The organism is Opitutus sp. (genome assembly GCA_024998815.1).
Taxonomy (GTDB): Bacteria; Verrucomicrobiota; Verrucomicrobiia; order Opitutales; family Opitutaceae; genus Rariglobus.
Window position 1 is genome coordinate 517,909 of record JACEUQ010000001.1, and the last position, 55,987, is coordinate 573,895.

54 protein-coding genes, 1 tRNA gene and 1 pseudogene (2 of these 56 running past the window's edge) are annotated in these 55,987 nt (G+C 60.7%); 27 read left to right on the top strand and 29 right to left on the bottom strand.

Annotated elements, in window-relative coordinates; translation table 11 throughout:
- Both H2170_02170 and H2170_02175 read left to right on the top strand, forming a co-directional pair.
- Positions 1–331: the 3' end of an IS21 family transposase gene (locus tag H2170_02170; GenBank protein MCS6298898.1), read on the top strand. Its footprint begins 1,136 nt before the window's first position; only the last 331 of its 1,467 coding nucleotides appear in the window; its start codon lies beyond the left edge, outside the window; the stop codon is at positions 329–331.
- The gene (locus H2170_02175) at positions 328–1,095 is read left to right on the top strand and encodes an ATP-binding protein (GenBank protein ID MCS6298899.1); all 768 of its coding nucleotides are present in this window, start codon (positions 328–330) and stop codon (positions 1,093–1,095) included. The genes H2170_02170 and H2170_02175 overlap by 4 nt, the downstream gene beginning before the upstream one ends.
- A 396-nt stretch (positions 1,096–1,491) precedes the next feature.
- Here H2170_02175 and H2170_02180 read toward each other — a convergent pair whose 3' ends face one another.
- From H2170_02180 to H2170_02200, 5 genes are all read right to left on the bottom strand, one after another.
- A complete protein-coding gene (locus tag H2170_02180; protein ID MCS6298900.1) occupies positions 1,492–1,929 on the bottom strand; it encodes a response regulator in 438 nt (145 codons plus the stop codon).
- Positions 1,926–3,116, bottom strand: a complete 1,191-nt coding sequence (locus tag H2170_02185) for a PAS domain S-box protein (protein MCS6298901.1) — start codon at positions 3,114–3,116, stop codon at positions 1,926–1,928. Before H2170_02185 ends, H2170_02180 begins: the two co-directional genes overlap by 4 nt.
- 623 nt (positions 3,117–3,739) lie before the next feature.
- Complete coding sequence (locus H2170_02190; protein MCS6298902.1) at positions 3,740–4,384, bottom strand: response regulator transcription factor; 645 nt, start codon at positions 4,382–4,384, stop codon at positions 3,740–3,742.
- The gene (locus tag H2170_02195; protein MCS6298903.1) at positions 4,366–5,472 is read right to left on the bottom strand and encodes a response regulator; all 1,107 of its coding nucleotides are present in this window, start codon (positions 5,470–5,472) and stop codon (positions 4,366–4,368) included. Before H2170_02195 ends, H2170_02190 begins: the two co-directional genes overlap by 19 nt.
- A 126-nt stretch (positions 5,473–5,598) precedes the next feature.
- A complete protein-coding gene (locus tag H2170_02200; protein ID MCS6298904.1) occupies positions 5,599–7,098 on the bottom strand; it encodes a WecB/TagA/CpsF family glycosyltransferase in 1,500 nt (499 codons plus the stop codon).
- 233 nt (positions 7,099–7,331) lie between these two features.
- Here H2170_02200 and H2170_02205 point away from each other — a divergent pair, with 233 nt between their 5' ends.
- The 3 genes from H2170_02205 to H2170_02215 are packed head-to-tail and all read left to right on the top strand — an operon-like array spanning position 7,332 to position 12,390.
- Positions 7,332–10,058 carry an amino acid adenylation domain-containing protein gene (locus tag H2170_02205; protein MCS6298905.1) on the top strand — a complete coding sequence of 909 codons (2,727 nt, stop codon included), beginning with the start codon at positions 7,332–7,334 and terminating at the stop codon, positions 10,056–10,058.
- A complete protein-coding gene (locus tag H2170_02210; GenBank protein MCS6298906.1) occupies positions 10,055–11,758 on the top strand; it encodes a cyclic peptide export ABC transporter in 1,704 nt (567 codons plus the stop codon). Before H2170_02205 ends, H2170_02210 begins: the two co-directional genes overlap by 4 nt.
- Positions 11,755–12,390, top strand: a complete 636-nt coding sequence (locus H2170_02215; protein ID MCS6298907.1) for a GNAT family N-acetyltransferase — start codon at positions 11,755–11,757, stop codon at positions 12,388–12,390. The genes H2170_02210 and H2170_02215 overlap by 4 nt, the downstream gene beginning before the upstream one ends.
- Positions 12,391–12,608: 218 nt before the next feature.
- On the opposite strand, the gene H2170_02220 is transcribed toward H2170_02215, so the two are convergent.
- The gene (locus H2170_02220; protein ID MCS6298908.1) at positions 12,609–13,379 is read right to left on the bottom strand and encodes an AMP nucleosidase; all 771 of its coding nucleotides are present in this window, start codon (positions 13,377–13,379) and stop codon (positions 12,609–12,611) included.
- A 379-nt stretch (positions 13,380–13,758) separates the two neighbouring features.
- Here H2170_02220 and H2170_02225 point away from each other — a divergent pair, with 379 nt between their 5' ends.
- The gene (locus H2170_02225) at positions 13,759–14,625 is read left to right on the top strand and encodes a ParB N-terminal domain-containing protein (protein MCS6298909.1); all 867 of its coding nucleotides are present in this window, start codon (positions 13,759–13,761) and stop codon (positions 14,623–14,625) included.
- A 177-nt stretch (positions 14,626–14,802) separates the two neighbouring features.
- On the opposite strand, the gene H2170_02230 is transcribed toward H2170_02225, so the two are convergent.
- Positions 14,803–15,573, bottom strand: a complete 771-nt coding sequence (locus tag H2170_02230) for an alpha/beta fold hydrolase (protein ID MCS6298910.1) — start codon at positions 15,571–15,573, stop codon at positions 14,803–14,805.
- A 545-nt stretch (positions 15,574–16,118) separates the two neighbouring features.
- Here H2170_02230 and H2170_02235 point away from each other — a divergent pair.
- The 12 genes from H2170_02235 (at position 16,119) to H2170_02290 (ending at position 23,675) form a co-directional block, all read left to right on the top strand.
- Positions 16,119–17,162, top strand: coding sequence for a tyrosine-type recombinase/integrase (locus H2170_02235; protein MCS6298911.1), 1,044 nt, complete (start codon positions 16,119–16,121; stop codon positions 17,160–17,162).
- Between the two features lie 448 nt (positions 17,163–17,610).
- The gene (locus H2170_02240; GenBank protein ID MCS6298912.1) at positions 17,611–17,883 is read left to right on the top strand and encodes a hypothetical protein; all 273 of its coding nucleotides are present in this window, start codon (positions 17,611–17,613) and stop codon (positions 17,881–17,883) included.
- Positions 17,884–17,954: 71 nt separating this feature from the next.
- Positions 17,955–18,113: a hypothetical protein gene (locus H2170_02245; protein MCS6298913.1), complete on the top strand. Its 159-nt coding sequence runs from the start codon at positions 17,955–17,957 to the stop codon at positions 18,111–18,113.
- Positions 18,110–18,298, top strand: coding sequence for a hypothetical protein (locus tag H2170_02250; protein MCS6298914.1), 189 nt, complete (start codon positions 18,110–18,112; stop codon positions 18,296–18,298). The genes H2170_02245 and H2170_02250 overlap by 4 nt, the downstream gene beginning before the upstream one ends.
- On the top strand, positions 18,295–20,424 hold the full coding sequence (locus tag H2170_02255) for a hypothetical protein (GenBank protein MCS6298915.1): 2,130 nt from the start codon (positions 18,295–18,297) through the stop codon (positions 20,422–20,424). The genes H2170_02250 and H2170_02255 overlap by 4 nt, the downstream gene beginning before the upstream one ends.
- 34 nt (positions 20,425–20,458) lie before the next feature.
- Entirely contained in the window at positions 20,459–20,995 is a 537-nt protein-coding gene (locus H2170_02260; GenBank protein MCS6298916.1) for a hypothetical protein, read from the top strand.
- 149 nt (positions 20,996–21,144) lie between these two features.
- Positions 21,145–21,387 carry a hypothetical protein gene (locus H2170_02265; protein MCS6298917.1) on the top strand — a complete coding sequence of 81 codons (243 nt, stop codon included), beginning with the start codon at positions 21,145–21,147 and terminating at the stop codon, positions 21,385–21,387.
- Positions 21,384–21,626, top strand: coding sequence for a helix-turn-helix domain-containing protein (locus H2170_02270; protein MCS6298918.1), 243 nt, complete (start codon positions 21,384–21,386; stop codon positions 21,624–21,626). The genes H2170_02265 and H2170_02270 overlap by 4 nt, the downstream gene beginning before the upstream one ends.
- Positions 21,627–21,636: 10 nt before the next feature.
- Positions 21,637–21,933: a hypothetical protein gene (locus tag H2170_02275; GenBank protein ID MCS6298919.1), complete on the top strand. Its 297-nt coding sequence runs from the start codon at positions 21,637–21,639 to the stop codon at positions 21,931–21,933.
- Positions 21,934–21,953: 20 nt separating this feature from the next.
- Positions 21,954–22,247 carry a hypothetical protein gene (locus H2170_02280; protein ID MCS6298920.1) on the top strand — a complete coding sequence of 98 codons (294 nt, stop codon included), beginning with the start codon at positions 21,954–21,956 and terminating at the stop codon, positions 22,245–22,247.
- A gap of 9 nt (positions 22,248–22,256) precedes the next feature.
- Positions 22,257–23,201 (top strand): hypothetical protein, encoded by a 945-nt coding sequence (locus H2170_02285; protein MCS6298921.1) that lies wholly within the window; start codon positions 22,257–22,259, stop codon positions 23,199–23,201.
- 264 nt (positions 23,202–23,465) lie between these two features.
- On the top strand, positions 23,466–23,675 hold the full coding sequence (locus tag H2170_02290) for a hypothetical protein (GenBank protein ID MCS6298922.1): 210 nt from the start codon (positions 23,466–23,468) through the stop codon (positions 23,673–23,675).
- A 139-nt stretch (positions 23,676–23,814) separates the two neighbouring features.
- Here H2170_02290 and H2170_02295 read toward each other — a convergent pair.
- Positions 23,815–23,891: transfer RNA gene (locus H2170_02295), tRNA-His, on the bottom strand.
- 105 nt (positions 23,892–23,996) lie between these two features.
- Here H2170_02295 and H2170_02300 point away from each other — a divergent pair.
- The gene (locus H2170_02300) at positions 23,997–24,770 is read left to right on the top strand and encodes an endonuclease/exonuclease/phosphatase family protein (protein MCS6298923.1); all 774 of its coding nucleotides are present in this window, start codon (positions 23,997–23,999) and stop codon (positions 24,768–24,770) included.
- A 123-nt stretch (positions 24,771–24,893) separates the two neighbouring features.
- Here H2170_02300 and ndk read toward each other — a convergent pair whose 3' ends face one another.
- The 11 genes and pseudogenes from ndk to H2170_02355 form a co-directional block, all read right to left on the bottom strand.
- Positions 24,894–25,310, bottom strand: a complete 417-nt coding sequence (gene ndk / locus H2170_02305) for a nucleoside-diphosphate kinase (GenBank protein ID MCS6298924.1) — start codon at positions 25,308–25,310, stop codon at positions 24,894–24,896.
- A 162-nt stretch (positions 25,311–25,472) separates the two neighbouring features.
- Positions 25,473–26,423: a ketose-bisphosphate aldolase gene (locus H2170_02310; GenBank protein MCS6298925.1), complete on the bottom strand. Its 951-nt coding sequence runs from the start codon at positions 26,421–26,423 to the stop codon at positions 25,473–25,475.
- 244 nt (positions 26,424–26,667) lie between these two features.
- On the bottom strand, positions 26,668–27,594 hold the full coding sequence (locus H2170_02315) for a hypothetical protein (GenBank protein ID MCS6298926.1): 927 nt from the start codon (positions 27,592–27,594) through the stop codon (positions 26,668–26,670).
- 160 nt (positions 27,595–27,754) lie between these two features.
- Positions 27,755–28,927, bottom strand: a pseudogene (locus tag H2170_02320) (glutathionylspermidine synthase family protein).
- The gene (locus tag H2170_02325) at positions 28,927–29,445 is read right to left on the bottom strand and encodes a hypothetical protein (GenBank protein MCS6298927.1); all 519 of its coding nucleotides are present in this window, start codon (positions 29,443–29,445) and stop codon (positions 28,927–28,929) included. The pseudogene H2170_02320 and the gene H2170_02325 overlap by 1 nt, the downstream one beginning before the upstream one ends.
- A gap of 15 nt (positions 29,446–29,460) precedes the next feature.
- Positions 29,461–29,706 (bottom strand): DUF350 domain-containing protein, encoded by a 246-nt coding sequence (locus H2170_02330; protein ID MCS6298928.1) that lies wholly within the window; start codon positions 29,704–29,706, stop codon positions 29,461–29,463.
- Between the two features lie 227 nt (positions 29,707–29,933).
- Positions 29,934–32,747 (bottom strand): DNA topoisomerase 3, encoded by a 2,814-nt coding sequence (locus tag H2170_02335; protein ID MCS6298929.1) that lies wholly within the window; start codon positions 32,745–32,747, stop codon positions 29,934–29,936.
- 561 nt (positions 32,748–33,308) lie between these two features.
- Positions 33,309–33,668, bottom strand: a complete 360-nt coding sequence (locus H2170_02340) for a hypothetical protein (protein ID MCS6298930.1) — start codon at positions 33,666–33,668, stop codon at positions 33,309–33,311.
- A gap of 1 nt (position 33,669) precedes the next feature.
- The gene (locus H2170_02345; GenBank protein ID MCS6298931.1) at positions 33,670–34,353 is read right to left on the bottom strand and encodes a PRC-barrel domain-containing protein; all 684 of its coding nucleotides are present in this window, start codon (positions 34,351–34,353) and stop codon (positions 33,670–33,672) included.
- A gap of 147 nt (positions 34,354–34,500) precedes the next feature.
- Positions 34,501–34,836: a hypothetical protein gene (locus H2170_02350; protein MCS6298932.1), complete on the bottom strand. Its 336-nt coding sequence runs from the start codon at positions 34,834–34,836 to the stop codon at positions 34,501–34,503.
- A complete protein-coding gene (locus H2170_02355) occupies positions 34,833–35,810 on the bottom strand; it encodes a DnaJ domain-containing protein (protein ID MCS6298933.1) in 978 nt (325 codons plus the stop codon). Before H2170_02355 ends, H2170_02350 begins: the two co-directional genes overlap by 4 nt.
- A 367-nt stretch (positions 35,811–36,177) precedes the next feature.
- Between H2170_02355 and H2170_02360 the strand changes: the two genes are divergently transcribed.
- The 3 genes from H2170_02360 (at position 36,178) to H2170_02370 (ending at position 39,723) form a co-directional block, all read left to right on the top strand.
- On the top strand, positions 36,178–37,611 hold the full coding sequence (locus H2170_02360; GenBank protein ID MCS6298934.1) for an FAD-binding protein: 1,434 nt from the start codon (positions 36,178–36,180) through the stop codon (positions 37,609–37,611).
- Positions 37,612–37,819: 208 nt separating this feature from the next.
- Entirely contained in the window at positions 37,820–38,734 is a 915-nt protein-coding gene (locus tag H2170_02365) for an SCO family protein (protein ID MCS6298935.1), read from the top strand.
- A 65-nt stretch (positions 38,735–38,799) separates the two neighbouring features.
- Positions 38,800–39,723, top strand: coding sequence for a hypothetical protein (locus H2170_02370; GenBank protein ID MCS6298936.1), 924 nt, complete (start codon positions 38,800–38,802; stop codon positions 39,721–39,723).
- A gap of 208 nt (positions 39,724–39,931) precedes the next feature.
- On the opposite strand, the gene lspA is transcribed toward H2170_02370, so the two are convergent.
- The 9 genes from lspA to H2170_02415 all read right to left on the bottom strand — a co-directional run bounded on the left by lspA (position 39,932) and on the right by H2170_02415 (position 50,207).
- Positions 39,932–40,516, bottom strand: a complete 585-nt coding sequence (gene lspA, locus H2170_02375; protein ID MCS6298937.1) for a signal peptidase II — start codon at positions 40,514–40,516, stop codon at positions 39,932–39,934.
- Positions 40,513–41,844, bottom strand: a complete 1,332-nt coding sequence (locus tag H2170_02380) for a TraR/DksA C4-type zinc finger protein (protein MCS6298938.1) — start codon at positions 41,842–41,844, stop codon at positions 40,513–40,515. Before H2170_02380 ends, lspA begins: the two co-directional genes overlap by 4 nt.
- Positions 41,845–41,870: 26 nt before the next feature.
- Complete coding sequence (gene ileS, locus H2170_02385; protein ID MCS6298939.1) at positions 41,871–44,732, bottom strand: isoleucine--tRNA ligase; 2,862 nt, start codon at positions 44,730–44,732, stop codon at positions 41,871–41,873.
- Between the two features lie 200 nt (positions 44,733–44,932).
- On the bottom strand, positions 44,933–45,403 hold the full coding sequence (locus H2170_02390) for a hypothetical protein (GenBank protein MCS6298940.1): 471 nt from the start codon (positions 45,401–45,403) through the stop codon (positions 44,933–44,935).
- The gene (locus H2170_02395) at positions 45,390–45,662 is read right to left on the bottom strand and encodes an ATP-dependent Clp protease adaptor ClpS (GenBank protein MCS6298941.1); all 273 of its coding nucleotides are present in this window, start codon (positions 45,660–45,662) and stop codon (positions 45,390–45,392) included. Before H2170_02395 ends, H2170_02390 begins: the two co-directional genes overlap by 14 nt.
- On the bottom strand, positions 45,659–47,425 hold the full coding sequence (locus H2170_02400) for a proline--tRNA ligase (GenBank protein MCS6298942.1): 1,767 nt from the start codon (positions 47,423–47,425) through the stop codon (positions 45,659–45,661). Before H2170_02400 ends, H2170_02395 begins: the two co-directional genes overlap by 4 nt.
- A 236-nt stretch (positions 47,426–47,661) precedes the next feature.
- Positions 47,662–48,657, bottom strand: coding sequence for an HD domain-containing protein (locus H2170_02405; GenBank protein MCS6298943.1), 996 nt, complete (start codon positions 48,655–48,657; stop codon positions 47,662–47,664).
- Between the two features lie 9 nt (positions 48,658–48,666).
- Positions 48,667–49,224, bottom strand: a complete 558-nt coding sequence (locus H2170_02410) for an isochorismatase family protein (protein ID MCS6298944.1) — start codon at positions 49,222–49,224, stop codon at positions 48,667–48,669.
- A gap of 317 nt (positions 49,225–49,541) precedes the next feature.
- Positions 49,542–50,207 (bottom strand): metallophosphoesterase, encoded by a 666-nt coding sequence (locus H2170_02415; protein MCS6298945.1) that lies wholly within the window; start codon positions 50,205–50,207, stop codon positions 49,542–49,544.
- 59 nt (positions 50,208–50,266) lie between these two features.
- Here H2170_02415 and H2170_02420 point away from each other — a divergent pair, with 59 nt between their 5' ends.
- The 5 genes from H2170_02420 to H2170_02440 all read left to right on the top strand — a co-directional run bounded on the left by H2170_02420 (position 50,267) and on the right by H2170_02440 (position 55,253).
- The gene (locus H2170_02420; GenBank protein ID MCS6298946.1) at positions 50,267–50,809 is read left to right on the top strand and encodes a hypothetical protein; all 543 of its coding nucleotides are present in this window, start codon (positions 50,267–50,269) and stop codon (positions 50,807–50,809) included.
- A 210-nt stretch (positions 50,810–51,019) separates the two neighbouring features.
- Positions 51,020–52,261: an organoarsenical effux MFS transporter ArsJ gene (gene arsJ / locus H2170_02425; protein MCS6298947.1), complete on the top strand. Its 1,242-nt coding sequence runs from the start codon at positions 51,020–51,022 to the stop codon at positions 52,259–52,261.
- A 123-nt stretch (positions 52,262–52,384) separates the two neighbouring features.
- On the top strand, positions 52,385–53,461 hold the full coding sequence (gene arsB, locus H2170_02430) for an ACR3 family arsenite efflux transporter (protein ID MCS6298948.1): 1,077 nt from the start codon (positions 52,385–52,387) through the stop codon (positions 53,459–53,461).
- 51 nt (positions 53,462–53,512) lie between these two features.
- On the top strand, positions 53,513–54,112 hold the full coding sequence (locus H2170_02435) for an HAD family phosphatase (protein MCS6298949.1): 600 nt from the start codon (positions 53,513–53,515) through the stop codon (positions 54,110–54,112).
- A gap of 46 nt (positions 54,113–54,158) precedes the next feature.
- Positions 54,159–55,253, top strand: a complete 1,095-nt coding sequence (locus H2170_02440) for a histidinol-phosphate transaminase (protein MCS6298950.1) — start codon at positions 54,159–54,161, stop codon at positions 55,251–55,253.
- Between the two features lie 88 nt (positions 55,254–55,341).
- Here the strand turns inward: H2170_02440 and H2170_02445 are convergent, their stop codons facing one another.
- Positions 55,342–55,987 carry the final stretch of a hypothetical protein gene (locus tag H2170_02445; protein MCS6298951.1) on the bottom strand. The gene runs 1,022 nt beyond the window's last position, so 646 of the gene's 1,668 nt are visible here — the last part of the coding sequence; its start codon lies off the right edge, out of view — the gene reads right to left on this strand; it ends in the stop codon at positions 55,342–55,344.

Consider the following 55,987-nt stretch of genomic DNA (forward strand, 5'->3'; position numbering starts at 1 on the left):
GGCGCGGCAGCGCCTGCGGCTACGGTTTTTGGAACTGAGCCCGGCGGCACCCGCCTACCAACGGGGGCTGGAGGAGCGCCGGCTCAACGCGGGACACCACCTGGCGACTATCGTGGGTTTGGTGGCCCTGTATGGAACGGAGGCAGTCGGCCGGGCGATCGAAAGCGCCCATGAACTCGGCGCCTACTCCAGCGATTACATCCTCAACTTGCTCGAACAACGCGCGCGGGCCTTGCCGCAAGCCGGGCCGATCCACCTCACCCGCGCCGACGCGTTGGCCGCACTGGAACTCGAACTGCGTCCCCCGGATTTAAGCCCCTATACCCAATGAAAACAGAACCCGAAAAAACCGATTTATTAAAAGATCAACTCAAGTACCTGAAACTCGGTTACCTGCTGCGCCACCACGGCGAACTCACGGCCGAGGCGGCCAAGGCGCGCTGTTCGCACGCCGAATTTTTACGCCGACTGGTGCAGGCCGAGACCCAGGACCGCCAGATCCGGGCGCTGGAGCGGCGCATCCAGGCAGCGCGCTTCCCGGTCAAGAAAACCGTCGACCAGTTCCAGTGGGACTGGCCCAAGGAGTTGAACGAAGCGCAGGTGCGGCACCTCTTCGAACTGGGCTTTGTCAAGGAGCGCACCAACGCGGTGTTTTGCGGTGGTGTGGGGCTTGGGAAGACACATCTCGCGAGCGCGTTGGGCTACGCGGCGTGCCAGGCGGGCTACACGGTGCTGTTTACGACGGCGGTGGACGCGATCAACGCCCTGGTCACCGCCCAGTCCCTGCACCGGTTGCAAGCCGAGTTGAAGCGTTACATGACCCCTGCGGTGCTCGTGCTCGATGAGGTCGGCTACCTGCCGCTCGACAAGTCGGGGGCCGACCTGCTCTTCCAGATCGTCAGCCAACGCTACGAACGCGGCTCGCTGATCGTCACCACCAACAAGGCCTACAAACACTGGGCAGGGATCTTTAACAACGACGCTGGCATCACCGCGGCGATCCTGGACCGCCTACTGCACCGGGCCCAGACCGTCGTCATCGAGGGCAAATCCTACCGCATGAAAGACCGCCTGGCCGACGAACCTGCAAGCTGACCGGGCCTGATGATCGGCCCCTGGCGGGGCCGGTCATCGGCTTTTACGACAGGTGATTTTGTAACCGCCAGAAATAGACGGTGTTCGCGCCGCCGCTCACACCTAAGTGGGTGGATAATCGGGGGGGGCTAAGGGGGCGGCAACGGTAGTGGTCGCAGAACGCTGAGCTGGAGCTCAGGCACACAGAGCGGCACCAAGCCGGACAGCAGAAGCTGCGGCCTGAGTCGCTCATTTGAGTCCAAATTCAGCCTATGCCGCTTAAAGTAGCGCAGACTTCCAGTCTGCTTCGACTGAGAATGCAGACTGGAAGTCTGCGCTACGTCGGGCCACTTGTGGCCTATTTAGCCCGTCGCTTCATTGGCCGTCCTCGGCCAATTTTGCTAATCCCACACCTGCCTACGCTGCGTAGTGGTTGATTTTGATCCACGCAAAGAGCTGTTTCGCGACCAGGGCAAGTGAATCGAGGCTGCAGGGTTTTACCAGGTAGGCATGGGCGCCCAAATCGTAGGCGCGTTCGATGTCTTCAGGCCGACTGGACGCACTGAGGATATAGACGGGCAGGCGTTTGAGCTCGGGTTGGCCCTGCTGCCAGGCAAGTACGTCGAAGCCGTTTTTGCGGAGCCTGTTCAGGTCGAGCAGAAGGACGCAGGGCAGGGGAAACTGGTCACGGTTGCGGTAGGCCCCGTCACCGCGCAGGTAGGCCATGGCCTCCTCTCCGTCGTGCGCAAATTGGAGCGGTTGGGTAAAGCCCGCGCCCCGAAAAACCGAACGCATCAGCATCACGTCGGTTTCGCAGTCGTCGGCAATGAGCACCACCGGTTCGGGGCTGTTCATGGGAGGCTGGCCAAGGGTTGGTTGACGCCGTTTCCGGGTTGGGCCCGGCAGAGTTCTACCCAGAAACGGCTCCCTTGGGTGGGGGTGGAAATCAAGCCGACACGCCCGCCCATGCGTTCAACCCCTTTTTTGACCACGGCCAGCCCGATTCCGGTACCGCTGTACGCGGTGGTGTGAAGCCGTTTGAAGACGTTGAAAATCCGCTCCTGAAACTCCGCAGGGATTCCGATTCCATTGTCTTCCACCCAGATGCGAACAAATCCTCCCGGGCGATCTTCGGCGCGGATGCGCACTATCGGCGGGTGGACCTTTACGAACTTTACCGCGTTGCTGATCAAGTTGGCCAACACCCGCTGCAGGGTGGCGGGGTGGGCGAGCACATCGAAAAACGGGGTGCTGATTTCAATGCGCGCGCGGCTTTGGTTGATCGGGGTTTCGCAGACCGCGAGGGCGTCGCGCACCACTGCTTCCAGGGGCACGGTGGACAGCTCGATTTTCTCCTGGTTGATGCGGCTAAACGCCAGCAGGTCGCAGAGCAGGTGGTCCATGGTTCGCGCCGCCGCTTGGATGAAGCGGGCGTAGTCCTGGCCCTGGTGGTTGAGCTGATCACAGTGCTCCTCGAGTAGGAGCTGGGAAAAGCCCTGCAGGGTGCGCAGCGGGGCGCGTAAATCGTGCGAGATCGAGTGGGCGAAGCTCTCCAGTTGCGCGATGCTCAGGCGCAGCTCCGAAGTGCGGAACTGGACGGTGTTTTCCAGTTCCACGGTGTAGCGGGTGAGTTGCTCCTGCAGGTCGCGCATGGCTGCCTCGGTTTTCTTGCGCGCGGAGATGTCTCGGATGTTGCACTGGATGACCGGGTGGTCGCCCTCCATGTAAAGGTTGCACACGAATTCCACCTCGACGCGTCGCCCGTCCTTGGCGCGCAGCGGCAGGTCCTCATAACGCACATAGCCGATGGCCTGCAGCTCCTGGAATGCCGCCTTGCTGGCGTTGGCATGGGCAGGCAGCCCAAGTTCAAAGAGCTCCTTGCCGACGAATTCCGCGTAACTGTAGCCGAGCAGGGCGAGCAGGTAGGGGTTAACATCGATGATTTTGCGTGTCTCCGGGTCGATGATGACGATGCCGTCATAGGCCGTTTCAAAGAGGCGGCGGTAACGGATTTCCGAGCGGGAGGAGACGGCGGTGGACATGGTGGTTTTTGGAAGGGGGATTTCCCCTTGGTGAGTATACCCGCAAGGGCACCGAACGTGTGTGGGGTGTGCGCCCCAATTGAGCCCAGAATTCGCCGTGGGGTCGCCTCACTGGGCGGATGCCGTTGGGCAAACACCTTGAGCTCACGCTCAAGGCCACAAGGAGTGTGTTCGCGAAGCGTGTGGACTTGAGCGTGAGCTCAAGGATTCGGCTGATCTGCGTTCGGCTAGTCAGGGGCTAAACTTCAGACCTTGAGCTCATGCTCAAGGCCACAGGGAGTGTGTTCGCGAAGCGTGTGGACTTGAGCGTGAGCTCAAGGATTCGGCTGATCTGCGTTCGGCTAGTCAGGGGCTAAACTTCAGACCTTGAGCTCACGCTCAAGGCCACAAGGAGTGTGTTCGCGAAGCGTGTGGACTTGAGCGTGAGCTCAAGGATTCGGCTGATCTGCGTTCGGCTAGTCAGGGGCTAAACTTCAGACCTTGAGCTCACGCTCAAGGCCACAAGGAGTGTGTTCGCGAAGCGTGTGGACTTGAGCGTGTCTGGGCTCCGGCTCGGCTCTGTGATACCGTCTGGACTGCCGCCTCTGGTTACCCACCGCCCCATTGAAACTATCGCCCCCTGTTCACTTAACCAGCTGGTTTTGAATGGCGTAGTGGGTGAGTTCCGCACTGTTTTGCATCCCCGTCTTCTCAAGTATGCGGGTGCGGTAGGTGCTGACCGTCTTGACGCTCAGTGAAAGCTCTTGGGCAATCGCGCTGACGGTTTTGCCCGAGGCGATGAGGCGCAACACCACGAACTCGCGGTCGGAGAGCCGTTCGTGGGGGGCGGTTTGCACGTCGATGGCGAGGTAGGCGGCCATTTTTTCGGCGAGGGCCGGGCTCACGTAACGCCCGCCTGAAATTACTTTTTTTACCGCCCCGACCAGCTCCGCCGGCGCGCTTTCCTTGGTCATGTAGCCGGCGGCGCCGATCTTGAGCATGCGCACCGCAAACTGATCCTCGGGATGCATGCTCAGCATCAACACCGGCAGTCGCGGGCGCGACTTCTTGATCGCCTTGAGTACGTCCAATCCGTTTTGCCCAGGCATGGTGATGTCGAGCACCAGCACGTCCCAGTTTTCCCGCCAAGCCAGCTCCAGGGCCTGTTGCCCGGTGCTCGCCTCGCCGAAAACGGCCTGCTTGAACTCGGCGGCAAGGATTTGTTTAAGCCCCTGCCTGACCACGGCGTGATCGTCGGCGATGAGGATTCTCATGGTGTTTGACCCCATTGACGGTCGGCGGAGGTGAGCGGGATGCTGACGGTGACGATCGTGCCCAGCCCCGGGCCGCCGGAAAAAACCGCCGCCCCGCCCAATAACGCTGCGCGTTCACGAATGCCGACCAGACCAATGGATTTGACGCTCGCGATAGCCGCCTCGGTGATGCCGCTCCCATTGTCGCGCACGATCAGCACGAGCCGCCCGGCATCCACGGCTATGACCACCTCGACCTGGGTTGCGGCGGCGTGGCGGATAATGTTGGTGAGGGTTTCCTGAAAAATGCGGAAAAACGTCGTGGAGAATTCCTGCCCCCACATCGTCTCGTCGACCATGATTGTGGTGGTGCAGCGAACCCCCGTGCGCAGTTGAAAATCGTTGGCTTGCCACTCGATGGCCGCGATCAGGCCGAGGTTGTCGAGCACGCCTGGGCGTAGGTCTGTGCTGATTTGGCGCACGATTTGGATGGTGGCGTCGATGCCATCGGCCAGGGCCTGCACCTTTTTCCCGAGCTCCTCATTGGTGCTGATCACTTCGCTGACCAGCCACGACAGGTCCAGTTTGAGGCCGGTGAGGGCCTGGCCGAGCTCATCGTGGACCTGGCGGGCGATCCGGATGCACTCCTGCTCGCGCACCTGCTGGAGGTGCGCGGTGAGGGCGCGCAGTTGTTCGTTGGATTGGAGGAGTTTGACTTCCGCCTCGTGCCGCTCGCGGCGCTCCAGGGCTTCACTGAGCGCCCGTCGCACCGAGGGGCCGAGGCGCGCCAGGTGGGTTTTGAGCACGTAGTCGGTGGCACCGATTTTAAGCGTCTCAATGGCTACCTCTTCACCCATGGTTCCGGTAACGAAAATAAAGGGGATGTTGAACGCCGCGCCTTGCACGATTCGCAGGGCTTCTAAACCGTCGAAGGTGGGTAGGCGGTAGTCCGAAAGGATGATGTCCGGCGCGGTGTCGTTGAGTTGCCCTTCGAACCCCGCACGGGTTTCGACCCGCGTGATCACAAAAATGATACCGGCGTCGATCAGGGCGCGGCGGGCCAGTTCGGCGTGGGCGGGGTCGTCCTCCAGTAGCAGAATGTGAATGGGGTTGGGCTCTTGCATGTTCGGGGAGGGGTTGGCGGAGGTTTCTTTATGCGGGCAGGTTTTCTTGAGCGGGGAACGGGGGGGGGGATCCACCGGTTTCCTCGACGGACGGTTGTCGGTGGGGGGAATCGGCCCAGGCGCAAGTCAGCGCCGGGCGCCCTCCACTACTTTGCTCAGGCCCGACATCTCCAAGACGTTGCGGACGTCGGGACGCGCGCCGAGGAAACGCAGTTCCTGGCTCTGGCTGCGGGCCCACAGGCGCAGGCGCGCCATGAGCTCGGCACCGGAAGTGTCGATGAACTGGAGCCGTGCGATATTGATCAGATGGGTGTTGCGCGGCGGGGGGCTGACCGCGCTCAGAAGCTCACGGGTTTGCGCCCAAACGGCTTCGGCGTTGGCGGCGGTGATTTCGCCCTGCCAGGCGAGGGTGTGGCCGCCGGGATAGGCGGGGACGACTGTCTCGGTGCCACTTTCGGCTGCGAGGTAGCGCGCACCTTGGGGTGCCTGGTCGGGCAGGTTGAGGTACCCGGTTAACTGCAGCAATTGGAGGGTGCTTTGCACCTCGGCGCTGGGATTAAGGATAACGAGTTTTTTGCCCTGTTCGTGCAACCGGCGGTGCCACTGCACGAGCATGGCCGCGCCCGTGCTGTCGAGAAAACGCACCTGTGAGAGGTCGAGATGGCAATCGCTGGTCGCAGCCATAGCTTCCGCAAAAATCGCCGACTGCTGGTTCAAGCCGCTGGCGTTTAAATCCCCTGTTATTTGCAACTCTCGCCTGGATGGAGACGGGCTTGCGTTGATCAGATCGGGCGGGGTCGCGGGGCCCCGTCGGCTGTGCAGGCTAAGGCATTGGCGGGTGATAGCGGGGACAAAATGAATGAAGTCACCTGCGTAGCGACCGAACAGGCGACGCGGTTCTTGGGCCAGCCGATAAAAGCATTCGGTGCCGGTGCGCTGCATCACGGCCGGTGCGCGTTTGATCCGACCAGCGATAAAATCAAGCGTGGCGCCGACCCCGATCATGACGGGAATGCCCAGCTGCTGGTAATGTTTTGCGATCCATTTTTCCTGCTTGGGGCAGCCGAAGGAAACGAGCACGAGATCGGGGGTGGCCGCCCGCACCCGTCGGGAAATTTCGGCGAAATCCATCGTCAAGAGGGAGCCGAAAGGTGGCGAGTAGTGGCCGGTGATCACCAGTTGCGGGTGTTGTTGGCGAAGGCGCGCGGCAGCCTCCGCGGCGACCCCGTCCCGGGCGCCCAAAAGGAACAGGCGGTGCCCGTTGCGCGCGGCTGCCTCGATGAGCAACGGGGTCACATCCGCGCCGGCCACCCGCTCCGGCAGCGGGTTTCCCAGCCAGCGTGAGGCCCAGACCAAGGGCGCGCCGTCGCACAGGACCAGATCCGCCGCCAGCAGGATGCGGCGCAGCTCCACATCGTGTCGCGCCTGCACGAGGAAATCCACGTTGGCGGTCACCACATAATGGGGGCGACGACTGGCAATCATCGCATCCACTCGTGCCACCGCCTCGGCCTGGGTGATGTTTTCAAAGGGCACTCCGAGCAACCCGACCGGCCAGCGCTGGCTCTGAGTGGGTACCGGCGAAAACGGGGAGGCGGCCGCGGCGCTGGCAGGGGCGAATCTCATTCCTGATTAAACGCCGGTGGTGCCCAAATCGAAATAGGGTGGGTGCCTACGGGTCCGAGCCTACCGGTATCCGCGCCGGAGTTGGCCGCAGCGAGACGCTTTCAGGTTAACACCCACTGCTCACGACGTCGGCCGGATTGTACAGTGGTGATTCAATTATGATCACCCCCACCGCACGCAAGGCCCAGCAATCCCCTGATCGGCGAGCACTACCGGTCTCTTTTGATAAGACTATGTCCGGTAAACTCGTTGCGCCGAACGGGCTGGGTGGAGGCGAAGCGACGGGCGGAGCTGAGACACGGCGACCGGAGTGCCTGCACCAGTGGTTCGAGGCCCAGGTCGAGTTGAAGCCCAAGGAGGTGGCCGTGGTGTTTGATAAGGAGCGTATCACCTATCAGGAGCTCAACCGCAGGGCCAACCACGTGGCACAGCGTTTAATCGCGGCCGGCGTGGGCCATGAAACCCTCGTGGGGGTTTTTATGGACCGGTCCGTGCACATGATCGTGGCGATGCTCGGTGTGCTCAAAGCCGGCGGCGCTTATGTGCCCCTCGATCCGGTGTACCCTCCCGAACGGCTAGCTTTTATGCTGGCCGACACCCAGGCCGGCGTGATTTTGGCGCAAACCTCGTTGCTGGATCGGTTGGAGTCGATCCGGGCAGGTGCCAAGCTTGCGCCGCAGGTTTACTGCGTTGATTCGACCGATGCTGCTGGGGCGGTCGATGATTTAAATCCCGATCCTGGGGTGGGGGCGGCCAATTTGGCCTACGTTATCTATACGTCGGGCTCGACCGGGAAACCCAAGGGCGTGGCGGTGGAGCATCGCAACTCGGTCGCGCTGGTGGCGTGGGCCAGCCAAGTTTACAGCGCGCAGGAACTCGACGGGGTTCTGGCGGGAATCTCGATCTCCTTTGACCCCTCGATCTTGGATATTTTTATGCCGCTATGCTTGGGCGGAAAAGTGATTCTCGCCGCTAACACTCTTGCGCTACCTCAGTTGGACGCGGCCGAGGAGGTGCGCTTGTTGTTCTCGGTGCCCTCGGTGGTGCGTGAGCTGTTGCGCATGGGCGGGATTCCTTCCTCGGTGGAGACCATCAACATGGGCGGCGAACACCTGTCCGCCGCATTGGTGCAGGACCTCTATGCGCTGCCCCACCTGAAGCGCGTGTATGATTTATACGGGCCGACCGAGACCACGACGTGCGCGACCTACGCGCTGCGCACGCCGGAGGCCCCCGCGACCATCGGGCGCCCGATTAACGGCACGCAAGTCTATGTCCTGGATTCACAGCTGCGCCCCGTTCCGGCCGGGGAGACCGGCGAGTTGTTCATCGGCGGACACGGTGTGGTGCGCGGTTATCTCAACAACCCTGACATCAATGAGCAGCGGTTCATTCCTTCGCCTTTTTCGGGCGACCGGTCGTCGCGGCTCTATCGCACGGGTGACCGCGGCCGCTTCCGTCCCGACGGCAATCTGGAGTTTATCGGGCGCGATGACCGACAGGTGAAGATTCGCGGGTTTCGGGTGGAGTTGGGCGAGGTCGAGACGGCCCTGCGCACGCACAACGAAATCAGCGAAGCCCTGGTCGTCACCCATGATGATAAAACGGGGAAACGCGGACTGGTCGCGTATGTGGTCCCACACGCCAAAGCGGGGCAGTCGCGGCGCGAATCCCAGGTTGCGACACGCCCACAGCTCGGTTCACGGTTGCGGGCGCACCTAAAGGAACGCCTGCCCGACCACATGGTTCCGGGGGCTTTTATGGTGATGGACCGTTTTGCGCTGACTCCGGCCGGCAAGATCGATCACGCCGCTCTGCCGCCCCCCGAACACCTGAGGCCCGGCGTGGGTGAAGTGGTGGGCCCGCGCGACGCGACCGAGGCGTTGCTCTGCCAGATTTGGGGCGAACTGCTCAAACTGAAGTCAATCGGGGTGCACGAGGATTTTTTCCAGATCGGGGGCGACTCCTTGATGGGCGCGGTGATGTTCACCGAGGTTGAAAAACGCACCGGGGTGCGGCTGCCGATTGAGGCTATCCTGCGCAACGCCACGGTGGAGCGTATGGCTGTGTACATTGAGGCCGCCCGCCAACTGCGTCAGCAGAGGACGGGGTCGCCGTGGGTGGAAATTCAGCCGCTAGGAGAACGGCGCCGGCTATTTCTCGTCCACGGGGTGGGCGGGGGTATGATGTGGGGCTACGCCAATTTAGCCCGGCATCTGGGGCCCAACCAGCCGATCTACGCGTTCCGGGCCAGCCCGGTCTCTCCCCTGACCATCAATGAAATGGCCGCGCAGTACGTGCGCGACCTGCGCGCCTTCCAGCCGGAGGGGCCGTACTTGCTGGGGGGCTACTGTTTCGGCGGTAATATCGCCTACGAAATGTCGCGGATGTTGATGGATCAGGGCCAGCGCGTGGACCTGTTGGTTCTTTTCAACACTTCGCCGCCTAACTGCAGCTACGATTGCACGACCATCACGCCCCTGTTCGTGTGCCGCTTCTTCCTCAATCTCACGCACTGGTTTATCGGCTTTGTGAAGTGGGGGCACGTTAAGCAACTGCGGTTCTTGCGGTGGAAGTTCCAGATGATGCGCCGTCGCGTGGGTAAATTATTCGGCCATGGCCCCTCGGCCACCGGATTTGACGTGGAGACCCAGGTCGATTTGTCCACGGTGCCGATCGAGGATCACAGCCTGTGGACCGCCCATGTGCGGGCGAATGGGCTGCACCAAGCGAGTGTTTACCAAGGCAAGGTCACGCTGCTGCGGACCCTGGGCCATCCCTTTGACTGCAACTACGACCCGCTCTGCGGTTGGGCTGATTATGCCAAGGGCGGCATCACGGTTAAAGTGCTGCCCGGTCTGCACGAGAGTTTACTCGAGGAGCCTCAGGTGCGGTTGGCTGCCAAGGAGCTTAAAACGCTCCTCGATCAAATCAACGCCGAGGCCAATCCCTTATCATGAAACTTATCCGTTTTTTATTCCGTTACTCGCCGCGAACCATGCTATTGGCCGCGTTAACCGCTCTGGTTGCAGGTGGCTGCAACGCCGGTTTGATCGCCCTCGTCAATGCCGTGCTCTCGGGCACCGTGGCACCGACCACGGCGCTCATCACGGGCTTTGCGCTGCTAGGTGTGGTTAGGTTATTGGCGCACTTTCTTGCCCAGGTCACCCTCACGCGTTTCGCGCAAATGAGCACCGCCAATCTGCGCCACGACCTGGTCGAGAAAATCCTCGGGGTGCCACTGCGCCAATTGGAGGAAATCGGGCCTGCACGCCTCATGGTGGCGCTCACCGAGGACGTGATGGCCATCACCGAGGCGATGCGAATCATCCCCACCTTTGTGGTTAATTTTGCCGTGCTCCTCGGCGGGGCCGTGTACCTCGGCTGGCTGTCGCTTCAGATGCTACTGATCGTATCGGTACTGATCGTTTTCGGTGCGTTGGGTTACCGCGTCTTGGTGCACAGTGGCTTTTCGATGTTGCGCTCGGCGCGTGAGGCCGAGGATCGACTTTTTGGCCACTTCCGCGCCCTCACCGAGGGGATCAAGGAGCTCAAGTTACACCGGCATCGGCGCCATGAGTTTCTCCATAGCGGGGTGAAAGTGGCCACCGAAGCATATCGTCAGCATAATGTTGCGGCCGAAACCCGTTTTGCTTTGGCGCAAAATTGGAGTCAGTTTCTGTTCTTTGCGCTGATCGGGGTGATCCTTTTTCTCATGCCCCGGTTGGAGGGCGTGAGTACGCATGCGATGACCGGTTATGTGGTGGTCACCCTTTATCTCATGGGGCCGTTGTCGGCGATTATGTTTGTTTTTCCGGTATTTGGCCGCGCCCAAATCGCCTTACAGAAAATAGAAAAAGTCGGTCTTACTCTGACGGAGCGCTCCAGCGACTTGAGTATGTCGGTGCCCCATTCTTCTCCGCCCATTTTGAACTGTCTGGAGCTGATCGGTATCAGTCATGCCTATCGCCGCGAAAACGAGGATAGTACCTTTACTTTGGGCCCGGTGAATCTCGCCTTTTCCCCTGGAGAAATCGTTTTTCTAGTGGGTGGAAACGGCAGCGGTAAGTCCACCTTGGCGAAGATCATCACGGGGCTTTATCCTCCGGCCCACGGCGAGATTCGCTTTAACGGCAAACTCATTGATGAGCACAACCGTGACCATTACCGACAGTTGTTCTCGGCGGTGTTCGCCGATTTCTACCTCTTTGATTCTTTTCTCGGGCTGGAAAAATTCCGACTGGAGGAACGGGCAAGCGCCTACCTCAGCGAGTTGCACCTCGACCATAAGGTGAAGATCGTGAATGGGGCCCTTTCGACCACCGAGCTTTCGCAGGGGCAGCGCAAGCGACTCGCCCTGTTGACCGCTTACTTGGAGGACCGCCCCTTTTACCTCTTCGATGAGTGGGCCTCCGATCAGGATCCGATCTTTAAGTCGGTTTTCTATAATCGGTTACTGCCAGACCTACGGGCGCGGCAGAAAGCGGTCCTCGTGATCTCGCATGACGACCGCTACTTCCACCTGGCGGATCGTCTGGTTAAGTTGGACTGCGGGCAGTTGATCACGGGTGCTGAGGTGCCGGCCTCGGTGATCAGCCCTCGTAGTTTCACTGTGGCGGAGCCTACCGATTTGTTCGCGCCTACTGCCAATGCATCATGAACCTGCGCCCGCTCATCCGTGACGATTTACCCGCGATCGCCGCCGTGCATCAGGCGGCCTTCCCGCGTACTGTCGCCAGCCGGTTGGGGACTGAGGCTTCGCGTCGCCAGTACGAGACGTTGATGACGGGACCTTATAATTCGGCGGGTTTGGGGGCGTTTGAACAAGATCGCTTGGCTGGCTTTTGTTTTGTTGGGATTAGGCACGCTTCGGAATACGTATTTGTGCGCAAGCATGCCTGGTTTTTCGTTTGGCGGTTGTGCTCTCGTCCTTGGCTGCTGGTAGACGCGGTGATTAGTCGACGTCTGGGGTTAGCCTTAAAACTATTCGTGGCGCGACTACCCTGGCCCCGTACGAAGCAGACTGCGGGAGCAGGTGTATCCGAACCGGCCACCCATTCATATGGTATCCAGTACTTGGCGGTTGCCCCCCTGTACCGGGGTCGTGGAGTGGGGCAGAAGCTGGTTGCGGCGGGTGAGGGGTTCGCCCTTCAGCAGGGGTTTTCGGAGATTCAGCTCAGCGTCGCTACCGATAACGCACCGGCTATAGCCCTTTATCTGCGAATGGGCTGGCAGAAATCATCGTCCAGTGGCGAATGGCTTGGGCTGATGTCCAAGCGGCTCGTGGCGTAATAGGCGTTCACGGCTGTCAACCTGTGTAGCGGCTAGCGCATTTCAAATAATGTTATAACCTCAATCGGCTCGACGTAGCGCAGGCTTCTAGCCTGCTTTTCTCATAAGCAGAATGGAAGTCTGCGCTACTTTATGCGGCTACAGATTAATTTAAAATGCTGCTAGCGAAGCGTGTGGCCTTGAGCGTGAGCTCGAGGTGTTTGCCCACGGGGGGCGCATCAAAACCGCAGGTGTTTAACCGTGAGGCCCTGGTTAATGAGTTGTTTAAGCGAATCGATGCCGATTTTCAGGTGATCGGCCACGTAAACTTGGTTCACGGTAGCGTCGCTCTCGGCGGTTTTGATGCCCTCAGGTAGCATCGGCTGGTCGCTCACGAGCAAGAGCGCGCCGGTGGGGGTCTGGTTAAAAAAGCCGGTCATGAAGATAGTCGCTGTTTCCATGTCGATGGCCATGGCATGGATTTTTTTGAGGTATTTGCGGAAGTTGGCGTCATGTTCCCAGACGCGGCGGTTGGTGGTGTAAACGGTGCCGGTCCAGTAATCGCGGGCATAGTCGCGGATGGTTGTGGAAATGGCCTTTTGCAGTGCGAAAGAGGGCAGGGCGGGCACCTCGGGGGGGAAATAGTCGTTGCTGGTGCCTTCGCCGCGGATCGCCGCGATGGGCAGGATCAGGTCGCCGACCTCGGCGCGATGCTTGATGCCGCCGCATTTGCCCAAAAACAGCACCGCCTTGGGTTTGATGGCGCTGAGAAGATCCATCACGGTTGCGGCGGTGGCGCTACCCATGCCGAAGTTGATAATGGTAATCCGTCCAGCGGTGGCGCTGCTCATGGGTTTGTCGCGACCGCAGACTTTTACGCGGTGCAACTGGGCGAAGAGTTTCACGTACTGCTGAAAGTTGGTCAGCAAAATGTAGTCTCCGAATTCCTCAAGCGGCACACCGGTGTAACGGGGCAGCCAGTTTTCGACGATGTCGCGCCTGGTTTTCATGGCGCCGAGGTTAACACGGCCGACTCCAAGGGCACGGCTAAAACCCTAGGGTTGATTACTTACGGGTGAATACGCGGCAAAAGTAGGGCCAATCTCGCAATGGGCATGGGATAAACTGAACTTTTTCAACAACCGGTGCCCCTCATGAGGCCTTGAGCGTAAGCCCAGGGCAGTTCCTGGGCATCAACGTGCGCACCTGTGAGTATACGCGGATGCGGGTTAGTGCTTCCCTGCTCTCGTTACGCTAAAACCTTATTTTGTTACGCTATTTCCCTCGCACTAGACTAGCGCAATTCGGGTTGCGCGGGCTAAAATGAGCGCGGGATTTTATATCCCTTGCGCATGCCAAGGACCGTTTTAAAAAATGGCCCTCTTGCTCATGCAGACACAAACCCTCTCACTTGATTTGATTGATGTTTACGGTGGTACCCAGGCACGGGTGAAAACAAACGATGATGCCATCGAAAGCTATGCCGAGGAGATGGCTAATGGAGCAGTTTTCCCGCCCATTTCGGTCTACTTTGATGGCGCGACGTACTGGTTGGCTGACGGTTTCCATCGCTACCTGGCGGCTAAACGCACGCAGTTGCCTTCGATCCTCGCGGAGGTCCAGCCCGGCGGTCGTAGCGACGCGCTCAAGCACGCGCTGGGTGCGAATGCGACCAACGGGGTTTATCGCAACAATGCGGACAAACGAAATGCAGTGGAAATCGCGCTCGAAGAGTGGACCGATCGCGCCAACACGGTGATCGCGGATATTTGCAAGGTCTCGCCTGAACTGGTCCGCACTCGCCGCTCGGAACTCACCAAGTCGGGGAAAATTGTTCGCACCGAAAAGGTCACGGGCCGCGATGGTAAGGAGTACCCGTCGCAGATGGAACAGGAACCACGTGGCAAGGAAGAGGCGCGCTCAAGCGATGGAGCCGAGGGCGGCGGCGGTGGCGGCGGAGGTCGCCCGCAAAGCAAGAGCGATGGGCCCGGGGCTCCCGGAGGCAGTAACATGGAACTGGAAATCGAGGCACGGCAGATGATTCGCCGCGGTGAGATCAATCCCTTCGAGTTGAAGACGATCATGTCGGCCAATGCGCACGATTACGCGGCGACCGTGATCAACCTGCTCATTACGATGAAGCCTGCCGATCCGCAGCGCCGCGATGGACTCCTGCGAATCAAGCGTTGGGTGGAAAAAGCTTTGGCCGGAGAAGTGGATGTGAACGCGAGCGCCGATAGTGCTGCGCTCAAGTGACGGATTAGCTCCTGTCGCTGGGGCGGAGGGGTAGTGGGAGCGCACTTTGGGCCACCTGCCATGGCGTAACATCAAGCACTCCGTTAAGGGCGATGCGTCGCCAGCCGAGTGCTTTGACGCTTGGCTTGCGGCCTACGAATGAGGACGCAGGCCGGTTAAAATTCGGGCGAATGTGGCTTACTCCGCAAGTATGGCCGCAACGAAATCAACGCGCGCCTCCATGTGCGGATTATGTCCCGAATCGGCAATGACCGTCATCCGTGCCGCAGGGAAATGCCGCATGATAATAGCCCGGTCGGCCTCACCCACATAGCGGGACTTCTTCCCGGTGACGAACAACACCGGGCCAGTGAATTGATCCGTATCCAGAAGTGGCGTACCCTCGATGGCCGGCAGCGCCGCGGTGATGACCGGCAAGTTGATCACCCAACGCCAATTCCCCTCTGCTGTCCGCTCCAGGTTGGTGGTGAGAAACTTCCGCATCGCCCAGTCGCTCACCCGTGCCTCGAAGCGTAACTCCGCCTCGCCGCGCGATTGGACGGTGTCGAGTCTCAGTTCGTTCATCGCGGCGAACTCCGCACGGTGAGCGTGCGAAAGGTAATCTCTGGGCGCGATGTCCACGACCACCAGGCGCTCGACCCGTGTCGGATGGCGGCAGGCGAGGAGCATCGCGACTTTACCGCCCATACTGTGCCCCATGAGGGTGACCTTGGCTAAACCTTGGGCGTCGAGCCATGCGAGCACGTCGGCCATTAGGGTGGCGTAATCCATGGGCGCGCCATGGGGCGATTTACCGTGGTTGCGCAGATCAAGGGCGAGCACGTGATGGCGCGCCGCCAGGTCGCCGCCAGTCGTCAGCCAATTGCGTGACGAGCCGAGCAGCCCGTGAAGCACCACCATGGGCGGTTTTCCCGCCCCGCCCAGATCCCGATGAAAAAGTGTAACCACCCCCGCACGCAAAACTTGCCCGGCCCCCGTGGCAATGCCCGCTTCATTTGCAGATCGGCGCACGCGTTGAACGTCCCGAACCGCACATAAAAAAGCCCCCGGACTCATTTACTGAGAAAGGGGGGCTTAAAATAATGGGGCGGCCTACGGGATTCGAACCCGCGACCCCTAGAATCACAATCTTTGCTTGCGCGCTTTTCTTAACTTCGCTTAAATTCCGTAATCGCCTTTGTTCGCTACTGCTTACAAGGTGTTTACGAAAAATGAAAACGAACACTAGCGAAGTCGAAAACGGCATTGAGAACGAAAAAAACCGGACACAAACCGGACACAAAACCGGACACAGCCCAAAAAAAGGCGAACCGCGAGCCGGTCGGGACTCCGTGATTTATTGGAAAAATCGAGTTAAGCCGCGCGTGATACGAGGGCAGGCGACCCCCGAACTTTATTGCCGTTTTTTTGAGGGCGAGCGCGAGGCCTGGATTTGTTGCGACTCCTCAAATCGCGGCCTCGCTGCTACTCGTGCCCGCGATTATTTCCTTCGGATGAAGGCAATCGGCCTGCCTGCTCTGCTTCAGGAGCTGCGCCCCGAGAAACGCCCCGAACGCTCCGCCACCGTTGGCGAAGTCATCGCCGCCGCCAAGCTGGCCACCAAGGCCCGCGCATCGTCCTTTAATCAATACGAGGTTTCTATGCGCCGACTTGTCGCGGGGGTTCTCGGCATGGTGCCCACCAAGGCCGTTTTCGCCCACGGTTCCGACGCCGCGCTGGAATGGCGCGCCAAAATCGAAAAGACCTCTCTCGACGTGCTCACCGACGCCCGCGTTGAGCAGTGGCGCAAGAACTACCTCGCCGCCGCCCCCGACGAGGTTGCCCGCCTGCGCTCCAAGAACACCGCCGCCGCCATCATTCGCAACGCCCGCGCCCTGTTGGCCCCCGACATGGTAAAAGCGTTCGGGGGCTCCCTGCGCATCCCGACGCCCGCCCCGCTCTCCGGTCTATCAATCGGCGGTTCAACGCGGCGATTCAAGAGCACCACCGACCCGCGCCAGCTCTACGCCGACGCCCTCGTTGAGCTTTCCGGCGACACCCTCGCCGCGTTCCTGCTCTGCCTCACCGCTGGCCTACGCCGTGGCGAAGTGGATTCGCTGCCCTGGGCCCACCTCGACCTCGACGCCGGCGTCGTGCACGTCCAGGCGACCAAGTGGTTTTTGCCCAAGACTGAGGAGTCACAACGCTCAACCCCGATCCAGTCCGTAGTAGTTAAGCTCCTGCGTGCTCACCGTGCCGCCAATCCTGACGCCGACATGGTGCTGGCCGGTCTCGATGCATCCAAGGCCCGCAGCGTGCGCCAGACGCGCTGCAAATGCTGGGTGGCGCTGCGCGTTTGGCTGAGGAAAAAGGGTTTTACCACGCCCAACCCCGTGCACGAACTGCGCAAGCTCTCCGGCTCTATGGTGAACGCGTCCGCAGGCATCGAAGCTGCCCGCCGCCACCTTGGCCACCGTAACACGAGCACCACCTCGGCAAGTTACATCGTCGGAGCCGCCGCCATGGTGGATTTGACCTCTAAGCCCTCCGCAAAATGATTGATATAGAGGCATTTTCCGAACCAAAACAATTGCCAGACGCTCTCCTTAAAATGGGGGTAGAGCGGATCAATAACGTTCGCGCCGTTCGCGCCCTAGCCAAAGCGATGAAAGCGGATGGGATGCCATGCATCAGCAGGAACTGGTTACGCCCCGTGGACGCTAAAGCATGGCTAAAAGCAAACCCTGAATGGCACCCATTTCCACGTAAGCCATTTATTAATGAGGGACTTGGATGCAAGGAATCCGCCGATGCATGGCGAACCATAACGCCTAAATGTCCATACCCCTGACGAGCGTTCATAAATCATGCCAAAGTACGCATGATGTCACTTCTCGTCGCAAGCCGTCCAATTCCGTCGCATCCGCTTCTTAGTGAGTTGTTACCCTTCTATTCCGACACTTTGGCGGGTTTCTTTTCAGTAGACTCTGCTTTTGTTAGTTAGGCGTGCCAAATCTACATAAGGCCGCCGACTCACGGCAAAATGAGTCCACCGATAAAGCCATCACGTTTCGCGAGGTCAACGACCTGACCGGTTCAGCCTGCAAAACCTCACACACCGCCCGAGCCCTCGCCGCCCGTGGTCAAATTCGTGCGATCCGCATAAACGAGCGCGTCGTTCGCTATTCGCTCAACTCCGTCTTGGCCCTCATCTCCGGCCGCGTTGACGCCGTTGCCGCTCCGCTCCGCACGTCTGAAGGCTTGGAGGTACGCGTATGATCCAGCTTAGAGACGAAGCCCACCGTCGCGCCGTAACTCGTGCCGCAACCTCCGCGAGCATAAGGGACAAAATGCTTCACACCGTGCAACTGCACGCCCGCGCCTCCGATCCATCCGACGCCGAGGTAATGCGCCTCCGTGCAATAGCGCTCCTCCGCTTACTGCTCACCGCTGAGCGCATCCGCTACAACGTGGAGACACCCAAAATCGCTACGAACAAGACACTATGAAACCCGCAGAAACAGAGACACAGGAAGGACCGGCCGAAACGCTCCGCGAGCGCTTCGACGATCTTTGCCACGCCTTTAACCACGACGACCTCGACCCCGTCGCCCGCGTCTTAAAGCTGGCCGAGATCAAACGTGTTCGGGCTGCAATTATCACGCTCAACCAAGGACAGCCCAATCAGGAATGAACGCCACACTCATTTCACGTGGTAGCGCCAAAAGCAGCGTCACCACCGACACCACACTGGCCGAAGCCATCGCAGAAATTGCCAGCGATACGCACCGCGCTTTAGTCGAGAAAATCCGCAGCGCCCCGACCAAGGAGCAAGCTGACGAACTCAAGAAGACTCTGCCAGCGTTCCTGTTCTCCGGCACGTTCAAGACTCGCAAGGGAACCGACCTGATTCAGCACAGCGGTTTGATCCCTGCCGATCTGGACAAGCTAAACCGCCCCGACCTCGAACGCGTGGTCGAACTGGCCAAGGGCGATCCGCACGCCGCCGCCTACTTCGTCAGCCCCGGCGGCAACGGTCTAAAGATTATCCACCGTTGCGACCCGAACGACCACGCCGCCGCGTACCGCAGCATGGAGGCCCACGTTCGCAGTCGGTACGGCATCGCACCCGACCCGACCGGCAAAGACGTTAATCGGCTCTGCTTTGCCAGCTACGACCCGACGGCCCGCATCAACCCCAACGCAACCCCGCTGCCGACGGTGGCGGCAACCGTGGTTGCCAAGCCCGTCCTGCGTGCTGATCCGGTGGCGGCACCTATTACCCGAGGGGACGACATCATGATTCTGCCCAGCCGCGAGGGACTGAGCATCAGCGAGTCAGCGGCCGCAATCTTCGCCCGCATCGGCCCGACGAACACCTTGTTTTCACGCGGTGGCCTACCTCACGAAGTGGGCGACGTCGACGGAGTTGCCGAGCTGCGCCTTGTGGACTCAAACGCCTTCCGCTCCCGCCTGGACGGCTACGGCCGCGTGATGTCGCACCGATCCGGTCGCAATGACACCACCGTCTTGGCCCCTGCAATTTGCTCCGTGGACACCGCCCGCGCCCTGCTGGCCAGTAAGGAGGCCAACGACGCGTTGCCAGCGGTGGCGGCCGTTCTCGCCGCTCCCGTCATAGCGGTGGACGGTTTAGACGTTCTGATCCTCGGCAAGGGATACCACCCCCAAGCCGGTGGCCTATTTATTACAGGCGGGGACGATCCGCCTGACGTGCCGCTTGTGGAGGCAGTCGAACGGCTCCACGCCCTGCTGGCCGATTTTGACTTTCCAAGCCCAGGCGACCACGCCCGAGCATTGGCCAGCTTCGTGGCCCCCGCGTTGCGCTTTGGCGGCATACTGCCCGCGCTCGCTCCCGTTGACGTTGCCGAGGCCGATCAATCGCAGGCTGGCAAAACCTACCGGTACAAGCTGGTTGCCGCGCTCTACCGCGAGACGCTCAACTTCGTTGTGCAAAAACAGGGTGGCGTCGGCTCCCTGGACGAGGCCATCGGGGAGCGCCTCATCACCGGCAAGCCCTTCGTGGTTTTCGATAACCTGCGCGGCCGCGTGGCCTCTACCTTTTTCGAGTCTGCCCTGACCGCAGGCGGCCGCGTTCCCTGCCGCGTGCCGCACAAGGGGACCGTCGACGTGGACATTCGCCCGTTCTGTTTCGGCGCTACGTCCAACGGCATGGAGGCCACCGTAGACTTGGCAAACCGCTCCGTTATTACCCGCATCAGAAAGCGGCCCCCAGGTTATCAATTCAAGAAATGGCCCGAGGGCGACCTGCTCGATCACGTTAAAGCAAATCAGGCTTTTTACCTCGGCTGCATCTTTACCGTCGTCACCGAGTGGCTACGCCAAGGGCGGCCGGTTACAGGCGAGACGCGCCACGACTTCCGCCAATGGGTCCAGGCGCTCGACGCCATCGGCCAGACGATCTTTAAAACCGCGCCCATCATGGACGGCCACGAAGCGCACAAGGCCCGCGTGGCCAACCCTGCGTTGTCTTGGCTGCGGCAGGTGGCGCTCGATCTAGTGGCCCAAGCAAAAACAGGGTGGCTAACCGCTTCGCAGCTTTCCGAGGTGGCCAGTGATGCCGACATCCCGATTCCTGGCATCAGGCCAGAAGCTGCCGACGAGGACCGCGCCCGCGCAATCGGTCGGCTCATGGGTAAAATCTTCCGCGAAACCGCCGAGGTGGAGGTGGACGGCCTAAAAGTTATCCGCCTGGAGGAGTATAACGAAGCCCACCGTGGCCAGTCTTTTGCCTATCGGGTGGCCCCCTGCGGCAATACAGGGCTGCGGCAATACCCATAACCCCAAGGAAAATAGTCCTATTTTCTATAAAGTTATGCCCATTGCCGCAGACTTGAAACCGGTTGAACAGGCCCGCGCTTGGCTGGCCCATCAGCCCCCCGCCGTCTCTGGGCAGGATGGACACCGCGCAACTCTTCGCGTGGCCTCCCTGCTCCGCATCGGCTTCCGCTTGGGTGAAGGTGAAGTGGCGGCCCTCCTGGCCGATTACAGCCGCACCTGTTTGCCGCCGTGGTCGGAACGCGAGCAGGCCCACAAGGTGGCCTCTGCGTTTTCCACCGTGCCGCGTCACGCCCTCGGCTTCATGCTCGCCCCTGAGCGCCCAACGATCACCCGAGCCAAGCCAGTGGCGTCATCGGTTCGCCGCATCAGTTTAGGCGCTCCACTGCCAGCCCAGCCGACACCCCCAGCGCCTGCCGCCCGCCTGACCCCAGCCGAGGCACCACCTGGCATTTACTGCTCTGCGTGTTGGGCGAACGGCTACGCCGCGCCCGTCTGCGCTTGCGATTGCCCGCCATGGATTCCGCCCGTCTTGCCGCCCGAGCAAATCGAAGAGGCCCCCAGCGAAACCTGACACGACCCGAGCCCAACCCCCGAGGGGGCGGGGTGAAAGCCTACCGCTCACCAAACAAAGACCGCACTTGGTCTCTTCAGAAAAACAAACCGAGTTTCTATAGGGTGGGGGTCCCCCTCCCCCCCCCCCTACGGCCGCAAATTTCCAAAATGAACACCACAACCCATCCAAAATCCGAAAAATTCCTTTCACCCAAAGAACTAGTCGACGCCCTCGAAGCCCTTGGTTTCGCAGGCTTGGGGCATCGTGCCTGCATGGTGCTTGTCCGCGCCATGCGTGACGACAAGGCCCCGATCTTTCGGCACAAGTACGCCCGCCCCTCCGACGCCGCTGCGTGGCTTCTGGCGCATCCTACGTGGCGGCCACACGGCAAGAACCGCACAACCTCATGAGCACCCAAACGCCCGCCGTGCCCCGTGGCCTGCATCATAACGATGTCGCCCTTCTTTGGGGATGCTCTGTCCGCACGATTTTGCGCCTGATCCACAGCGGTGAACTTGAGGCCGCCCGCATTGGTCGGAAGACCTACATCGTCAGCCAGGTCGACGCCGCCGAGTTCTACGCGAGGCGCTCGGCTGGTTTGTCCGCCATTGGCACGTCGAAGAATGGCGGCCGGCCGTGGGGCGGGTAAATTTTGAGGCATGGCATCCACCCAACACCAAACACGCGGCCAAATCGTCGCCGCCCTCCCCGTAGCTCTCCGCGCTTCTGCCGAGGCGCTTTTCCGTTCTAACAGCATCAAGCCTTCCAGCCGCTCCGCATCCGGCGAGCCGCTGTTCTCGGCTTCACTGGTTCGTACCGCGATCGACACCACCGACGCAGAGACGCGAGCCGCCAAGAACGGCCTGCACCGGGTAGCCGCCCGAGCGCCCGGAGTCACCCGTTCCGCGAGTGGCGAAACCGACGGTCACAGCGGCATTCAGTTCTCCAGCAAGTAAAACACTAAAACAAAACCACCATGCCACTCTTCGCAGCCAAACAAGCCACCGCCGGGACTTCCACCGTATCAACGTCCATATCCGCAGGCGTTACCCAATTAAGCATCCACTGCCGAACAGCAAATGCCCGCTTTGCCGTCGGTTACGGAGCGCAAACCGCTTCCGCTACGACCGGCCATTTCATCGCAGCTGGCGAACGCCTTAAAATCGACATCCCATTGCCCACGGCCGCAGGCACCGCTCGAAACATCGCTTTCATTCGGGACAGCGCCGCTGTTGCTGACGCAGCAATCGAGATCACAGAAATCGCCTAACCGCCACCCATGTCCTTCCTCGATTTCATCAAACCCACCCGCGCCGAGAAAATCGTCCGCGTTAAAATCCTCTCCGCCACCATGGCTCGCCCCGCCGGGAAACTGGACACCCAGCACACCGCCGCCGGTTCCGTCCTCGATATGACCGAGGCCGACGCCCGCGATCTGGTTACAGACGGCACCGCCGAGCGCATCGGGCGCGTCGGTAACGACGGCCAACTGGTTCCCGCTGCCGACGCCCCAGCGAAGCCCGCCGCCCCCGAGCGAGCCAAGCCCGCGCCGCTGCCCGATTCGTTCAAGGGCCTGCCCGTTTCCTTCGCCAAGGCGTGGGAATATATCGCCAAGCGCCGCGCCATTGTCGCAGACCTCGAAGCCGCACGCGAGCGAGCCCTTCCAGCCGACTTCGTGGCCCTGAGTGGTTTCAAAGACGGCCTGAAATTCTACGCGCGCGCCGTCATCGGGGAAGTCGCTATCCTCGAGAAAATCGCCCTTGGAGATGCCGCCAAGGCCGCCGAAGATCACCTAAAAGCCCACGACGCGCGCGAAGGCTACCCGCTCGCCTGCCACCTGCTGGAAGCCAGTAAGGAAACGCTCTCGAAGATCGAAGCCGCAAACGCCGCGATTCACGAGCTGGCCGAAATCGCTTTCGATATTTTTGGGATACGCATTGCCGCCCTCGAACTTGCTGAGCCCCAACGCCGGAAGCTTTTTCAAGGAAGCGGTCTTTTCATGCGCTACGCCTCACATTCGTTAATTGGCCTGCATGGCGCGGTTTTCCTAGGCGGTGAAAACCCCACCCGTGCACTCGACTTGCCAATCGAAGGCATGGCCGCCGCCTATCACAACGCCGCCGCCCGGCTGGCCGAGGTCGAACCGTTACTTGTCCAGGCACGCGCCGAGCTGGCCGCCGCCCAAGGCGTCACGACCACCACCAAGGCCAAGCGCGCGGCCTAAGATTTTCCGGCCGCCTTTACTCATGGGGGCGGCCGGTTTTAGATGGACGGTAGCCCGCTTCCTTGGTGCAGGGAGCGGGCTTTTTTGTGTCCAAAGCAATCGTTTGCCAGTCGGTTGCTTCAGTGCCTAGAGTGTCGGCATGAGCGAAAGTCCTAAAAATGCCGTGGAGGTGTCGCCTTCACTGCTAATCGCCGTGGTTTTCTTGGCTATAGCCGCAGGGGTTCTCTTTCTCGGTCTATGCTTCGCGGTTGGCGTTATCCTCCCATGCGCTTTTTAATCCCCCTGCTCTCCGCCCTACTGCTGACCGGTTGCGCCTCAACCGGCACCACCTCCGCCCCGATCCCGACCACCTACCATGCCGACGCCGCAGGGCGCTACGCCGGCCGCGATGAGGTCCGCCCCAATGCCGCCACCGGAAAGCCGGAAACAATGCACTACGACGCGAAGGGGAAACATATCGGCATCAGCCGGTAGCTCTCCGCGATCCACGCAACCGGTGGAGTTGAAAAACCGGACACAAACCGGACGCAGTGTGAGGAAATCAGCTTATTTTAAGGCGAAAAACAGGCACAAAAAAGCCCTCTAACTGCTGGAGTTAAAGGGCTTGTGAAAATGGGGCGGCCTACGGGATTCGAACCCGCGACCCCTAGAATCACAATCTAGTGCTCTAACCAACTGAGCTAAGGCCGCCGTGAAGAGTTGAAGAAAATCACGAGCGCAACTGCGTCTGTCAACTCCTTCTTCTGCGGCTTTCCGATTGCTGATTTTGCCTCAAGGGACGACTGTTTTCACGCAATGCCCCGCGTCCGGATCGTCACCTATAACATCGCGCATGGCCGCGGTCTGGCTCCGATCCAGGGCATGACCTCGCGACGCCGTATCCGCGCGACTCTGATCAAGATCGCCCACCTGCTCGCCGAGTTGAAGCCCGACATCGTCGCGCTTCAGGAAATCGACGAAAATTCACGCTGGGCCGGGAATTTTAACCACTTGGATCTGCTGCGGGAATTCGGCGGCTTTGAGCACGCCGTTTTCGGCATCAACAATCGCCGCGCCGGCCTGCTCAATCTCAGCTACGGCAACGCGTTTCTCTCCCGTCATCCGATCACCGAGTGGGAAAACACCGCCTTCGGTAGCAGTCAGGTTGGCGAAAAGGGGTTTCTTTATGCGGAGATCGACGTGCTCGGGCGGCGGATTCCGGTTGCGAACATGCACCTTCACTACGGCTCGCGCCTGCTGCGTATCCGCCAAGTGGATCGGTTTTTGGCTTACCTTCATAACAAGCAGCGCGACCGTCGCCACCACTGGGCTATTTCGCCGGTCGTTTGCGGAGACCTGAACAACACGCGGCATGCCTCCGATGCCACGGCGACGCTGCTCAGTCACCTCCACGACTATGGCGACTACAGCCTGCACCCCCTGGATGGGCAAACATTCCCCTCGCCGCTGCCTTCGCGTGTACTCGATTTTGTCTTCCTTCCACCCGAAGCCGTGCACGTGCAAACCCAGATCCCGCGTATCTACTTTTCCGATCACCTGCCCGTGGTGGTCGACTTCGAGGTCGGCTGATTCCTCTCCTCGTTCGGTTTGCGCACGCCACGGATAGGGGGCGTGAGTGGACGCAAAAAAGCCGTCCTGAGTAGGGACGGCTTTTTTTGCGTAAATCCGCAGATGGGGCGGACGAAGCAAGGCTTAGGCGAACAGCTCTTCGGGTTTGAAGAAGCGGGCCAGCTCGATGCGGGCGTTCTCATCGCTGTCGGAGGCGTGGACGACGTTCTTCATCATCTCGGTGCCGTAGTCGCCGCGAATAGTGCCCTTGGCGGCCTTGCGGGAGTCGGTCGGGCCGAGCAAGTCGCGGATCTTGGCGACGACGTCATCGCCTTTGAGGGCGAGCACGATCACGGGGCTGGAGCTCATGAAGGCCTCGATTTCGGGATAAAACGGCTTGTCGGCCACGTGTGCGTAATGGGCGCGCAGCACCTCGGCGGAGAGGCGGATCATCTTGGTGCCAACGATCTCAAAACCAGCCTTTTCGAAGCGGTCGATCACGTTGCCGGCATGTTTGTTGGCCATGCAGTCTGGCTTTAGAATAACGAGGGATTTTTGCATAAACAAGATATCTTACGGCTCAGCCGGGCTCGGAGTGAAGCCTGATTTTAAAAAGCTTTCAGGGCATTTCGCGGAGCTGAGGGGTGCGGGCACAAAAAACCCGGCGCGCACGAGGCGGGCCGGGTTCGAGAGGAGCGGGCGCAGGCAGCGCCAGCGGGCGGATTACTTGCCGAGGCTGGCGCGCAGGCTGTCGAGCTGACCGGCGCTGCCGAGCAGCACGTTGCGGCTGGCGATGAACTTGGCGTACTCGACGATGAAGATCTTGCCCGGGGGGCGGAAGTCGAACTCGGAGGGCTTGTCGCGGAAGAACTCGCGGTGAACGCGGGTCCAGACCAGGCGGCCGTCGGTGTCGATGTTGATCTTGGTGACGCCGAGTTTGGCGGCGGGCAGGTATTCGTTGACGTCGACGCCCATGGAGCCGGCGATGGTGCCGCCAGCGGCGTTGATGCGAGCGACTTCGTCCTGGGGAACCGAGGAAGAGCCGTGCATGACGAGCGGGAAGCCTTCCATGCGGGCCTTGATCTTCTCAAGGACGTCAAAATGGAGGGACTGTTTGCCCTTGAACTTGAAGGCACCGTGCGAGGTGCCAATGGCGCAAGCGAGGGAGTCGCAGCCGGTTTGTTTAACAAATTCTTCGGCTTCGGCCGGGTCGGTGAGGCAGGAGTGGCCTTCTTCGACGACGATGTCCTCTTCGACACCACCGAGCATACCGAGCTCGGCTTCGACGGAGATGCCCTTGGCGTGGGCGCGATCAACGACACGCTTGGTGATCTCGACGTTCTTCTCGAACGGATCGTGGGAGGCGTCGATCATGACGGAGCTGAAGAAGCCGGAATCGATACAGTCGTAGCAGGTTTGCTCGTCACCGTGGTCGAGATGCACCGCGTAGATGGCCTCGGGGAAAATCTCGCCGGCAGAGCGAATGATCGCTTCGAGCATGCGCTTGTCGGTGTAATTACGGGCACCCTTCGAGATCTGGATAATGAAGGGGGCCTTGGAGTCGATAGCGCCCTTGAAAAGGCCCATCGCCTGCTCGGCGTTGTTGATGTTGTAGGCGCCAATGGCGTACTTGCCGTAGGCGTGCTTGAAGAGCTGTGCGGTGGTTACGATCATAGGTTGATTCGGTTAAGGAAGAGTCTCTACGTTACTGATCACGCGTAACTTGCCGCAAGGGTTTTCGCGATGCGGATCTTGGTTTCGTGTCCGCACGCTTTGCGGCGAAACGGAATCGAGGTGCGTCCGGCTGTGGGACCGCATATGCCGAGGTGAACAACTTCCCCCCTGGCGATTCCGCACCAAGAATTAGCTCAATGGTCTAAAACAGCCGATCGGGTTACTTTGTTACGGATCTCATGCGTTACTTACGAGTGGCGGTGCCACTACCCGGTGGGTTGCGCATCAGATCGTGCATCTTTTTCTGGGCCATCTGCTCGGCTTGGAGCTGCTTGAGCGCCGCCACTTGGTCCGGAGTCAGCACGCTCTGCGCTTGTTGAATGATGGCGTCCGACAGGGTGGCGCTGGGCCGATTGCCGAAGCCGCCTAAGGCATCGGCGGTCGCAGTGTTCCCGGGGCTGGCGGCGAGCGCTTTAACCAGAAACTCGGTTTGGTTAGCGTTAAGCGGGGTGCCGGTGTAACTGAGGCGCTGGTCGAGTTGGCTCACCAGACCGCGTTGGGGCTGGGTGTTCTCGTAGGCTTGGAATTGTGCGTAAACCGACTCGCCTAGGCTGGTCTTAATGGAGTCATCGACTTCGGCCTGGGCCGACGCAGTGAGCTTGCGGAGTTCGCCGCTATTGGCACGGGGATCGAGTCCTTGAGCGCGGGCCGAGGTCATCACATCCATTCGTGTGGTTTGGCGTTCGATCAGCAGGGTTTTGAGCTTTTCGAGTTCGGCCGGGGCGAGCTTAAGTTTCTCAAACAAGTCGGCGTAGCGCCCGTCAAGTGATCCACGCTGCTGGAGGCTCATCGCTTGGGCAAACTCCGGGTTGGCCATGAGCGCTGTGAAATCGGGGCGGGCGTTGCTGCGCTTCTGATTTGGTTTGGCGGCCTCCTCAGGCGGGGCAGCCGGCACAATGGCGGCAGTGGTAACCGTCTTAGAGGCGGGCATGGGCAATTCCGCTGTGATGGGCGCGGGCCGCTCCTTGCGCGCGGTCTTGGCTGGGAAGGCTTTCAGTAATTCATCCTGAAGCACGGCGAGACGCTGGCTTTGTTGCCAAGCGAGGTAGCCGGAGCACGCGGTAGCGGCGGTCAGGAGGATAATGAGGTAGTTTTTCGCTTTGGGGTGCATGGGTGAATGAGACGAGGTGCGAGAGTGCGGGTTACCGATTGTCTGGGATGGCAGTCAACCGAATCTCTGACATAAGAGAACGAGTCGGAGTAACAGCACGAAAACGATTCAATTCCGTGGCTCCCTCGAGTTGGACTGCGCTGTGCCCGTGTCGTCGGCGCTACGGGCGGAAAAAGTGCGGCACGAAGCGGCTCAGGTTGTCGGTGACCAGCCCATTGGATTCCCGCACACCTAACCCGGCAGGTTCGTGGTCGACCACCCAGCCGCCGAAGACAGGTCGGTTACCGCCAAAGTCTGGAATTTCGGCGAGGGCTTGGTAAACGTAGCCATCCTGGCCGTAGTCGCCCGGGGTTTGGATCACAGTTTGCCCGTCGGTTACCACCGTGATGTTCGCTCCTTCGCGGCTGAGTTTAGGCTTTTTGACATAGTTGCGCCCGGCCTGGGCTTCGTCGAAAAAGCACGGCAGCAGATTTGGCTGCCGGGGGTGAAGTTCCCAGGCGTAGGCGAGGATCGCCTTGTTGCTGAGCAGTGCTTTCCACGCCGGTTCGATCCAGCGGGTCGGCGCCTGAGGCAGGTGCTCGCCCGACGGTTCACGCCAGAGCCATTCCCATGGATAAAGTTTGAAGCAGGCTACCAAGGGGGCGGACGGGGCCAAGCGGAAGGCGTTGCGCCCGCTGACGAATACCTGGGTTTGCGCGTCCCAGCCGAGTTCTTCGATGTTGCTCCAGCGTGTCTGGAAGCCGGCGTTTTGAGCCGTGTCCATCAGGTAGGAGATGGTTTGTTCGTCCTCGGGGCTGTCGGCCACACTGGTGAAATCGAGCAGGCGCAGCGACGGATTCAGGCCGGCGTAACGTTTCCAGCCGGCGACCAACCGTTCGTGAATCGAGTTAAACTGGTCCATCTCCGGGCGGGTTTCTTGCAGCCAAAACCATTGCGCCACGGAGGCCTCGACCAGGCTGGTCGGGGTATCGGCGTTGTATTCGAGCAGCTTCGGCACTCCGCCCGGCATCCAGGCGAAATCGAAGCGTCCGTAGAGACTAAAGTCGTCGTTTTCCCACGACTGCAAAATCATCGGGACGGCGTTTTCGGGGATCGCCAAGCGCTACCAATCGCCGCGCTGGACCACCGTTTCGGCGACATCGATCAACAGGGCGTGTAACTCGCCGATCGCTTTCTCCATCTGCGCCACTTCGGCAGCGGAAAACTCATAGCAGGCGGCCTCATTCCAGTACGGTTGGGTCGCTGCGCCCTGGCGATGGAGGTGGTAGGTCAGGCCGATTTTTTCGACGCGTTGCGGCCAGTCCGCACGTGGAGTGGATTCGTGCCGTTGCATTAGCTGCCGCCCCCGTGGGAACTGCTGCTGCCGTGCGAGCTAGCGCCAAAGCCGCCGCGGGAAATGCTCGACGAGGGGGAGCTGGAACTGGAGCTGTGGCCGGCGGACGAGCCATTTCCGCCGGAGGAAGAACCCTGGGCGAAATGCGACGAGGTGCTGCCGGACGAGCCTTGGCTGCGTGCGGAGGCGACAGCGGCGGAACTGGGCCGGCTCCGGCTGGGCATCGCGCCGTAGAATCCTGAGGTGTGCCAATCGCCTCCGTAATAATAGCCGCGGCCCGGTGCATACCAATTAAAGGGATACGGGTGCCAGTTGTGGGAGACGGTGTGGTAGTAGCCCGAGCCCGGCACATAGGTGTTGTTTTCCAGCTCCTGGTCCGCGCTGAGTTGATCGGCGGGAATGATCGCTCCGGTGTGCTCAGGCGGTGGAGTTTCCTCCTGGGCGTTGTAGACGGCCAGACCCACGGTGGTGGCCAAGGCTCCCGACAGCAGGAGCACGATACTGGTGGAACGTTTCAATGAAAGCGCCCCAGTTTAGTGCATCGCGCTGGCTATGATGATGCCGCAGGTGATCAAAGCGGCGCCGTAAACAATCGCGGCGGCGGTATTGCCGTCTTTGAACACCAACACCTCCAGTTTTCCCGGGGTGATCAGATCGAAAATCTTGAGCGCAATCACACTCAGGAAGACGCCAAAAATGGCCCAGCCGGCGACGGACGCCGCCGTGGTGAGGAGTTCACTGCCAACAGGGATGACACTAGCTAGGAGCGCAATAGACATAAAAATCGCGCAACTTACCGGGGATTGGATCCTTCGGCTATTACAATTATCCGCGCTTTTCAATTTGGCGGGCGCCTTCTGGGTTTGGGTCGTCGTTCAGTGACTTTGAACTGATCGAGGTAGCGGTGCTTTAGCCCGCTTCGGCAGATCGGGAAAACTTCCCTTTCAAGCCTTCGGGCTAAAGCGCCGCGTTACCTCGGAGGATCCGGCCAGATGGGACTGCCACCTTAGCGCGAGGGGAACTCGAACTCGGCCTTCTTTTTGTCTTTCGATAACGTCAGGTACGCGCTGAAGGTCGTACCACGTTTGGACAATAACCCTTCGATTAGGCCGGTTTTACCCATCTCCACCAAGCGCTCGATCTCGTCAACCGGGAGCTCCTTGCCGCAGAGGATGCGCTTCAACTCGAACACCGTGCGCGGGCTGCCGTCTGCCTGCGGCTTGACCACTACGAAGGCGTCGGGCGTGAGGTAGAGCTCGCCGTCGTGGACTTTGCTCTCGCCGAGCTTTTGCGCGGTTTTGAGATCGAGCGGGGCCTTGGCCTTGCGCGGGGCCTTGGGGCTGCCGTCGGCGTTCTTGCCGGCCGCACGCGGGGCGCGGGGAGGGAACCCCCATGCAATCTTCGGGCCGACTCGCAGGAGGAAGGCGTCAAAGGGACGGCCTTTCTTCGACGTGAAACCTTGGATCAGGCCGGTCTTTTTGTTCGGGCCGACCAAGTCGATGGCCATTTCGCGGGTGAGCGGCTTTTGGCACATTAGACGGCCGACTTTGAACGACTCGGTCCATTCGCCATCGACTTTTTCACGCAGGATGTAGCTGGTCGGTCCTTCGCACAGCTCGGCTTTGGTCTTGGGATCGGTCCAGAACGGTTCGAGGGCGTTGACGTCCACTTTGGCGCCGAAATCCAGCTCAGCCTTTTTCTGGCCGGGCTTTTTCTCGTCGTCGACGATCTTGATTTTAGATGGGAATCGATTGCCGGTTTTGGCAGAAACGAAGCCGTCGAGCGGGCCGATCTCACCGGTGGCGACCAACTGGCGGACCTCGGACTCCTCGAGTTTACGGCCGCTCATGACCTTATAAACCGTGAGTACGCCGTCGCGGGATTTGTAGCCGCGTAAGGTTTCCAGCATGGGCTGGTGGTCGGTGGGCGAAATGATGTCGGTGATGCGCGAGTTGGCCTCGGTTTCTTCAAAGTTCTTGGTGCGATCGACGATGCCCTGGGTGACTTCGATGATCTCGTGCATGAACTTGTCGCGGGGGTACTTGTTCTGCTCCATCTGGCGCAGCTTCGACTCCCATTCGCCCGTCATGTCGGGCTTGGTGAGGGCGTCGGCATTAACTGCGTGGAGGAACTCGAGGAGCGATTCGGCCTTGGTGGTCGGCAGGAGCTCGCGCTGGTTACGCTCCATGTACTTTTGGTTGATCAGGCCTTCGATGGTGTCGGCGCGGGTGGCGGGGGTACCGAGGCCGCGTTCCTTCAGGGCGTCGGCCATGGCTTCGTCGTCGACCAACTTGCCGGCGCCTTCCATGGCGGAAAGCAGCGTGGCTTCCGTGTAGCGGGCGGGCGGCTTCGTGGTTTCGGCGTGGAGCGTGGCGCTGGTGGTGTCGGCCTTGGCTTTGTCCTCGGGCGAGAGAGCGGGCAGGGCCTTGGAGTCGGGCGAATCGTCGTCGACCACAGTCTTATTATAGACCGCGAGCCAGCCGGGCGAAGTGAGTACTTTACCCTCGGTTTTGAAATCGTGGCCGGGGGCGACCGTGGAGATGCGCGTGGTGACGTCGAACTCGGCGGACGGGAAGAACGTGGCGACGAAGCGGCGCGCGATCATGTCGTAAACCTTGGCCTCCATCTCATCGAGATTCGACGGGGTGGTGGTGGTCGGGATGATGGCAAAGTGATCCGAGATCTGCGCGTTGTTAAAGATGCGCTTGTTGGGCTTGAGCCAACCTTGGCCGAGGACGGTGCCGGCGTGTTTACCGAGTTCGCCGGTGAGGTTTTCCAGGGTTTGGCGGCACGTGGGGATGTAATCTTCGGGCAGGGCGCGCGAATCGGTACGTGGATAGGTGATGGCCTTGTGGCGCTCGTAGAGGGCCTGGGCGATCTGGAGGGTGCGGCGGGCGGGCAGGCCGAAGCGGCCGTTGGCCTCGCGCTGCAAGGTGGTCAAATCGTAGAGGCGCGGGCTGGCCTGATTGGCGGCTTTTTTCTCGTCGCGTACGCTGGCGAGCGGTTTGCCCTGGCAGGCGGCGAGAACGGCCTCGGCCATGGCTTTTTGCCAGACGCGGTCGATGCGGTCGTGTTCGTCGTTCTCGGCCTTCTTAAACGGCGAGCGCTGGTAAACGCCTTCGTAAGTGCCCTTGGCGATTTTGAATTCGGCGGTGACGCGCCAGAACGGACGGGGCTTGAAATTACGGATTTCCAGCTCGCGGTTAAAAACGATGGCGAGGGTGGGGGTTTGCACGCGGCCGACCGAGGCGACGTTGCCGGCGCGCGAGCCGAACATGCGCTTCGTGAGGGCGCGGGTGCCGTTGATGCCGATGAGCCAGTCGCTCTCGGAGCGGCAGCGGGCGGCGGCTTCGAGGCCGGCCATTTGCGCGCCGTCGCGGAGCTTTTTGAAGGCGGTCTGAATGCCCTCGGTGGTCATGGTCTGCATCCAAGCGCGCTTCACCGGCAGCTTGGATTTGGCCAACTGGTAAAGATAGGCGAAGATCAACTCACCCTCGCGCCCGGCATCGCAGGCATTGATGACCTGGTCGATGTCCTTGCGGGCGAGGAGCTTTTTAAGGTGGGTAAAGCGGTCCTTGGAACCCTCGATGGGCTTGAGGCCGAAGGTTTCTGGGATGATGGGAAGCATCTCCAGGCGCCAGAACCCGTACTTTTTTTTGTCGATGTCCTCGGGCATTTCGAGCTCCACCAAGTGACCGACGGCCGACGAGATCACGTACTCGTCGTTCTCGTAGTGGTCGTCTTTTTTGGGGATTTTACCGAGGGCCTTGGCTAGATCTGCGGCCACGGAGGGCTTCTCGGCGATGATGAGGGACTTCATTGGGAGGGGAGCGGTTACGGGGCACCGCCGGGGATTTCAAGGCTTTGTTTTGCGCCGTGGGTGAAGTACGCTGTGAAAGATGCGCCTATAAAATCAAAATAGCTAAACTGCGTGGCTTAATTTGAGCCCCTTTTCGCGACCTCTGTTGGCCGGCTTCTTTCTGGATACTCGTCGCGTAAAGAGGCGCGGGGGGGGGGACGTGTCCCGCGCCATTTTATGTGCTGGTTTTATTATTGGCTGATTTTTAGTGAGTTGCCTAATCCCGGCGCCTGTAAGGCCTGTTTAGCCCGGTGGATTTATGCCGGGTACTACGGTTATCGTGGACGTGAACATTGCCCACGTATCCGAGCCTTCCAGCACTGGCGCGGTCACTTTTGTGGAAAATCTCAGGGCAGATGTTAACGATCTAGCATTGCTCATCATTTATCGAGGTTTCGGCACCCCATCCGAGCGCTGATTGTGCAACTTTTGCCTTGTTGCTTTTCTGCTTTTAACGCGCTCCTCCGTGTTGTGTTGCTGAACGGTCGAGGAACCCGACGAGGCAACCCGCGCGTCGCCTGATCAGCACGACGCGCCAGTAAGCGGACTGTCTCCGCCCCAAAATATGCGCGAGGTGGGGGCGCAGCCTCGGGTATGCCCAGTCGATCCGAGGTGTGTCTCGTTAGGTGAGGGGAATTCAGCCGGGGTGGTTACGGGGTAAAACATTCCCGTATCAATAGTCGTATCCATGATCAGCGCGTAGGGATCGCCCGTCAGTTCGCGCTTGGCCTGTTCATAGTCGTCTTGCGTGACATAGGGGGCGGTGCGGCCAGCACGCTGGGCGATTTCACAGGTGCGCTCATGGAGCATTTTTCGGGTCACCATTCCGAAGTGTTGGGCGCTACGTGAGGCGGGTTGGGGGGGCAGGCGGACGGCGTTCATGCTAGGCAGCCTCAATGTGAGCGAACGGTTGGATTTGCGCCCGGGTGAGGCTGGTGACGACATTGGATTCCTCGTAGCTAAGGCGTTCTATCTTGGCTGTGGGGATCACGATTTTTTGGTGTGAGTACCAGTGGCCGGTCGTGGCGATCAATTCCTCAATCGCCCAGGTTTTTTCATTTACCCGGAACCCGCAGACCTTGCCGATTTCCCCGTCGGAGGCTTGGAGGTGATAGCCTTTAACCGCAGTGGTGCTGTGCAAATGGATGTCGTCTCTTTGGTTGTGGCCATGGTGGGGCCGATCTTGGCTTTGAGGTGGCGTGGTTGTGACCGGGAAGCCACTCGCGCCCCACATCCCGCCCCCTTCCCAGTAGGCCGGCCAGCCGTAATACAAGTAGTAATTCTCCTCGTATTGGCGGGAAACGGGACGGTGGGTGGCAATCGATGGGCTGTTTTCGATCTGCTTGCGCGTTAGTTTTACGTGCAGCGTTTCATCTTTGGGATCCAGCGTGCCAAAAGCATGGGGAGAGAGCAGCACGAGTCGACCCGTCAGCCAGCTTCCGGTGTTCACGACTATGTAGCGCACTGCCCAGTTTTTATCATCAAAATAGACGTCTTTGACGTGGCCGATTTCGCCATCCTTGGCCATGAGCTTATGGCCATATAGGGCGTTAATGGTGCGCAGCATAAATGAGGTTCCTGTTTTTTAATTGGGTTCGGGCGGGGACGGTTTTCGTTGTTTTTATTTTAGCTCTATTCCGGGCCGGCGCTATGGGGTGATACCCGAAGGCGCCGCAGGAATGCTGGGGGGCAGAGGCTTCGGGCTGGGTGGGTTTCAATTGCGGCGTAGCACGCGGAGTTCGGATTGGAGTGTTTCGATCTCGCGCCAGAGTGCGCACATCACGCGTAACGTCCTACGGCTCACGCCATGGTGGCGGCGGTAGTGTTCGAGTCGGCGCAACTCGTACAGGGTGGCGTCATCGAAGATCGGCTCGGCCCCTGAGCGGGGTGGCGCCTTGGTGAACAGCCCAATCCGGCAATAGTGGCGCAGCAGCTCGGGGTGCACGCCGCCGAGCTGGGCGGCCTGTTCGAGCGAATAGGTTGAAGGGCCTGTTGCGGGTGCCCGCACGATTGCGAGGGCGTAGGTGTTGCGGTAGACTCGATCGCTCATGGTTCGCTCCTAGGTTTGAAGGGTGAGGTTTTGGCTAGTTGCTCCCATTGTACGCGTTCCTGCGGGGAGGTGGTTACGGGGGTCTTAATTCGCGCGGTGGCATACAAGTCGCCGCGTTGTTGATTGGCTTTGGGTAGACCGAGTCCGCGCAAGCGCAGCAAACTGTCGGCGGCAGTGCCTGGGGGGATGCGCAGGGTGGTCGAGCCATCCAAGGTGGGCAGCGTGACCTGGGTGCCCAGCACCGCCTCCCACGGCGCGAGGGGGAGCTCGCAATACAGGTCGCTGTCCTGGACGTTGAAATCGGGGTGGCGCTCAAGGCGGACGCGCAGGTAGAGGTCTCCCGCTTCGGCGCCCCGCACCCCAGGCTCGCCTTGCCCGGCCAGGCGGATGCGTTGCCCCTCGTGCACGCCGGGCGGAATCCGCACGTTGTAGCTGTCAGTGCGCGACCCCGTTCCCGTGTGATCGGGGCGTTTTAAGGTCACGCGCCGCTGAGATCCGTGCAGGGCCTCTTCGAGGGAAACCAGCAGGTCGGCTTCAACATCACGCTCGGGCTGGGCAAAATCCGGTTCGCCGGTGTGCCGAGGCCGGGAGGGCGGGGGGGCACCGCCGAAGCCGCCGTGGCCGCCGCCGAAAAACGACTCGAAAAAATCGCTGAAGCCGGTCCCGCTGAACTCGAAATCAGACGCTCCGGGTGGCGGGCGATGGTGCCCTCGGCGGTGGGGTGAGGGTTCGCCGGGAATGCCCTCTTGCCAATGCTCGCCGAGCTCGTCGTAGCGCCTGCGTTTCTCCGCATCGCCCAGCACTTCATAGGCCTCGTTGATCTCTTTGAACCGGGCTTCGCCGGCAGTCTTATCTTTGGCTACATCGGGGTGATGGCGGCGCGCAAGTTTGCGGAACGCCTGCTTGATCTCGTCCGCCGAGGCACTCCTAGCCACACCCAGTGTTTCGTAGTAGTCTTGGAATTTAACGGCCATGAGTGTGCCCTGCGCAGGTCGGGGCGTCGGTTAAGATACATCCCTTAGGCTGATGAGCTCATGGGGTTTATCCCGTGAAATCGAGGGGGCGTAACTCCTTCATCGTGGGGTGAATGGACTGCTTGACGTGGGGCCGTGACCCCATTCCCATGAGCTGCGGTTTGCGGTTGGGCGGGCTGGGTTGAGTGATGCCCATGACTCCTAAGCAGACTGGAAGTCTGCGCTACTTTTTCGGCCGAACTTCCGTGTTTCCACGCGGGTTTCCGCTCCACTGGAACGCCGTGTACCCCCTTTGCTTAAAGTGTCTCTGCCTCCCTTTTATCGGGTTGATGCGGCGGCGCTATCGAGGAAGTGTCAAACCACTCCCATGCCCTCCTTCGGACCAGCTACTCGTAAACTCAAAGCGAAACTCGGCGCCCGCGTGAACACCGACCACGACGTGGTGTTTGCGGCCTCCTTTGACGGCAGCAAACTCTCATTTTTGCCCGAGGCGGTCATTCGTCCTAAGACCAAGGCCGATATCGCCGCCACCCTCGTGTTGGCCAATCAGCACAAGGTCCCGGTCACCACGCGCGGCGCGGGCAGCTCGCTGACCGGTTCGGGCTCGCCGATCCACGGCGGCTGGGTGCTGGATTTGTCGGGCTGGAACAAGATCACGGTGGATGCCGAGGCCGGGTTCGCCCAGGTGCAGGCCGGCGCGGTGGTGGGCAACATCCACAAGGCCGTCGAAGCGCTCGGCTGGTTTTACCCGCCCGATCCAGCGTCCAAGCAATACTCTACCATCGGCGGCAATATCTCCTGCAACGCCGGCGGCATGCACGGCGGTAAATACGGCGTCACCCGCGACTTCGTGGTCGCGCTCAAGGGCTTTCTTCCCACCGGCGAATACGTCGAATGGGGCACGGCGACCAAGAAGTTTTCCGCCGGGTTTAACCTGCGCGACCTGTGGATTGGCGCCGAGGGCATGCTCGGGGTGGTGACCGAGGCGACGCTCAAGCTCATCCCCTTGCCGGCCGCGCGCTGGACCTTGCTGACCGCTTTCGCCGACGAGACGGCGGCGTTCCGCGCGGTGCGGGCGCTCTTCGCCCAGCGGGTGCAGCCGGCGATTTGCGAGTTTTTAGACCGTTACAGCGTGCAATGCGCCGAGGCCAAGACCGGCAAAACCGTGTTCGCCGGTCAGGCGGGGCGCCCCGTGATTTTGCTGGAATTGGCCGGCACAGCCAGCGAGGTCGCCGAGGTGAAGGAGGTCGTTCTGACGTGGGCGAAGGCGAACACCTTGGCCTTCCGCGAGGCGCGCGACCGGGCCGAGGCCGAGGAGCTGTGGGAGGTGCGCCGCAAGTGCTCGGGGGCGATGTTCGCCCTCGGCGACTCCAAGCTCAACGAGGACATCGTGGTGCCGATGCGCAGTTACGAAAAGTTCGCCGTCTTTTTGGACAAACTCCGCAAGTCCTCGAAGTTGTCCATCCCCACCTTCGGGCATCTGGCCGATGGTAATTTGCACGTGAACATCATGTATCACCGCGAAAACCGCGCCGAATACCTGCGCGCCGAAAAGGCGGTCGGCCAGCTCATGGCGGGCGTGGTCAAGCTGGGCGGGGCGATCTCCGGCGAACACGGTATCGGGTTGGCCAAGACGCCGTTTTTACGGCTCCAGCATTCGCCGGCGCAGATCAAGGCCATGCGGGCGATCAAAAGCGCGCTCGATCCCCAGGGCATCCTCAACCCGGGGAAAATGTTCACGCTGTTCAAGGTATGGGAGCACCCGCGCCTGAAGATCGCCTTACCGTGGGATCACAAGTGAGCTCACGCTAACGGCGTTTTAATTAAATCTATAGCCGTTTGAAGTAGAGCAGACTTCCAGTCTGCTCAGACTGACAAAGCAGACTGTAAGTCTGCGCTACTTTCCACGCATCTTTGCCCTCCCCATTCCCACGGCGTAGGGCTAACACCCTTAGCAAATCCCCTGGCCGTTTCAGGCGAGGGCGCTCGCAACACTCATCTTACTCCCAATGAACTCCCGACTCCTTCGCCCCCTGCTGCTGATCTTCATTTCACTGGGTTTGGTGGTGACCGGCTGCAAGCCGCGTGTTTCCTCCGACCAAAAGGCCCCGAGCGACGCAGCCGCCAGCAAGGAAAAGCGCTACCCGCTCACCGGCGAGATCATCAAGGCCGACCCCGCCCGGCTCACCCTATTGGTTAAACATGATGCCATCGCCGGCTACATGGCGGCCATGACCATGGAGTTTGCCGTGACCAGCGGCGATGTGGCCAACGCCCGCGAGGGCCAGCGCATCCGCGCCGAGTTGGTCGAGCGCGAGGACGGTGAGTTTGCGCTGGAAAAGATCTGGCCGGTCGATGCCGCCGCCGAGGCTCGCATCGGTGCGGCAACTGGTAGTTTGCGCCAAGACACCGCGATCCGCGGCCGCAACGCCTACCGCGAAGTCGGTGAAAACCTGCCTGATTTCGCCCTCTACGATCAGACCGGCCAAGTCGTATCGCCTGCCCGGTTTCGGGGCAAGCAGGTGATGTTGAACTTCATTTTCACCCGCTGCCAGGTGGCGACGATGTGCCCGCTTGCCACTGCCAACATGGTGACGACCCAGCGCAAGGCCCGCGAGGCGGGCGTGACCGACATCGAGTTTGTCTCCATCACGCTCGACCCCGAGTACGACACCCCCGGAGTGCTTCGAACCTACGCGGCGCAGCGCGGTATCGACACGACCAACTTCTCCTTTTTGACCGGCCCAGAACGAGCGATCAAAGACCTGCTGACCCAGTTTGGCGTGCTCGCGGCCTTTGAAGGCAGCATCCTCAAACACACCGTCGCCACCCTGTTGATTGATCCAAAAGGAAAAATCATTTGGCGTGCCGACGGCAGCCAGTGGTCACCCGACGAGTTCGTGTCGAAAATGGGCAAACGATGAGCACCGTGCCCACGCCTACTATCAACGCCGAAGCCGCTGCTACACCGACGCCATCTGGCGCGGGTTTGAGTTTGGGTGCTTCGGCGAACGCCCCTGTACGGTGGCGGCAGGTCGTGCTGATTACGGCCGGCGCGCTCGCGCTTTACGGCGCTTTCCGTGCGTTACCCACGGGCACCAATCTGCACTCGAATGACTTTAATCTTCAGGGCAAAGGCATGGTTGAGCTGTGTGACCCCGCTAACCCCCAGTTCGTCGTCGTAACCACCGCGCGTTCACCGGTTTCGCTGACCCTGCGTGAAAATCCGCCTGCCGCGAGGGGGATCGAAACGCGCCTCAGCCTTGCCCTCAGCACCGCGACCGGAAAACCGGTGGGGCCTGCGGATTTATTGGTTGAGCATACCCGCAAGCTCCACCTCCTCGTGGTCGATCCCACGTTGAACGATTATCAGCACCTCCATCCCGAGCCCGGGGAAACCTACGGCGAGTGGACGGTTGCATTCACCCCGCGTTTGGCGGGTGTTTACCGGGTGTTTGCCGACTTCGTGCCAGTGCCTACCAGGCGCAGTCTATATGCGAGCGCCGACTTGCTGGTTAAGGGCCCTACGGCGTCCATTGCGCCGCGTTTCTCGTGGGATGCGGAGGTGGAGGGTTATCACTTTAAACTCACGCCTGACGCACCGATGCGGGCGGGGCAGGCGGCGAGTCTCGCCTTTGATATCAGTCGACGCGATGGCGCCGGCGTGCCGCTGGAGTTGGTGATGGACGCCTACGCCCACCTCGTCGCCTTTGACCAAAGCCAGAGCGGGTTTGCCCACTTGCATCCGCTGGCGGACGGCGCGAGTGCTGCGGTCGCGCCACCGGATGCGGCCAAGCCTAGGTTGAGTTTCCGAATCACCATTCCAACGGCCGGGGGCTACGTGATTTGGGCGCAGGTAAAAATCGCCGGCCGCGAGCTGTTCGCCCCCTTCTGGTTTGAGGTGGCTCCGTGACTTGGTAATCACTCCGAGTTCACGCACAAGGCCACGAGGAGTGTGTGCGCCGAAGCGTGTGGCCTTGAGCGTGAGCGCAAGGATGCCGAAAACCCAACGTGAACGCTAATGAGTCTGACTGGCTTCCGGCCAAGCGGCTTTTCCCTATTTGGGCCGGGTTCGTTTGCGCCGTTGTGATCGCAGCGGAGTTTGAATCCGCTTTGGCTGATTACGACTGCACGCTTTGCGGCGGACCTTGGCGCAGCGAGTGAAAGAGGTAGATCGTCACCCCGATACAAATCCCTGCGTCGGCGACGTTGAAGGTGGGGTAAATGTACTCACCGAAGTGGAAATCGAGGAAGTCGATTACGTGCCCGTGGATCATGCGATCCACCAAGTTGCCAATGATGCCGCCACAGAGCAGGCCGAAGGCGAGTTGGACGGGGCGCTGTTTGAGTTCAAGGGCGTGCCGCCAAAAATAAATCCCAGTCAGAGTGAGCAGCGCGGCCAGGGCTAGTAGGGTTGTTTGGCCTGTGAACAGGCTCCAGGCCGCTCCCGTATTCCCCACGTGAATGATGTAGAAAAAACCGTCGATCACGGTGACGGGGTGAACATGGTAGTTGGCCCCGTCGAAGGGGATCGCTAGGGCGATCCAGACCTTGGTGATTTGGTCGAGCACGAACACGCCAAGACTCAGCCACCAGAACAGTTGGTAGGCTTGAATTCGTTGCCAGCGGGAAACCACGGATGGGGTAGGCACCGAGGTTTCCTGAGTGTGGCTTGGCGCGAAAGGAGTAGCCTTGGGCTGGCTCATTCGTCGTCGCCGTCGCCACCGCTACCGGGGCTGAGCGTCGCACCTTCTTCGCCCATCTCGCCAAACAAGCCGGCTTGGGAGCGCGAGCGCATGCGGTTTTTCTCGATGTCCTTCTGCGCCTCGGCCGAGTAACGGGTAAACGGCACCGCAACCAGACGCTCCTTGGCGATCGGCTTCTGGGTGTTTTCGCAGATGCCGTACGTGCCGTCCTTAATTCGCTTGATGGCGGATTCGACCTCGGAGAGCGCCTCCTGCTCGGAGGAAACCAACGACAGGGCGAAGTCGCGGTCGAAGGTGTCGGTGCCCGCATCGGCCATGTGTTGGCCGTAGCTGGAGAGATCGCCGGCATCATCTTTGGAGGAACGCTTGAGGGTCTCTTCGGAGTGGGTATCAATCTGGCCCGTCAAGTGGTTGCGGAGCTCAATGAGGAGTTTGTAGTAGCGGCGATACTTTTCCGGAATGGATTCGCTCTCGTCCACGGGAACCTGTTTTTTCTTGGGGTTAAAGCCCAAGATGTCGGCTAATGACGCAGCCTTGATGTGGTTGGGCTGCGAGGGCTTAAGCAATTTATCGTCGGCAAGCAGTTTGGTCGTCTTGTTGGTGACTTTGGTGCTTGCGGCCTTCAGTTCTTCTTCCTGCTTGGTCGCGGTTTTGGCGATCTCTCGGATTTCGTCGAGGGAGAACGCGATCGGACGAACCGGACCCTTCTTTTGCAGGATACGGGTGCGCAGGTCGCTCAGTGCTTGCGACTTGGTGGACATGGGTTTGGTCGCGCCGGTGTCCTTGGTTTCAACGCTCTTGACCAGAGGTTTAAGGGGTTTTTGCACGGTGGGGGTGGGGGGCGGGGTTGGCTTCTTGGGAAGCGGGGCGGGCTTGGCGGCCGGTTTGGCTTCGGGCGCGGACTTCGGCGCCGATTTGGCAACGGGTGCGGGCTTACTCGTCTTAACGGCCGTTTTGGCGTTGGACTTAAGCGCTAAAGGCTTCGTTGCTGATTTTTTTGGTGCAGGCGAAGGGGCCGGCTTTGCAACCTTGGTGGTTTTCGCGGACTTTTTGGGTTTCACGGGTTTGAGGTTTTTGGCTGACTTAGCTGCGGGGGTGGGAGCTACGCGCGATGCTGACTTGGCAGCCGCTGCGGGTTTAGCCGATTTGGCCGTTTTGGCGATCGTAGCGCGTGCAGCGGGTTTGGCCGACTTGGCGGACTTGGCAGGGGCAACGCGGGGGGCGGGCTTGGCCGGTGGTTTTTTAGCTGCCGGTTTTGCCGTATTTTGCGGCTTAACTGCGGGCATCTTTTTTTGCGTGGGCGTGGGCTTTTTCGCTTTTTTGGCCATGATTGATCGAGGGTATGTGGTTAAACTTAAAGTGAGTGGAGCGCTTCGGCGCAGCGCGGGCAGACTTCGCCATGTACGGTCGTTTCCAAGCTTGGCACCCAGCGCCAGCAGCGAGGACAACGCACATACCCGAGTTCCTCGCCGTGACGCACTGACACCTCAAAGGCGGGGTTGGTGCCGTCCTGAATGACAACGAGAGAAACAATGAAGAGTTCAGGCAGGAAATCGTGATGTTTTGCCAAAATCGCACGGAGCGGATCGGTCGGGGCGAGCGACAGGGTGATGACCGCGTCGAGCGACTTGCCGAGTTTGCCCGCGGCACGCAGCGGCTCGATGGCCTCGTTGACCTTCGCGCGGACTTTGAGCAGCGCGGCCATATCGGCTTCGAGCTCCGGATTGGTCCAGGCTGCGTCCGCCTCGGGCCAATTCTGCAGGTGGATCGGGTCGTTGGTGAACTCAGTCTTGGTCGTCGCGTAGGACCACGCTTCGTCGGCCGTGAAGGTCAGCACGGGGGCGAGGATTTTAACTAACACTTCGAAGATGTGGTGGATCGCGGTCTGCGAAGAGCGGCGCAGCGGGTGCGCCGTACCAAGGGTGTAGAGCCGGTCCTTGAGGATGTCGTGATAAACCGCCGACAGCGTGACGGCGCAGAACGAGCTCACCGCTTGGATCACGCGGTGGTATTCGTAGGCATCGTACGCGGAGGTGGCCTCGGCGAGCAGTTTTGCGGTCTGGTGAAGAGCCCAGCGGTCGAGCGTGTCGAGTTGGGAGTAGGGCAGCGCGTCTTTGGCCGGATCGAAGTCGCACAGGGTGGCTAGCTGGTAACGCAGGGTGTTGCGTAGATTGCGGTAGCCTTCGGCCGCGTTGTTGAGGATTTTCTCCGAGAGCGTGATGTCCTGGGTGAAATCCTGCGAGGCGATCCAGAAGCGGATAACGTCCGCACCGTACTGCGCGATATAGTTGTCCGAGGTCGGGGGCTTTTCGTACTGGCCGGACTTGGAGATTTTTTTGCCGTCTTCACCGACGATGAAGCCGTGGGTGAGCACCGCCTTGTAGGGCGCTCCACCTTGGGAAATCACGCCGGTCCACAGCGAGGACTGGAACCAGCCGCGGTGTTGGTCGGAGCCTTCGAGGTAAAGGTCGGCGGGCCACTGGGTGGCGCCCTGGTGGTTCTTCAGCACGGCGGCGTGCGAAGAACCGGAGTCGATCCACACGTCGAGCGTGTCGCGCCCGATGGTGAGCGCGGTGGCGGCAGGCCAGCCGGCGGGTAAAGTCACGCCGGCGAGAATTTCGCTGGTGGTGGCGTCGTACCAGAAGTTGGTGCCTCGGGTCGCAATTTTGTCGGCGACGGCGCGGATGACCGAGGCGTCAATAAACGCGTTTTTGTCGGTGTCGTAGAACGCGATGATGGGCACGCCCCAAGAACGTTGGCGGCTGATGCACCAGTCGGGACGGGCCTCGACGGCACCACGGATGCGAGTCTCGCCCCAGATGGGGATCCATTGGACTCCGGCGATGGATTTGAGCGCAGTCTCGCGCGGGGACGGCGCGGCGGCGTCGGCCTTGCGGTCAAGGCCGACAAACCACTGGTCGACAGCGCGGAAGATGATCGGAGTCTTGGAGCGCCAGCAATGCGGGTAGCTGTGGGTGTACTTGGCTTTGGCCAGCAAGGCACCTGCGCCGGCGAGTTTTTTCAGGACTGCGAGGTTGGCGGGAGAGGTTTTTTTGGCGGCGATATCCTCGACGGTTTCAAGTGTGCTGATGCCGACCAAGTCGGCGGGGACTTGTCCGTCGTCGAGGTAGCGACCATCGGCACCGACGGGGCAGTAAATTTCCAACTTGTAACGCAGTCCGGTGAGGTAGTCGTCGGCGCCATGTCCGGGAGCGGTGTGGACGCAACCGGTGCCGCTGTCGGTGGTGACGTAATCGCCCAGCACAACCGGCGACGCGCGGTCTACGAACGGGTGGCGAGTGGCCAGGCCTTCGAGCAATGAGCCTTTAACCGTCGCTGCGATGGATGGGGCGGCCTCGATTTTGGCGGCGGCGAGCACGGCTCCGAGCAAGGCCTGCGCAACGACGATGCGCTCGGATCCGAGGTCGGCGACCACGTAGTCCACGTCGGCGTTAACAGCGATCGCGAGGTTGGCCGGAATGGTCCACGGCGTAGTGGTCCAGATGACAATAAACAGCGGTTTTTCGGTGGGGAGGTTGAACTTGGCTGCTTCGGCGGCGGGGACCGCGAACTTAACCCAAATGGCCGTCGAGACGTGGTCTTTGTATTCGATTTCGGCCTCGGCCAGAGCGGTCTCGAAGGGGATCGACCAATACACCGGCTTCTTGGAGCGGTAAACCAAGCCGTTTTCGACGAACGAGGAGAAAGTGCGGATAATGTCCGCCTCGTAGGCCGGGGCCTTGGTTTTGTATTCGTTCTTCCAATCGGCTTGGACGCCGAGGCGTTTAAATTGTTTGGTCTGGGTGGTGATCCAGCTCTCGGAGAAGGCGTCGCACAGCGAGCGCATCTCGGCGGTGGAGACCTGCTTGTTCTCGGCCTGCAAGGAGCGCATCACCTTTTGTTCGATGGGCAAACCATGGCAGTCCCAGCCCGGCACGTACGGGGTGCGGTAGCCACGCAGCGACTTGTAGCGCAGGGTGATGTCCTTGAGGGATTTGTTGAGCGCGGTGCCGATGTGGACATCGCCGTTGGTGAACGGCGGGCCGTCGTGCAGGACGAACGTCTTGCCGGTGTTGGCGTTCTTGCGCTGGATAGCGGCGTAGAGATCGAGTTTGTCCCAATGGGCGAGGCGAGAGGGCTCGCGCTGCACGAGATTTGCCCGCATGGGGAAATCTGTTTTAGGGAGCTGGAGGGTGTCTTTCAGTTCTTGCGCCATGCCTGTGGAAAGCGGCGCAGGCTACCCCCGCGCCCCCCGTAGTCAAGGGAAGAGGCAGGCCTGTTTTTGGCGCGGGAAAACATCGGCCGATTGGCCGGGCTTACGAAGACTTCCTGTGTGCAAATGGGGCACCCAATTCAACCAGACTGGAAGTCGCGCTACTTAAAAAAACACTCCGAGCGGGCTCGACTTGCTTTTGCTCAATCCTCTTCGGGCGACATCGGATCGAGGTACTTCAGGATGATTTTCTGGAGTTCATCCAAAAACATGAAGCACGCGAAGGCCTTCTGCTCCGCCGGATCCCAATTGCCGATGTTACTGCTGGCTTCGAGGGCCTCCAGGGTGTCGTCGGTGATTTGCGCCAGGTGGGTCTTGCGGAAGCGCAACCGCAGGGCGGCGCAAGCGCGCAGCACCGCCTCAGCATTTTCACGGTCGAAGGAAACAACGCCTTCGCTGAAAAATTCCTGGTCGAAGAGCGAAAAGAGGCGGTCGCAGTCCTCGCGTTGCGACTCGAGTAGGTCCTCGCGCCACACTGCGGCGAGTTCAGCATCGGCCTCGGCCAACGCAATCGGCACGGCCAATTGCGTGCGCAATTCATCGGCCACCGACTTGATCAAGTCGAGTAACGGGGCGACCGCAGGAATGCTCAAACGGACATCAACTCGCTTCATGGGGCTCGATGGTGGCGCAAAGGTGCCACTGTTGAAGTGAAAAGGCGTAGGCTTCGGCATTTTCGCGCACCCCCGCCCAAACGATGGAGCGGCCTGATTCGTGTGCCTCCATCATGTGTTGGACCGCGGTGGCTTCGTCGAAACCAAACAGCTTGCGCAGCACCATCACCGCATAGGACATGCGTGTTACTGCGTCGTTAAGGAAAACAACGCGCCACGCCTGCGGCCCTGAATCGGTGTGATCAGTTGAACCGCTCATGCTTGGGCAAACGCGTCACGGACGACAGCGGCGATGTGTTCGGCAGCCTCGGCGACGGGCACTTTGATGACGTCCTTCTTGGAGCGCCATTTCAGCTCGATGACACCGGCCTGCAGGCCTTTGCCTCCGATGGTGATGCGTAGCGGAATACCAATAAGGTCGGCATCCTTGAATTTAACTCCGGGGCGCTCCTCGCGGTCGTCGATGATCACATCGGCACCGGCTTGTTCGGCGACTGCGGCCAGTTTCTTGGCGAGCTCCGCAGGTTCAGCTACCGAGGGATCTAGCAGCGTGATGATCACTTGGAACGGGGCAACCGACCAGGGCCAGATGATGCCGTCGTTGTCGTGGCTTTGCTCGATCACGGCCTGCATCGTACGGCTGATGCCGATACCGTAGCAGCCCATGACCATCGGGTGGGATTGCTTCTGGTCGTCGGTGTAGACCGCGCCGAATTTCTCCGAGTACTTGGTGCCGAGTTTGAAGATATGGCCGACCTCGATGCCGCGTTTAACTTGCAGCGGTTGACCGTTCTTGGGGTCGGGCTCGCCGGGACGCACGCGGCGAAAATCGCCAAATTTGGTGATCTCGAGGTCGCGGGTCACGTTGACGTTGCGCAGGTGGAAACCGTCCTTGTTGGCACCGGTCACACCATTGCCGATCAGGCGAATGGCATGGTCGGCGAACACACCGACGAGGGCTGACGGATCTTTGATCGAGCCTTTGACGGCGCCAAGGCTGCCGGGTTTGGCACCGAGGACGGGCTCGATTTCTTCGGCGGTGGCGGCGCGGCACAGGGTGAAACCGAGCGAGCCCAACTTGGCCTCTTCGAGCTCGTCGTTACCGCGAATGATAACGATGAACGGTTTGCCGTCGCCGATGTAGACGAGGGTCTTGAACTGCTGGTCGGCCTTCACGCCGTAGGGAGCGGCTTCGAGCGCGGCGATGGTCAGAGCGCCAGGGGTGGGGAACTCCTCGACTAGACCGATCGGGGCTGCATCGACTAGGTCGGCAGGCACCAGAGCACTGGTGGCTTTTTCGCGGTTGGCCGCGTAGCCGCTGGCCTCGTTGTAGATCACGTCGTCGTCGCCGATTTCGGCGGGGACCATGAACTCGTGGGAAAAACTGCCGCCCATCACGCCGGTGTCGGCCTCGACTGCGATGGCGGTTACACCGATGCGTTTAAAGAAGCGCACGTAGGCGTCCTTCATCGCCATGTAGCTCTTGATCGCGCCGTCGTCGGTGGCGTCGAACGAATACGAATCCATCATGACGAACTCGCGGGCGCGCATCAGGCCGAAGCGCGGGCGGATCTCGTTACGGAATTTGGTGGCGATCTGGTAAAAGTTTTTCGGCAGGTCGCGGTAGCTGGTGATCTCGTTTTTGACCAGCGGGGTGATGATTTCCTCGTGGGTCGGCCCGAGCACGAACTCGGGTTCGCGGGAGCGTCCTTTGTTAGCGCCGGCGTTGTCGACGCGGAACATGATCTCGCGGGCGGCGGCCCAGCGCGGGCCCTGTTCCCAGTTTTCCACGGGATGGATGTGCGGCATCCACAGTTCGATGGCGTCGGCGACTTCAAGTTCATCCCGGCAGATCTGTGAGATCTTCTGCATGACACGCAGGCCGAGCGGCATGTAGGAATAGAGGCCGCCGCCGAGCTTGCGCACGATGCCTGCGCGCATGAGCAGCTTATGGGAGGCGATTTCTGCATCGGCCGGGCTATCGCGCAGGGTGGAAATGTGGAACTTGGTCCAAGTCTTCATGAAGTTCGTCAACGAAACATCCGCGTCGGCCCGGGGCAATGGTTATCCTCGCGCTAAGGAAAATTGGGCTTTTCCGGCAGGCCGATCGTCCGGAAACGGGTGCGCCCTTCGCCGGTTAAAAGTAGCGCAGACTTCCAGTCTGCTCCGAGAATGGCTGACGCAGGCATGATGCAGACTGGAAGTCCGCGCTACTTGCCGGAGCAGACTGGAAGTCTGCGCTACTCACTGACGGTCGGCTACGTTTTTGGCGTGAGCGGTTTGGTCAGTAGCACGGTGCTCAAGCCCGGCAGGCGTTCGGAAAAATCCGAGCTGTCGTTGGCCTGCCGCAGCGTGCGCTGGACCATGCCCATCTTGGCGTCGAGGTTGTCGATCATCGACACAAACACCGCCTCCGGCGTCGCCGCATACACCGCCGCTCCCCACTCGGGTTCGCCCTGGTGGCTGAGCACGATGTGCTCCAGGCGCTCCAGGCGCTCGGAGTCTAGACGCGACTTGATCCCGTGTTTACGCGCGAGTTGGTAGCCCAAAACCACGTGGCCTTGCAGGATTCCCTTGCGGCTGCGTTTGGTGGCGAGCGAACCCTCGTATTCGACGGTTTTGCCGGTGTCGTGAATCAGGATCCCGGCCATGGCCAGGTCCGCGTCGACTTCAGGGTAGAGCGGCAACAGGGCTTTGCAGGCGCGCGCCATGTGGATGGTGTGCTCCAACAGGCCGTGGCGGTAGGCGTGGTGCATGGCCACTGCCGCCGGCGTCCACTTGAACACCTCGCCGACCTCCTCGAAAATCCCGCGCACGGTCATGCGTAATTCGTCGTGCTTAATCGCGTCGATGAAGTGCTGGAATTCAGCCCAAAGTTCGCCGACGGGTTCGGGCGCAACTTCGACCAGGTTGTCGATCAATCCCGGGGCGCCGAGTTCCTCCTCGGAGAGCGCCGCCACTTTGAGTAACTTCGGCGAAAGCCTGCCCTGGTAATAATCGATGCGGCCCTCCACGCGCAGCACTCCTCCCTCGCCGGCCGCTTTGACCGTGTCGAATACCGCGCCGTCGCTAAACAGCGTGCAGCCGAAGGATCCGGTGCGGTCGCCCAAGTCGAGGGTGAGAAACGGATTGCCGTTGGACGCGTTCTTGCTGGTGAGTTTTTTAACCACCAGAACACTCGCGAAGGGGCGCCCGGAGGCGTCGACTAGCGCCTTGAGTTCGCGGACAGAAAGCAGGGGGAGTTCTTCGGTCATGGGGTGGGGTCAGGTGTATTTTTTAACCAGCTGGGTGTAGCCTTTGAAAAACGGGTGCGTGGCGTCGTGAAGTAACGCATAAAACACGCTTTCCGAGGGCAAGAGGTGAACGCCCGCGCGCACCAAGGCGCTCAGGCAGAACGCGGCGTCCTCGGGGCGGCGCGCACCCACTGCATCGCTGAGTACGGTGACTTGAAGGTTTGCGTTAATCGCCCCCAGCGCGGTTTGGTAAACACAGATCGGCGTCTCGATGCCGCAGATAATCAGGTGGTCGAGTTCGAGCGCTTGAATGGTTTCGGCGATGCCATCGTCGCCGAACGCCGAGAAGGTGCTTTTCGCATGAACCGGGGCGTCGGGGGCGAGCGCGAGCAGTTCGGGGGCGGTGCCACCGAGTTTGCGCGGGAGTTGCTCGGTGAAGGCGACTTGAATGCCGAGACCAGCGGCCGCCTCAATGGCGAAGGCGCAGCGTTTTTGAACCGTCTCGGTCTGGTGGATGCCCTTGAGAAAGGCGGGTTGCAGATCGACGACGAGCAGGAGGACACCGGCAAGGGGAGTGGGCGTGGACATGGTGGTTTAAGGCGGCTCCTCGACGTTTTCGTTCGGTAGCCCCCAAACCATTGGCCACAAAAAACACAAAATGACACAAAAAAGGCCAACGTTGACGCCTTCGCAGTTAATAATCCGCCCAGATGATTTAGCCGCAAAAAAGCGCAGAAGTCGTAAAAATAAAACCCTGCAGAAGCCACTCCGTTTTTTGCGCTGTTTGCGCCTCTTTGCGGCCACCCGCCGTTTATGGGGGTGTAGGGATTGCTGACCACGGCTTGGCTTTGCGGCCTTTGCGAGGGTTTGGCGGTCTTTGCCCTAAAAATTCGCTCCTGTCATTTTCAGGGATAATAACGGCGGCGGGCTTTGACCTGCACGAACCGTTTTTCAGGCAGAATGTAGGCGGTGAGCTGGCCGCCCATCACGCAGGCCGTGTCGATGCCGACCGACCACTTGCGCTTATAGACCTCGGGGCGCGGCGTGTGCCCGTAAACGACGAAGGGCGGGCCGGTCCACAAGTCGGCCCACGCCGGTGCATCGGGCGCGTCGGCGCGTTTGCACGGCCGCCCTTGGGCGTTAATCGACTGGATACGGGTAACGACCTCCGCCTTCTGGCGCTGCCAGGGCTCGTTGGGCATGAATCCGCCGTGCACATACACGGTGTTCAGCTCTGCTTCGAAATAGGTGAGCGGCATGGCGGCCAGGTAGTCCCAGTCCGACGGCCGCAACTTTTGAAAGGTATCGGCGTCTGTTTCGCGTGAAATCGAAGCAATCGGGGTTTTATTTTTGCGGTACTCGAGCAAACGCAGCTCGTGATTACCCAAAAGTGAGATGGCTCGGTGCTGGCGGGCGAGGTCGATGACTTTACAACTATCGGGGCCGCGGTTGACCAGATCGCCGACCAGGACCAGACGGTCGTCCTTTGTGAGTACGAGCTGTTCGAGCAGCTCGGCAAACTCCTGGTGACACCCATGGATGTCGCCGATGGCGATGATTCGTCCGTTCATTCGTGCAAATGCGCAAATTTGCTAGCGTCCCCCCTCGGTGGAAGTAAACAAGAAAGCCTATGGATTTAAATCTGCAGCCCCTCGCCAGCTCCTGTTTTGTCACCGGAACTCCCTTTGGTGACGGCGAGCGAGTGATTAGTTTTTTGATGCGCAGCGAGACCAGCGAGGAAGTGATGCGCTACGACGTGGCGGTGTCGGCCCGCGAGCGCTTAACGGTCCCAGGCACCGTGGCCTGCAGTTGGGGGCATGTGTTCAAGGCGCGCAAAGTCGGGGAAAATCCCGAGCGTGAGCTCAAGCTGACGGCCGAAAACCTGTTCGTCACCCTGGCCGATCCGGCGAACGAAATCGCCCCAGAAAACGAGCGCCTAGTGCAGTTTCTCGCACTGATGCTGGAGCGCAAAAAGCTGCTGCGACCCAAGGGCCGGGCGGCGGACGGCGCGCGCAATCTCTACGAACACGCCAAGACCAAACTCATCTACGCGGTGCCCGCCGGAGAGTTGAATCCGGAGTTTTTTATGGCGATTCAGGACCAGTTGAGCGCGCTGGTGGGTGGCGGCAAGAAGCCGGCCGAGGCCAAACCAGCGGCGGCTAAGGCGGGCTGATTTGCCCCCTCCGCAGCGCAGCGGGCATTCCCTCCTCCCCGTAAGCCTCGCGATCAAAAACCGCGCAGCCCTGTGTTTTTCACCCTGACCATCAACTGCGGAACTCAGGCTAATGCATAGGACAGGTCGAAAAGATTCGATTGCATTGTGTCGTCGCAGCTCTTTCTGCCTCTTGGCGAATTTGCGAAAAAGGCCGGATTTTGATCATCGATGAACTTAAGAAATTACATTCTCGTTACCGGCGCCTATTGGGGGTTCACCCTCACCGATGGGGCGTTGCGCATGCTGGTGTTGCTCCACTTTTTCAATTTGGGCTACGCGCCGGTGACCTTGGCGTTTTTGTTTTTGCTCTACGAATTCTTTGGCATCGTGACCAACCTGCTGGGGGGGTGGCTGGCATCGCGGCTGGGGTTGCGCTTCACCTTGGTTGCGGGACTTGGGTTGCAAGTGGGCGCGCTGGCCATGCTGGCATTATTGAACCCTGCCTGGCCGGAATTGGGCTCGTTGGCGTGGGTGATGGTTTCGCAGGCGCTTTCAGGCATCGCCAAAGACCTCACCAAGATGAGCTCCAAGAGCGCCATCAAGGTGTTGGTTCCCGCTGACGCCAAGGGAACGCTATTTAAGTGGGTGGCCGTGCTCACGGGATCCAAAAACGCGCTCAAGGGGGTGGGCTTTTTCGTTGGTGGGTTCTTGCTCACGACCGCGGGTTTTTCTGGTGCGCTCTGGATCATGGCTGGTGTTCTTGGGTTGGTCTGGCTCGGGTCCTGGGCGTCGCTTCCCCGTGAGCTAGGCAAGGCCAAGACCAAGGCGGTTTTTGCGGATCTGTTTTCGAAAAGCCGCGAGATTAACGTGCTTTGCCTCGCCCGGTTTTTTTTGTTCGGCGCACGCGACATCTGGTTCGTGGTGGGGGCGCCGGTTTTCCTGCGAGGGGTGCTCGGTTGGAGTTTTGAGCAGGTGGGAGCGTTTATGGCCTTTTGGGTGATTGGCTATGGCATCGTGCAGGCCACCACGCCGGTGCTACTGCGGGGGCGAGCACCCGCTCGCGGCACGGCGGTGGCAGGTGCGCTGAGTCTGGCTGCGGTCGCCGGAGCCATTCCCTTGGCGCTGGGGGCTGGTGGGCCGGCGAATGTCGTGATTGTGGGCGGATTGGCGGTTTTTGGCGCGGTGTTTGCGCTGAATTCGGCGGTGCATTCCTACCTGATTTTAGACTATACCGACGGCGACAAAGTCGCGCTCAACGTGGGGTTTTATTACATGGCCAACGCGGGCGGACGGTTGGTGGGTTGCCTGCTTTCGGGGGTTCTCTACCAGCTCGCCGGGCTGTCGGGTTGTCTTTGGGGCACCTTTGCCTTTGCCGCAGTCGCCGCAGGGGTGGCGTTCAAACTCCCGGCCGAAGCGCTGCATGCCGATAAACTGGCGCAAGCCCGGGTTGGGGCCGACAGCGGAGATTAACGCCTTTGTTTTTGGGGACGCGAATTCGCACCGGCCCCTCCACGCGAGGTTTTTCGGAAGGGGGGCGCGGTTCGAATCTTTCGGGCTGTTCGTTCTGAGGCTTTGGTGTGAATACTGTGGGCTGTGAGCAAATTGACCCAACGACTTTCGTTTCTGGACCGCTGGCTTACGGCGTGGATTTTTGCCGCGATGGCGCTCGGCGTGGCCCTCGGGCGGTTCGCCCCGGCGCTGGCCGAAACGCTCACTGGCTGGAGCGTGGGCACCACCTCGGTGCCGATCGCGATCGGCCTGGTGCTGATGATGTATCCGCCGCTCGCCAAGGTGCGCTACGAGGAGCTACCCGATGTGTTCCGCGATAAAAAGGTGCTCGGCCTCTCACTGGTGCAAAACTGGCTGATTGGGCCGGTGCTGATGTTCGCTCTGGCAGTGGTTTTCCTGCGCGACCAACCCGAGTATTTCGCCGGGCTGGTGCTGGTGGGCATCGCGCGCTGCATCGCCATGGTGATCGTGTGGAACGACCTCGCTGGCGGCAGCCGCGAGTATTGCGCCGGCCTGGTGGCGGCCAACGCGCTGTTTCAGGTGTTCGCCTTCGCCCCGCTGGCTTGGCTGTTTTTGAAAATCCTGCCGCCGCTCGTCGGGGTGGATTTGGGCGTGCTCGATCTGTCGGCCATCACCATCGGCAGCATCGCGCAAAGCGTGTTCATTTACCTGGGAATTCCGTTTCTGGCGGGTTGGCTGACGCGCTTCACGCTGCGGCGTGGAGGGGCCGAGCGGCAGGCTTGGTTTGATCAAAAGTTTATGCCTGCGATCAGCCCGGTGACGCTCGGTGCGCTGCTGTTTACGATCGTGGTGATGTTTAGTTTGCAAGGAGAGCAAGTGCTGGCGCGGCCGCTTGACGTGTTGCACATCGCGGTGCCACTGGTGGTGTATTTTGCGATCATGTTCACGGCGACCTTCTGGTTGAGCGTGAAGGCGGGGGCTGACTACGCGAAGGCGGCCACCCTGGGTTTCACGGCGTCGGGTAACAACTTTGAGTTGGCGATCGCGGTGGCGGTGGGCGTTTTCGGGCTGACCTCGGGGGCGGCGTTTGCGGCGGTGGTCGGGCCGCTGGTTGAGGTGCCGGCGTTGATCGCCCTGGTGGCGGTGGCGCTGCGCTGGAAACGCCGCGTGAGCAGTGGCGTTTCGCTACGCGAAGGCTGAGCGCCACTGGGCTTGCGCTGGTGGGGGAGATGCGAAAGATCCGCCGCAATCATGAAACTCGACATCCCTTCAGGTGAATTCGCCGGCTTTATCTTCGACCTCGATGGTACGCTCATCGACACCATGCCGCTGCACTACCGGGCTTGGGATGGCGCGATGCGTGAGCACGGGCTGAGGGAAACGTTGAACGAAGATTTGTTTTACTCGCTCGGCGGGGTGCCCACGGTGCGCGTGGCCGAGCTGATCGGCGCGCATTATGGGCTCCATGTGAATCCGCATGCGGTGGAGGTGACCAAGGAGCGGTTGTTTTTGCAGCGGCTGGATACGGTCGAGCATATCGCGCCGGTGGTGGCGTTTGCCCGGCGCATGGCGGTCTCGCACCCGGTGTCGATTGCCACGGGTGGAATGCCCGAGGTGGCGATGCCAGCACTCCGCGCCGCAGGACTGCTGGATTTGTTTAAAATCGTAGTGACTCCGCAGGATGTGGCGCAGGGGCGGGGCAAGCCCGCGCCGGATATGTTTTTGTTGGCTGCTGAGAAGATGGGCGTGCCGGCCAACCAGTGCCTCGTGTTTGAGGACGCCGAGCCGGGCATTCGCGCCGGGCTGGCGGCGGGCATGCAGGTCGTGCGGGTGCCAAGCCGGCTGGTGTGACAAAAGGCTTTTGATGGAGGGCGGGATCAGCTTGGCTGCTCGCTTCATGAAGCTGGACACACTCGTCAATCCCTCCGTCCTCACGCAGCCGGTCTACGAACCGGGTAAACCGATCGAGGATGTCGCGCGCGAACTCGGGCTCGACCCGACGACAATCATCAAGTTGGCCTCGAACGAGAATCCGTTCGGTCCTTCGCCGCTGGGCAAGGCGGCAGCGCTGCGGGCTATCGAGCAAAGCGAGCTGTATCCGGACGGTGGTTGCGTGGCGCTGCGCGCGAAGCTGGCCCGGGTCTACGGGTTCGAAGCGAATCAGTTCGTGATCGGTAATGGTTCCAACGAGCTGATCGAGCTGCTGGGGCATGTCTTTTTACAGCCGGGCGACGAGGTGGTCATGGGCAATCCGTCGTTTGCGGTGTATAAACTGGTCGCGCTGCTCTTCGGGGCAAAGCCGGTGGAGGTGCCGCTGGTGAACCACACCCACGATCTGGCGGCGTTGGCGGCGGCGGTGACCCCGCGCACCAAGCTGGTTTTTGTGCCCAGCCCGAACAACCCGATGGGCACGGCCAACTCCGAGGCGGAGCTGCTGGCGTTCGCGCGCAGCCTGCCCGAGCACGTGGTGTTTGTCTTCGACGAGGCCTATGCGGAGTACTTGGACAACCCGCCCGACCTGCGTCCGCTCATCCGCGAAGGTCGCAAGGTGGTGTGTTTGCGCACGTTTTCCAAGATCTACGGCCTAGCCTCGCTGCGGGTGGGTTTTGGCTACGCGGGGCCGGAGTTGGCGGGGCTGCTCACCCGGGTGCGGCAACCGTTTAACGTGAATGCGATCGGCCAGGCGGCGGCACTGGCGGCCTTGGACGACCATGAGTTTATCCAGAAATGCGGCCGGGAAAACCGCGTGGGGCTGGTGCGGCTGGAGAGCGGGTTCCGCGCCCTGGGGCTGGAGATCGTCCCGAGCGTGGCGAATTTTTTACTGGTGCGGGTCGGCGATGGGGCGCGGGTGTTTATGGAGCTGCAAAAGCGCGGGGTGATCGTGCGGCCGATGCGGCCCTACGGCATGCCGGAGTGGTTGCGCGTCACCGTTGGCACCGCTGCGCAAAACGAGCGGCTGCTGGAGACATTGGCTGCGGTTTTAGGCCGCTGAGCCGGGCTGCTTCTTGGAGTCGGGGACGTGAAGAGGGGCGAGTGAGTCGCAAGGAATGGGTGTCGGGTTTCCCCTTCCAGTTAACCCTTCACGAGGTCGGCAAGGTGACCGAGAGTGCGGCGCGCAAGTCTTGGAGCAGGCTGGTGCGCTCGGGCGAGAACAGGAACAGGTCGCTGCCCAACTCGGCGAAGGCGGCGCGTAGTACGGTCTGCGAGGGCTTACGCATGGTGAGGAGCTTGCGGACGTTGGTGGCGAGCGGGGCTGTGTTGTTTAACTCCAGATCCAACTGCACCAAGTTGGTCAGGGCGGCCTGATTGAGAGCGTCGGCCTGCACTGCCTGCTCGAGCACCTTTCGGGCTTGGGCCTTAGCTCCGACGGAAAGCAGGCGCTTGGAAACGGCGATCAGGTTGTCGGCGCGCACATTGTCCTGCTTGAGGAAGTTGTTGAGGAAAAGTTGTCCAGCCTCGGCATCGCCTAGGCCGTAGTGGGCGATGGATTGCAGGCCGTTAAACACCGCGTAAAAGCGTTTACCCCATTCAGGGTTTTCCTTTAACAGATCGCGGACCAACTCGAGGGCGCTCTGGTATTGTTTAGACACGATGCACGCCTCCACGGTCATCAGCGCGGCACCGTCCCAGTTGAGGTTATTAGACCGGGTGTGGTCATAAATGCGGCGGGCGAGCAAAATGTCGCCGGTGTTGGCTGCGAAGTCTGCGAGCGCGAGCAAAGCGGAA

What these genes read in the sequence shown, in the direction of transcription:
- H2170_02410 (MCS6298944.1), bottom strand. Translation starts at nt 49,224, where the DNA reads ATGTCCACGCCCACTCCCCTTGCCGGTGTCCTCCTGCTCGTCGTCGAT.
- H2170_02340 (MCS6298930.1), bottom strand. Translation starts at nt 33,668, where the DNA reads ATGAACGCCGTCCGCCTGCCCCCCCAACCCGCCTCACGTAGCGCCCAA.
- H2170_02380 (MCS6298938.1), bottom strand. Translation starts at nt 41,844, where the DNA reads ATGGCCAAAAAAGCGAAAAAGCCCACGCCCACGCAAAAAAAGATGCCC.
- H2170_02415 (MCS6298945.1), bottom strand. Translation starts at nt 50,207, where the DNA reads ATGAACGGACGAATCATCGCCATCGGCGACATCCATGGGTGTCACCAG.
- H2170_02195 (MCS6298903.1), bottom strand. Translation starts at nt 5,472, where the DNA reads ATGCAAGAGCCCAACCCCATTCACATTCTGCTACTGGAGGACGACCCC.
- H2170_02285 (MCS6298921.1), top strand. Translation starts at nt 22,257, where the DNA reads ATGTCCTTCCTCGATTTCATCAAACCCACCCGCGCCGAGAAAATCGTC.
- H2170_02250 (MCS6298914.1), top strand. Translation starts at nt 18,110, where the DNA reads ATGAAACCCGCAGAAACAGAGACACAGGAAGGACCGGCCGAAACGCTC.
- H2170_02200 (MCS6298904.1), bottom strand. Translation starts at nt 7,098, where the DNA reads ATGAGATTCGCCCCTGCCAGCGCCGCGGCCGCCTCCCCGTTTTCGCCG.
- H2170_02245 (MCS6298913.1), top strand. Translation starts at nt 17,955, where the DNA reads ATGCTTCACACCGTGCAACTGCACGCCCGCGCCTCCGATCCATCCGAC.
- H2170_02435 (MCS6298949.1), top strand. Translation starts at nt 53,513, where the DNA reads ATGAAACTCGACATCCCTTCAGGTGAATTCGCCGGCTTTATCTTCGAC.
- H2170_02405 (MCS6298943.1), bottom strand. Translation starts at nt 48,657, where the DNA reads ATGACCGAAGAACTCCCCCTGCTTTCTGTCCGCGAACTCAAGGCGCTA.
- H2170_02275 (MCS6298919.1), top strand. Translation starts at nt 21,637, where the DNA reads ATGGCATCCACCCAACACCAAACACGCGGCCAAATCGTCGCCGCCCTC.
- arsJ (MCS6298947.1), top strand. Translation starts at nt 51,020, where the DNA reads ATGAACTTAAGAAATTACATTCTCGTTACCGGCGCCTATTGGGGGTTC.
- ndk (MCS6298924.1), bottom strand. Translation starts at nt 25,310, where the DNA reads ATGCAAAAATCCCTCGTTATTCTAAAGCCAGACTGCATGGCCAACAAA.
- H2170_02330 (MCS6298928.1), bottom strand. Translation starts at nt 29,706, where the DNA reads ATGTCTATTGCGCTCCTAGCTAGTGTCATCCCTGTTGGCAGTGAACTC.
- H2170_02280 (MCS6298920.1), top strand. Translation starts at nt 21,954, where the DNA reads ATGCCACTCTTCGCAGCCAAACAAGCCACCGCCGGGACTTCCACCGTA.
- H2170_02365 (MCS6298935.1), top strand. Translation starts at nt 37,820, where the DNA reads ATGAACTCCCGACTCCTTCGCCCCCTGCTGCTGATCTTCATTTCACTG.
- H2170_02220 (MCS6298908.1), bottom strand. Translation starts at nt 13,379, where the DNA reads ATGAAAACCAGGCGCGACATCGTCGAAAACTGGCTGCCCCGTTACACC.
- H2170_02255 (MCS6298915.1), top strand. Translation starts at nt 18,295, where the DNA reads ATGAACGCCACACTCATTTCACGTGGTAGCGCCAAAAGCAGCGTCACC.
- H2170_02235 (MCS6298911.1), top strand. Translation starts at nt 16,119, where the DNA reads ATGAAGGCAATCGGCCTGCCTGCTCTGCTTCAGGAGCTGCGCCCCGAG.
- H2170_02300 (MCS6298923.1), top strand. Translation starts at nt 23,997, where the DNA reads ATGCCCCGCGTCCGGATCGTCACCTATAACATCGCGCATGGCCGCGGT.
- H2170_02390 (MCS6298940.1), bottom strand. Translation starts at nt 45,403, where the DNA reads ATGAAGCGAGTTGATGTCCGTTTGAGCATTCCTGCGGTCGCCCCGTTA.
- H2170_02400 (MCS6298942.1), bottom strand. Translation starts at nt 47,425, where the DNA reads ATGAAGACTTGGACCAAGTTCCACATTTCCACCCTGCGCGATAGCCCG.
- H2170_02345 (MCS6298931.1), bottom strand. Translation starts at nt 34,353, where the DNA reads ATGCTGCGCACCATTAACGCCCTATATGGCCATAAGCTCATGGCCAAG.
- H2170_02205 (MCS6298905.1), top strand. Translation starts at nt 7,332, where the DNA reads ATGTCCGGTAAACTCGTTGCGCCGAACGGGCTGGGTGGAGGCGAAGCG.
- H2170_02210 (MCS6298906.1), top strand. Translation starts at nt 10,055, where the DNA reads ATGAAACTTATCCGTTTTTTATTCCGTTACTCGCCGCGAACCATGCTA.
- H2170_02355 (MCS6298933.1), bottom strand. Translation starts at nt 35,810, where the DNA reads ATGGCCGTTAAATTCCAAGACTACTACGAAACACTGGGTGTGGCTAGG.
- H2170_02350 (MCS6298932.1), bottom strand. Translation starts at nt 34,836, where the DNA reads ATGAGCGATCGAGTCTACCGCAACACCTACGCCCTCGCAATCGTGCGG.
- H2170_02290 (MCS6298922.1), top strand. Translation starts at nt 23,466, where the DNA reads ATGCGCTTTTTAATCCCCCTGCTCTCCGCCCTACTGCTGACCGGTTGC.
- H2170_02360 (MCS6298934.1), top strand. Translation starts at nt 36,178, where the DNA reads ATGCCCTCCTTCGGACCAGCTACTCGTAAACTCAAAGCGAAACTCGGC.
- H2170_02260 (MCS6298916.1), top strand. Translation starts at nt 20,459, where the DNA reads ATGCCCATTGCCGCAGACTTGAAACCGGTTGAACAGGCCCGCGCTTGG.
- H2170_02180 (MCS6298900.1), bottom strand. Translation starts at nt 1,929, where the DNA reads ATGAACAGCCCCGAACCGGTGGTGCTCATTGCCGACGACTGCGAAACC.
- H2170_02175 (MCS6298899.1), top strand. Translation starts at nt 328, where the DNA reads ATGAAAACAGAACCCGAAAAAACCGATTTATTAAAAGATCAACTCAAG.
- H2170_02270 (MCS6298918.1), top strand. Translation starts at nt 21,384, where the DNA reads ATGAGCACCCAAACGCCCGCCGTGCCCCGTGGCCTGCATCATAACGAT.
- H2170_02215 (MCS6298907.1), top strand. Translation starts at nt 11,755, where the DNA reads ATGAACCTGCGCCCGCTCATCCGTGACGATTTACCCGCGATCGCCGCC.
- H2170_02420 (MCS6298946.1), top strand. Translation starts at nt 50,267, where the DNA reads ATGGATTTAAATCTGCAGCCCCTCGCCAGCTCCTGTTTTGTCACCGGA.
- H2170_02335 (MCS6298929.1), bottom strand. Translation starts at nt 32,747, where the DNA reads ATGAAGTCCCTCATCATCGCCGAGAAGCCCTCCGTGGCCGCAGATCTA.
- H2170_02190 (MCS6298902.1), bottom strand. Translation starts at nt 4,384, where the DNA reads ATGGGGTCAAACACCATGAGAATCCTCATCGCCGACGATCACGCCGTG.
- H2170_02395 (MCS6298941.1), bottom strand. Translation starts at nt 45,662, where the DNA reads ATGAGCGGTTCAACTGATCACACCGATTCAGGGCCGCAGGCGTGGCGC.
- H2170_02265 (MCS6298917.1), top strand. Translation starts at nt 21,145, where the DNA reads ATGAACACCACAACCCATCCAAAATCCGAAAAATTCCTTTCACCCAAA.
- H2170_02225 (MCS6298909.1), top strand. Translation starts at nt 13,759, where the DNA reads ATGCAGACACAAACCCTCTCACTTGATTTGATTGATGTTTACGGTGGT.
- H2170_02315 (MCS6298926.1), bottom strand. Translation starts at nt 27,594, where the DNA reads ATGCACCCCAAAGCGAAAAACTACCTCATTATCCTCCTGACCGCCGCT.
- H2170_02440 (MCS6298950.1), top strand. Translation starts at nt 54,159, where the DNA reads ATGAAGCTGGACACACTCGTCAATCCCTCCGTCCTCACGCAGCCGGTC.
- H2170_02310 (MCS6298925.1), bottom strand. Translation starts at nt 26,423, where the DNA reads ATGATCGTAACCACCGCACAGCTCTTCAAGCACGCCTACGGCAAGTAC.
- H2170_02185 (MCS6298901.1), bottom strand. Translation starts at nt 3,116, where the DNA reads ATGTCCACCGCCGTCTCCTCCCGCTCGGAAATCCGTTACCGCCGCCTC.
- lspA (MCS6298937.1), bottom strand. Translation starts at nt 40,516, where the DNA reads ATGAGCCAGCCCAAGGCTACTCCTTTCGCGCCAAGCCACACTCAGGAA.
- ileS (MCS6298939.1), bottom strand. Translation starts at nt 44,732, where the DNA reads ATGGCGCAAGAACTGAAAGACACCCTCCAGCTCCCTAAAACAGATTTC.